The sequence below is a fragment of the Haemophilus sp. HMSC066A11 genome, assembly GCF_001811665.1.
GTDB lineage: Bacteria > Pseudomonadota > Gammaproteobacteria > Enterobacterales > Pasteurellaceae > Haemophilus > Haemophilus influenzae.
On the sequence record NZ_KV805866.1, the window covers coordinates 57,427 to 115,097 of the forward strand.

Annotated in this window: 55 protein-coding genes, 1 pseudogene and 1 riboswitch (2 of these 57 only partly in view); of the genes and pseudogenes, 33 read left to right on the forward strand and 23 right to left on the reverse strand. The window is 38.1% G+C overall.

All coding sequences use genetic code 11. The features are described from left to right. Together recJ and dsbC are read right to left on the reverse strand one after the other, a co-directional pair. A protein-coding gene (recJ, locus tag HMPREF2813_RS03270; RefSeq protein WP_070646975.1) for a single-stranded-DNA-specific exonuclease RecJ crosses the window boundary here: on the reverse strand, positions 1 to 1,387 show its 5' portion. Its footprint begins 341 nt before the window's first position; only the first 1,387 of its 1,728 coding nucleotides appear in the window; the start codon lies at positions 1,385 to 1,387; its stop codon lies off the left edge, out of view. Between the two features lie 287 nt (positions 1,388 to 1,674). After that, positions 1,675 to 2,364 carry a bifunctional protein-disulfide isomerase/oxidoreductase DsbC gene (gene dsbC, locus HMPREF2813_RS03275; protein WP_048946880.1) on the reverse strand — a complete coding sequence of 230 codons (690 nt, stop codon included), beginning with the start codon at positions 2,362 to 2,364 and terminating at the stop codon, positions 1,675 to 1,677. A gap of 132 nt (positions 2,365 to 2,496) precedes the next feature. Between dsbC and prfB the strand changes: the two genes are divergently transcribed. Together prfB and lysS are read left to right on the forward strand one after the other, a co-directional pair. Next, positions 2,497 to 3,595 (forward strand): peptide chain release factor 2 gene (prfB, locus tag HMPREF2813_RS03280; protein WP_014550889.1). Its coding sequence is split into 2 segments (ribosomal slippage): positions 2,497 to 2,571 and positions 2,573 to 3,595, totalling 1,098 coding nucleotides; the frame shifts between segments, so codons are not numbered across the junction. A 152-nt stretch (positions 3,596 to 3,747) separates the two neighbouring features. Further along, on the forward strand, positions 3,748 to 5,256 hold the full coding sequence (lysS, locus tag HMPREF2813_RS03285) for a lysine--tRNA ligase (protein WP_048946879.1): 1,509 nt from the start codon (positions 3,748 to 3,750) through the stop codon (positions 5,254 to 5,256). A gap of 85 nt (positions 5,257 to 5,341) precedes the next feature. On the opposite strand, the gene mdh is transcribed toward lysS, so the two are convergent. Beyond that, the gene (gene mdh, locus HMPREF2813_RS03290) at positions 5,342 to 6,277 is read right to left on the reverse strand and encodes a malate dehydrogenase (protein WP_005660475.1); all 936 of its coding nucleotides are present in this window, start codon (positions 6,275 to 6,277) and stop codon (positions 5,342 to 5,344) included. Positions 6,278 to 6,483: 206 nt separating this feature from the next. On the opposite strand from mdh, the gene argR reads away from it, so the two are divergent. Next, entirely contained in the window at positions 6,484 to 6,939 is a 456-nt protein-coding gene (argR, locus tag HMPREF2813_RS03295; protein ID WP_005660473.1) for a transcriptional regulator ArgR, read from the forward strand. Next, on the forward strand, positions 6,939 to 7,829 hold the full coding sequence (locus HMPREF2813_RS03300; RefSeq protein WP_048946878.1) for a TIGR01777 family oxidoreductase: 891 nt from the start codon (positions 6,939 to 6,941) through the stop codon (positions 7,827 to 7,829). The genes argR and HMPREF2813_RS03300 overlap by 1 nt, the downstream gene beginning before the upstream one ends. Positions 7,830 to 7,886: 57 nt before the next feature. On the opposite strand, the gene purF is transcribed toward HMPREF2813_RS03300, so the two are convergent. The 3 genes from purF to yfbV all read right to left on the reverse strand — a co-directional run bounded on the left by purF (position 7,887) and on the right by yfbV (position 10,436). Further along, complete coding sequence (purF, locus tag HMPREF2813_RS03305; protein ID WP_014550892.1) at positions 7,887 to 9,404, reverse strand: amidophosphoribosyltransferase; 1,518 nt, start codon at positions 9,402 to 9,404, stop codon at positions 7,887 to 7,889. Positions 9,405 to 9,414: 10 nt separating this feature from the next. Next, positions 9,415 to 9,906 carry a CvpA family protein gene (locus tag HMPREF2813_RS03310; RefSeq protein ID WP_014550893.1) on the reverse strand — a complete coding sequence of 164 codons (492 nt, stop codon included), beginning with the start codon at positions 9,904 to 9,906 and terminating at the stop codon, positions 9,415 to 9,417. Between the two features lie 86 nt (positions 9,907 to 9,992). Then, the gene (gene yfbV, locus HMPREF2813_RS03315) at positions 9,993 to 10,436 is read right to left on the reverse strand and encodes a terminus macrodomain insulation protein YfbV (protein WP_005694240.1); all 444 of its coding nucleotides are present in this window, start codon (positions 10,434 to 10,436) and stop codon (positions 9,993 to 9,995) included. A 214-nt stretch (positions 10,437 to 10,650) separates the two neighbouring features. Between yfbV and HMPREF2813_RS03320 the strand changes: the two genes are divergently transcribed. Then, positions 10,651 to 11,856 (forward strand): acetate kinase, encoded by a 1,206-nt coding sequence (locus HMPREF2813_RS03320; RefSeq protein WP_014550894.1) that lies wholly within the window; start codon positions 10,651 to 10,653, stop codon positions 11,854 to 11,856. A gap of 67 nt (positions 11,857 to 11,923) precedes the next feature. Further along, entirely contained in the window at positions 11,924 to 14,059 is a 2,136-nt protein-coding gene (pta, locus tag HMPREF2813_RS03325; RefSeq protein WP_014550895.1) for a phosphate acetyltransferase, read from the forward strand. A gap of 76 nt (positions 14,060 to 14,135) precedes the next feature. Here the strand turns inward: pta and smrB are convergent, their stop codons facing one another. Then, the gene (smrB, locus tag HMPREF2813_RS03330; protein ID WP_005653710.1) at positions 14,136 to 14,639 is read right to left on the reverse strand and encodes an endonuclease SmrB; all 504 of its coding nucleotides are present in this window, start codon (positions 14,637 to 14,639) and stop codon (positions 14,136 to 14,138) included. Between the two features lie 131 nt (positions 14,640 to 14,770). Between smrB and prmB the strand changes: the two genes are divergently transcribed. Continuing rightward, positions 14,771 to 15,715: a 50S ribosomal protein L3 N(5)-glutamine methyltransferase gene (gene prmB / locus HMPREF2813_RS03335; protein ID WP_014550897.1), complete on the forward strand. Its 945-nt coding sequence runs from the start codon at positions 14,771 to 14,773 to the stop codon at positions 15,713 to 15,715. 58 nt (positions 15,716 to 15,773) lie between these two features. Here the strand turns inward: prmB and cysB are convergent, their stop codons facing one another. From cysB to HMPREF2813_RS03370, 7 genes and pseudogenes are all read right to left on the reverse strand, one after another. Next, a complete protein-coding gene (cysB, locus tag HMPREF2813_RS03340) occupies positions 15,774 to 16,745 on the reverse strand; it encodes an HTH-type transcriptional regulator CysB (RefSeq protein WP_005663792.1) in 972 nt (323 codons plus the stop codon). A 10-nt stretch (positions 16,746 to 16,755) separates the two neighbouring features. Continuing rightward, a complete protein-coding gene (gene rluB / locus HMPREF2813_RS03345) occupies positions 16,756 to 17,829 on the reverse strand; it encodes a 23S rRNA pseudouridine(2605) synthase RluB (RefSeq protein ID WP_014550898.1) in 1,074 nt (357 codons plus the stop codon). Between the two features lie 47 nt (positions 17,830 to 17,876). After that, a complete protein-coding gene (locus HMPREF2813_RS03350) occupies positions 17,877 to 18,500 on the reverse strand; it encodes an L-threonylcarbamoyladenylate synthase (protein ID WP_005670615.1) in 624 nt (207 codons plus the stop codon). Positions 18,501 to 18,620: 120 nt separating this feature from the next. Continuing rightward, positions 18,621 to 19,501: pseudogene (gene sucD, locus HMPREF2813_RS03355) on the reverse strand (succinate--CoA ligase subunit alpha). After that, positions 19,501 to 20,670: an ADP-forming succinate--CoA ligase subunit beta gene (gene sucC, locus HMPREF2813_RS03360; RefSeq protein WP_014550899.1), complete on the reverse strand. Its 1,170-nt coding sequence runs from the start codon at positions 20,668 to 20,670 to the stop codon at positions 19,501 to 19,503. The pseudogene sucD and the gene sucC overlap by 1 nt, the downstream one beginning before the upstream one ends. 35 nt (positions 20,671 to 20,705) lie before the next feature. Further along, positions 20,706 to 21,797 (reverse strand): 23S rRNA (cytidine(2498)-2'-O)-methyltransferase RlmM, encoded by a 1,092-nt coding sequence (gene rlmM / locus HMPREF2813_RS03365; protein ID WP_014550900.1) that lies wholly within the window; start codon positions 21,795 to 21,797, stop codon positions 20,706 to 20,708. After that, entirely contained in the window at positions 21,790 to 22,683 is an 894-nt protein-coding gene (locus HMPREF2813_RS03370) for a transcriptional regulator GcvA (protein ID WP_005663805.1), read from the reverse strand. Before HMPREF2813_RS03370 ends, rlmM begins: the two co-directional genes overlap by 8 nt. Before the next feature lie 473 nt (positions 22,684 to 23,156). Between HMPREF2813_RS03370 and ilvE the strand changes: the two genes are divergently transcribed. Further along, positions 23,157 to 24,188, forward strand: coding sequence for a branched-chain-amino-acid transaminase (gene ilvE / locus HMPREF2813_RS03375; protein WP_005663807.1), 1,032 nt, complete (start codon positions 23,157 to 23,159; stop codon positions 24,186 to 24,188). A 50-nt stretch (positions 24,189 to 24,238) separates the two neighbouring features. Here the strand turns inward: ilvE and HMPREF2813_RS03380 are convergent, their stop codons facing one another. Beyond that, on the reverse strand, positions 24,239 to 24,382 hold the full coding sequence (locus tag HMPREF2813_RS03380) for a hypothetical protein (protein ID WP_005634891.1): 144 nt from the start codon (positions 24,380 to 24,382) through the stop codon (positions 24,239 to 24,241). 109 nt (positions 24,383 to 24,491) lie between these two features. Further along, positions 24,492 to 24,536: riboswitch (PreQ1 riboswitch) on the forward strand. Between the two features lies 1 nt (position 24,537). On the opposite strand from HMPREF2813_RS03380, the gene queC reads away from it, so the two are divergent. The 8 genes from queC (at position 24,538) to HMPREF2813_RS03420 (ending at position 33,051) form a co-directional block, all read left to right on the forward strand. Then, on the forward strand, positions 24,538 to 25,221 hold the full coding sequence (queC, locus tag HMPREF2813_RS03385) for a 7-cyano-7-deazaguanine synthase QueC (protein ID WP_005660434.1): 684 nt from the start codon (positions 24,538 to 24,540) through the stop codon (positions 25,219 to 25,221). Beyond that, the gene (queD, locus tag HMPREF2813_RS03390; RefSeq protein WP_005647466.1) at positions 25,214 to 25,639 is read left to right on the forward strand and encodes a 6-carboxytetrahydropterin synthase QueD; all 426 of its coding nucleotides are present in this window, start codon (positions 25,214 to 25,216) and stop codon (positions 25,637 to 25,639) included. Before queC ends, queD begins: the two co-directional genes overlap by 8 nt. Next, on the forward strand, positions 25,640 to 26,275 hold the full coding sequence (locus tag HMPREF2813_RS03395; protein ID WP_005686506.1) for a 7-carboxy-7-deazaguanine synthase QueE: 636 nt from the start codon (positions 25,640 to 25,642) through the stop codon (positions 26,273 to 26,275). Positions 26,276 to 26,889: 614 nt separating this feature from the next. Next, positions 26,890 to 29,070 carry a DNA helicase II gene (gene uvrD, locus HMPREF2813_RS03400; protein ID WP_041174672.1) on the forward strand — a complete coding sequence of 727 codons (2,181 nt, stop codon included), beginning with the start codon at positions 26,890 to 26,892 and terminating at the stop codon, positions 29,068 to 29,070. Between the two features lie 89 nt (positions 29,071 to 29,159). Further along, positions 29,160 to 30,161, forward strand: coding sequence for an ABC transporter permease subunit (locus tag HMPREF2813_RS03405; RefSeq protein ID WP_005657155.1), 1,002 nt, complete (start codon positions 29,160 to 29,162; stop codon positions 30,159 to 30,161). Between the two features lie 14 nt (positions 30,162 to 30,175). Further along, positions 30,176 to 31,063, forward strand: coding sequence for an ABC transporter permease subunit (locus HMPREF2813_RS03410; RefSeq protein WP_014550903.1), 888 nt, complete (start codon positions 30,176 to 30,178; stop codon positions 31,061 to 31,063). 9 nt (positions 31,064 to 31,072) lie between these two features. After that, positions 31,073 to 32,065: a dipeptide ABC transporter ATP-binding protein gene (dppD, locus tag HMPREF2813_RS03415; protein WP_005660423.1), complete on the forward strand. Its 993-nt coding sequence runs from the start codon at positions 31,073 to 31,075 to the stop codon at positions 32,063 to 32,065. 2 nt (positions 32,066 to 32,067) lie between these two features. Next, entirely contained in the window at positions 32,068 to 33,051 is a 984-nt protein-coding gene (locus tag HMPREF2813_RS03420) for a peptide ABC transporter ATP-binding protein (protein ID WP_005657163.1), read from the forward strand. A gap of 28 nt (positions 33,052 to 33,079) precedes the next feature. Here the strand turns inward: HMPREF2813_RS03420 and HMPREF2813_RS03425 are convergent, their stop codons facing one another. Then, entirely contained in the window at positions 33,080 to 33,886 is an 807-nt protein-coding gene (locus tag HMPREF2813_RS03425; protein ID WP_014550904.1) for a DNA ligase, read from the reverse strand. Positions 33,887 to 34,091: 205 nt separating this feature from the next. Between HMPREF2813_RS03425 and lpcA the strand changes: the two genes are divergently transcribed. From lpcA to HMPREF2813_RS03455, 6 genes are all read left to right on the forward strand, one after another. Then, positions 34,092 to 34,676, forward strand: a complete 585-nt coding sequence (gene lpcA / locus HMPREF2813_RS03430; protein ID WP_014550905.1) for a D-sedoheptulose 7-phosphate isomerase — start codon at positions 34,092 to 34,094, stop codon at positions 34,674 to 34,676. Positions 34,677 to 34,802: 126 nt separating this feature from the next. Further along, positions 34,803 to 35,534 (forward strand): arginine ABC transporter ATP-binding protein ArtP, encoded by a 732-nt coding sequence (gene artP, locus HMPREF2813_RS03435; RefSeq protein ID WP_014550906.1) that lies wholly within the window; start codon positions 34,803 to 34,805, stop codon positions 35,532 to 35,534. Positions 35,535 to 35,550: 16 nt separating this feature from the next. Beyond that, entirely contained in the window at positions 35,551 to 36,270 is a 720-nt protein-coding gene (locus tag HMPREF2813_RS03440) for a lysine/arginine/ornithine ABC transporter substrate-binding protein (protein ID WP_014550907.1), read from the forward strand. 3 nt (positions 36,271 to 36,273) lie between these two features. Continuing rightward, complete coding sequence (artQ, locus tag HMPREF2813_RS03445; protein WP_014550908.1) at positions 36,274 to 36,939, forward strand: arginine ABC transporter permease ArtQ; 666 nt, start codon at positions 36,274 to 36,276, stop codon at positions 36,937 to 36,939. Next, entirely contained in the window at positions 36,939 to 37,622 is a 684-nt protein-coding gene (artM, locus tag HMPREF2813_RS03450; protein ID WP_014550909.1) for an arginine ABC transporter permease ArtM, read from the forward strand. The genes artQ and artM overlap by 1 nt, the downstream gene beginning before the upstream one ends. Positions 37,623 to 37,714: 92 nt before the next feature. After that, complete coding sequence (locus HMPREF2813_RS03455; protein ID WP_224056787.1) at positions 37,715 to 38,134, forward strand: YadA C-terminal domain-containing protein; 420 nt, start codon at positions 37,715 to 37,717, stop codon at positions 38,132 to 38,134. 35 nt (positions 38,135 to 38,169) lie between these two features. On the opposite strand, the gene HMPREF2813_RS03460 is transcribed toward HMPREF2813_RS03455, so the two are convergent. The 4 genes from HMPREF2813_RS03460 to HMPREF2813_RS03475 all read right to left on the reverse strand — a co-directional run bounded on the left by HMPREF2813_RS03460 (position 38,170) and on the right by HMPREF2813_RS03475 (position 41,363). After that, complete coding sequence (locus tag HMPREF2813_RS03460; protein ID WP_005647500.1) at positions 38,170 to 38,682, reverse strand: opacity family porin; 513 nt, start codon at positions 38,680 to 38,682, stop codon at positions 38,170 to 38,172. Positions 38,683 to 38,732: 50 nt separating this feature from the next. After that, positions 38,733 to 39,248 carry a SprT family zinc-dependent metalloprotease gene (locus HMPREF2813_RS03465; protein WP_005667437.1) on the reverse strand — a complete coding sequence of 172 codons (516 nt, stop codon included), beginning with the start codon at positions 39,246 to 39,248 and terminating at the stop codon, positions 38,733 to 38,735. A 294-nt stretch (positions 39,249 to 39,542) separates the two neighbouring features. Further along, the gene (gene metK, locus HMPREF2813_RS03470) at positions 39,543 to 40,697 is read right to left on the reverse strand and encodes a methionine adenosyltransferase (protein ID WP_005667439.1); all 1,155 of its coding nucleotides are present in this window, start codon (positions 40,695 to 40,697) and stop codon (positions 39,543 to 39,545) included. Between the two features lie 84 nt (positions 40,698 to 40,781). Continuing rightward, positions 40,782 to 41,363, reverse strand: coding sequence for an anthranilate synthase component II (locus HMPREF2813_RS03475; RefSeq protein ID WP_014550911.1), 582 nt, complete (start codon positions 41,361 to 41,363; stop codon positions 40,782 to 40,784). A gap of 41 nt (positions 41,364 to 41,404) precedes the next feature. Here HMPREF2813_RS03475 and HMPREF2813_RS03480 point away from each other — a divergent pair, with 41 nt between their 5' ends. After that, positions 41,405 to 42,391 carry an aminodeoxychorismate synthase component I gene (locus HMPREF2813_RS03480; protein ID WP_014550912.1) on the forward strand — a complete coding sequence of 329 codons (987 nt, stop codon included), beginning with the start codon at positions 41,405 to 41,407 and terminating at the stop codon, positions 42,389 to 42,391. Continuing rightward, the gene (locus HMPREF2813_RS03485) at positions 42,391 to 42,957 is read left to right on the forward strand and encodes an aminotransferase class IV family protein (RefSeq protein WP_014550913.1); all 567 of its coding nucleotides are present in this window, start codon (positions 42,391 to 42,393) and stop codon (positions 42,955 to 42,957) included. Before HMPREF2813_RS03480 ends, HMPREF2813_RS03485 begins: the two co-directional genes overlap by 1 nt. 39 nt (positions 42,958 to 42,996) lie before the next feature. On the opposite strand, the gene HMPREF2813_RS03490 is transcribed toward HMPREF2813_RS03485, so the two are convergent. After that, on the reverse strand, positions 42,997 to 43,341 hold the full coding sequence (locus HMPREF2813_RS03490) for a DUF496 family protein (RefSeq protein WP_005653635.1): 345 nt from the start codon (positions 43,339 to 43,341) through the stop codon (positions 42,997 to 42,999). A 190-nt stretch (positions 43,342 to 43,531) separates the two neighbouring features. Between HMPREF2813_RS03490 and serC the strand changes: the two genes are divergently transcribed. Continuing rightward, positions 43,532 to 44,620, forward strand: coding sequence for a 3-phosphoserine/phosphohydroxythreonine transaminase (gene serC / locus HMPREF2813_RS03495; protein WP_014550914.1), 1,089 nt, complete (start codon positions 43,532 to 43,534; stop codon positions 44,618 to 44,620). Between the two features lie 89 nt (positions 44,621 to 44,709). Then, a complete protein-coding gene (gene hisC, locus HMPREF2813_RS03500; protein WP_014550915.1) occupies positions 44,710 to 45,810 on the forward strand; it encodes a histidinol-phosphate transaminase in 1,101 nt (366 codons plus the stop codon). A gap of 76 nt (positions 45,811 to 45,886) precedes the next feature. Here hisC and grxD read toward each other — a convergent pair whose 3' ends face one another. Together grxD and ompA are read right to left on the reverse strand one after the other, a co-directional pair. Next, on the reverse strand, positions 45,887 to 46,210 hold the full coding sequence (gene grxD, locus HMPREF2813_RS03505; protein WP_014550916.1) for a Grx4 family monothiol glutaredoxin: 324 nt from the start codon (positions 46,208 to 46,210) through the stop codon (positions 45,887 to 45,889). A 147-nt stretch (positions 46,211 to 46,357) separates the two neighbouring features. Next, entirely contained in the window at positions 46,358 to 47,437 is a 1,080-nt protein-coding gene (ompA, locus tag HMPREF2813_RS03510) for a porin OmpA (RefSeq protein WP_070646977.1), read from the reverse strand. A gap of 381 nt (positions 47,438 to 47,818) precedes the next feature. On the opposite strand from ompA, the gene HMPREF2813_RS03515 reads away from it, so the two are divergent. From HMPREF2813_RS03515 to cydC, 7 genes are all read left to right on the forward strand, one after another. After that, entirely contained in the window at positions 47,819 to 50,902 is a 3,084-nt protein-coding gene (locus HMPREF2813_RS03515) for a D-2-hydroxyglutarate dehydrogenase YdiJ (RefSeq protein ID WP_014550918.1), read from the forward strand. Positions 50,903 to 50,915: 13 nt separating this feature from the next. After that, the gene (locus HMPREF2813_RS03520; protein WP_014550919.1) at positions 50,916 to 51,332 is read left to right on the forward strand and encodes a hotdog fold thioesterase; all 417 of its coding nucleotides are present in this window, start codon (positions 50,916 to 50,918) and stop codon (positions 51,330 to 51,332) included. Continuing rightward, positions 51,329 to 52,300, forward strand: a complete 972-nt coding sequence (gene hemH / locus HMPREF2813_RS03525; RefSeq protein ID WP_014550920.1) for a ferrochelatase — start codon at positions 51,329 to 51,331, stop codon at positions 52,298 to 52,300. The genes HMPREF2813_RS03520 and hemH overlap by 4 nt, the downstream gene beginning before the upstream one ends. Positions 52,301 to 52,379: 79 nt before the next feature. Next, positions 52,380 to 53,237, forward strand: coding sequence for a co-chaperone YbbN (locus HMPREF2813_RS03530; RefSeq protein ID WP_014550921.1), 858 nt, complete (start codon positions 52,380 to 52,382; stop codon positions 53,235 to 53,237). Positions 53,238 to 53,310: 73 nt separating this feature from the next. After that, entirely contained in the window at positions 53,311 to 54,267 is a 957-nt protein-coding gene (trxB, locus tag HMPREF2813_RS03535; RefSeq protein WP_014550922.1) for a thioredoxin-disulfide reductase, read from the forward strand. A 60-nt stretch (positions 54,268 to 54,327) separates the two neighbouring features. Then, the gene (cydD, locus tag HMPREF2813_RS03540) at positions 54,328 to 56,088 is read left to right on the forward strand and encodes a heme ABC transporter permease/ATP-binding protein CydD (protein WP_014550923.1); all 1,761 of its coding nucleotides are present in this window, start codon (positions 54,328 to 54,330) and stop codon (positions 56,086 to 56,088) included. Beyond that, on the forward strand, positions 56,088 to 57,671 hold the 5' portion of the coding sequence (cydC, locus tag HMPREF2813_RS03545; protein WP_014550924.1) for a heme ABC transporter ATP-binding protein/permease CydC. Its footprint extends 147 nt past the window's final position; the window shows 1,584 of its 1,731 coding nt (coding positions 1–1,584); its start codon is at positions 56,088 to 56,090; its stop codon lies beyond the right edge, outside the window. Before cydD ends, cydC begins: the two co-directional genes overlap by 1 nt.

Here is a 57,671-nt window from a genome sequence, read left to right on the forward strand (position 1 = left end):
CTGTCCAAATTACGCCTTGTAGATGTTCTTCATCAAGCCAATCGGCAACGGTTTGATTAAAAAGATGTTGGAAATCGGCAAAATGTTCTTCGCGAATACTCAAGCCTGCCGCCATTGCGTGTCCGCCAAATTTTAAAATCATATTAGGATGTTGCGAATGAATACGCTCCAGAACATCACGCATATGTAAACCTTCAATAGAACGAGCAGAACCTTTCAAAATTCCCTCACTATCTTGTGCAAAGGCAATCACTGGACGATGATATTGATCCTTAATCCTTGATGACACAATGCCTAATACGCCTTGATGCCAATCAGGTTGATAAAGCGTAATACCATAGGGTAACTCTTTAAAAAGTGCGGTAAGATTTTGACAAATTTTTATTGCCTCAAGCTTCATACCCGCTTCAATTTCTTTACGAGTTTGATTGAGCTGATCGAGATCTAAAGCTAATTCTCTGGCTTTTGACATTTCGTTCGCCAGCAAAAGTTCTACCCCAATCGACATATTATCTAAACGCCCTGCCGCATTTAAACGAGGCCCAATACAAAAACCGAGATCACTTGAAGTAAACTGTTCAACATTACGGTTAGCCACTTCTGCCAACGCAATAATACCGAGACGGCAGTGTCTAGCACGGATACGCATTAAACCTTGATAAGCAAGGATACGATTATTTTGATCTAACGGAACAACATCAGCTATAGTGCCTAGTGCCACCAGATCGAGCAAATCAGTAAAATTAGGTTGTGTTTCTGCAGTAAAAATACCGAGTTCACGAAATTTTGCTCGTACGGCTAACATCAAATAAAATGCCACACCCACACCTGCCAAGGATTTTGAAGGGAAATGACACTGACTTAAATTAGGATTAACAATCGCATCGGCTGGCGGCAAAGTTTCGGGGGGTAAATGATGATCCGTGACTAAAACTCGAATGCCTTTTTCTTTCAAAAATGCCACACCGTCAAAAGATGAAACTCCGTTATCCACCGTCATTAAAAGCTGAACGCCCTTTTCAATTGCCATTTCAGCCACGGGAATACTCAAGCCATAACCTTGTTCAAATCGATTTGGCACAAGGTAATCCACATCAGAAAAGCCAAGTTGTCTTAAAGCCAGCACACTCAATGCTGTGCTGGTTGCACCATCAGCATCAAAATCCCCAACAATCACAATTTTTTGCTGTTGTTGATAGGCTTCCACTAATAAATTTACCGCTTGCTCAATGCCATATAACTGATTTGGATTGAGCATTGATTTCAAAGTGCGGTCTAATTCTTTGGTGTTTTGAATATGACGAGCGCGATAAAGTCGATCTAATAACGGATGGGTTGAAACAGAATTTCCAATTGGAATTTCACGGCGTTTGATAAGTTTTTTCACTGGATATTAATTCATACCTAAAAGCAAAAAGCTGTTGAAATCAACAGCTCTTTTATCTATACTTTTTCCTGTCGGTCAGGGCTTTTAACCCTGAATGCTGACAGGGGTTAAAAGCCCTACTGACCATTAGTCTAACTATTGTGTCAGCTAAGGATTTTAATGATGCCTAAATTATGCATTTATATCATAATTTTTGTGTTGTTAATGCTTTTAAGCTCCCCAGCATATTAAGCATAACCGACTAAATACAAGGGGTAGGCAACTGCCCCTTGTTTTTCATTATAAAATTATTGTGCTGTTTCTTCAAGTGCTCTTAATAAATCAGCTGGTTTTAAATAACCGCCAATAAGCTCACCAGTTGAGGTAACAATACTTGGTGTTCCTCGTACACCAAATTGAATACCTAATTCATAATGTTTTTTCACGATATTTGGCGTTTTAACTTCTTTTGGTAAATTGCCTTTTTCTGCTTCATTTAAAGCAAAAACGGGATCTTTCGCCGTCCAAATCGCTTCCATTTGTTTCGCCGTTTGATTATTCATACCTGCACGAGGGAAAGCTAAATAACGTACGGTAATACCAAGCTCGTTATATTCTTTTAATTGCTGATGTAACAAATGGCAATAATGGCAGGTAATATCCATAAATACTGTTACTACGTGTTTTTCATTTTTCGCAGGATAAACAATCATCTCGTCTTTATAAGAATTAAGTTTATCCACTAAAATTTTACCTGCTACATCAACAGGACCATTATTTGTGAGTTCATAAAGTTTGCCTTCAAAAAGATATTTTCCATCTTCGCTCACATAAAGTATACCTTGATCCGTGACAGCCGTTCTAATGCCTGAAATCGGCGAAGATTTAATAGTAATATTTGATACATTAAAAGACTGTAATTTGCGTTTAATTGCCGCATCATCTGCCATTGCATTAGCCGCAGCCACGCACAAAAGTGCGGTAAAAATTTTCTTCATTTTTTGTTCCTAAATTTACTTGAGTGAGAAAGCCTAAAATTATAGAGAGATTGCTAATTTCTGCAAGGTCAAACTATCCAAAAATCAGAAAATAGCATATAATTCCACACTTTATCACACAGTGAATTTATTATGTTTGAAATCAATCCTGTAAAAAATAAAATCATCGATTTATCTGACCGCACTTCGGTGCTTCGGGGGTATCTTTGACTTCGATGCCAAAGTTGAGCGTTTAGAAGAAGTCAATGCGGAATTAGAACAGCCAGATGTTTGGAATGATCCAGATAAAGCCCAAGCACTTGGTAAAGAACGGGTTTCTTTAGAACAAGTTGTAAATACCATCAAAAATTTAGAACAAGGTTTAGAAGATGTTGATGGCTTGTTAGAACTTGCTATCGAAGCAGAAGACGAAGACACCTTCAATGAAGCGGTCGCTGAATTAGATGAACTCGAACAACAACTCGAAAAATTAGAGTTCCGTCGAATGTTTAGTGGCGAACATGATGCTTGCGATTGCTATGTGGACTTACAAGCTGGTTCTGGCGGTACAGAAGCTCAAGATTGGACAGAAATGTTGCTCCGTATGTATCTTCGTTGGGCTGAAAGCAAAGGTTTTAAAACAGAACTGATGGAAGTCTCTGACGGTGATGTAGCTGGATTGAAATCGGCAACCATTAAAGTGAGCGGTGAATATGCCTTTGGTTGGTTACGAACAGAAACGGGCATTCATCGTTTAGTGCGTAAAAGTCCATTTGATTCCAATAACCGTCGTCACACATCATTCAGTGCAGCATTTGTCTATCCTGAAATTGATGACGATATTGATATTGAAATCAATCCTGCTGATTTACGTATTGATGTTTATCGTGCATCAGGGGCAGGTGGTCAGCACGTAAACAAAACAGAAAGTGCGGTGCGAATTACCCATATGCCAAGTGGTATTGTCGTGCAATGTCAAAACGACCGTTCACAGCACAAAAACAAAGATCAAGCGATGAAACAATTAAAAGCAAAATTGTATGAGCTTGAGTTACAGAAGAAAAATGCGGATAAGCAAGCAATGGAAGATAATAAATCGGACATTGGTTGGGGAAGCCAAATTCGCTCTTATGTATTAGACGATTCACGCATTAAAGATTTGCGTACTGGCGTAGAAAACCGTAATACGCAAGCCGTATTAGACGGGGATTTAGATCGATTTATTGAAGCGAGTTTAAAAGCGGGCTTGTAAAAATTTCTTGCCTTCCCCTGTTTACGGGGGAAGGTGGCGCGAAGCGACGGAAGGGGGCTTTCGATAATATATTTCCTTTAGTCTTCAACAGCTCCTAAAGTAAACAAAGAAAATAAAAATTTCTTATTAATTTATAAAACAAGGTAAACAATATGTCAGAACAAGAAGTTAAAGAATTAGATCTCAATGGCGAAATGCTCGTTCGTCGTGAAAAATTAGCCGCATTGCGAGCAAAAGGTAATGCCTTTCCAAACAAGTTTCGTCGTGATGCTCTCGCACAAGATTTGCACAATCAATATGATGTAGAAGATGGGGAAATCTTAAAAGAGAAAGGCGTTGAAGTACAAGTTGCTGGTCGTATTATGACTCGCCGTGCAATGGGTAAAGCAACTTTTATCACTATTCAAGATATGAGCGGTAAAATCCAGCTTTATGTTGCACGCGATAATTTGCCTGAAGGTGTTTATGCTGAAGATGTAGGTAACTGGGATTTAGGCGATATCATTGGAGTGAAAGGTACACTTTTCAAAACTAAAACCAATGAATTAACCATCAAAACAACTGAAGTTCAACTTTTAACCAAAGCACTTCGTCCATTACCAGACAAATTCCATGGTTTAACCGACCAAGAAGTTCGCTATCGCCAACGTTATTTAGATTTAATTTCTAACGAAGAATCTCGCCGCACTTTTATTATTCGTTCTAAAGTTGTCGCGGGTATTCGTGAATATTTCATTTCTAAAGGCTTTATGGAAGTGGAAACGCCAATGTTACAAGTGATTCCAGGTGGCGCATCTGCGCGTCCTTTCGTGACTCATCATAATGCATTAGATGTGGATATGTATTTACGTATCGCACCTGAACTTTATTTAAAACGCTTAGTCGTTGGTGGGTTTGAACGAGTATTTGAATTAAACCGTAACTTCCGTAATGAAGGGGTTTCTGTTCGTCATAATCCAGAATTTACTATGCTTGAATATTATCAAGCCTATGCAGATTACCACGATTTAATGGATAACACCGAAGAACTGCTTCGTAAATTAGCGATTGATATTCTTGGTACAACCATTGTGAAATACGGTGATTTAGAATTTGACTTCGGCAAACCATTTGAGCGTATTACATTACACGATGCAACCATTAAATATGGTGCAGACAAAGGTATCGTAAAAGAAGATTTATATGACTTTGATCGTGCAAAAGCCACGGCAGAACGCTTAGGTATTGAAGTACAAAAATCTTGGGGTTTAGGCAGCATTGTCAATGCAATTTTTGAAGAAGTGGCTGAACATCACTTAATTCAACCAACATTCTTAATGGCTCATCCTGCGGAAATTTCGCCACTTGCACGTCGCAATGATGAAAATCCTGATGTAACAGATCGTTTTGAACTCTTTATCGGTGGTCGTGAAATCGGTAATGGTTTCTCAGAATTAAATGATGCAGAAGATCAAAATGAACGTTTTGATGCACAAGTGACTGCGAAAGAAGCGGGCGATGATGAAGCGATGTTTAAAGATGAAGACTTTGTTGTTGCACTAGAACACGGCTTACCACCAACAGCTGGGGAAGGTTTAGGTATCGACCGTCTAGCGATGCTTTATGCAAATGCACCATCAATTCGTGATGTGATCTTGTTCCCTGCAATGCGTCAGAAATAATAAAGATACAAACAAAAGCCACCAAATGGTGGCTTTTTTATCGAAACATAAAAAGGGAGCTAATGCTCCCCTTACTTTTTAATGATTAACCATTAATAAATTTTTCGCCTAATTCAATATCTGCACGTAAAGTCGGCAACATATTTTCTAGAGCTTGTTGTTCAAAATTGCTTAATGGGCCAATTGGTAAAATTTCTTCTACACCTTCTTTGCCTAAACGAACTGGCTGAGAGAAGAAACGAGCATATTTGCCATCACCTTCAACATAAGTACATTCAACCACTGTCTCGCCACTTAATCCTTTTACTAAAGAACGAGCAAAACGTGCTGCAGCCTGTGCCATTGAAAGAGTTGCTGAACCGCCACCCGCTTTTGCATTGACCACTTCTGTACCTGCATTTTGAATACGTTTTGTTAATGGTTCGATTTCATCTTCATTCCACTCAGCATATTGAACTTGAGAAAGTAATGGAAGAATAGTCACTCCAGAGTGACCACCAATAACAGGAACGCTTGTACGAGAAACATTTAAACCTTTTAATTCAGCCACAAAGGTTTCAGAACGTAACACATCTAAAGTTGTCACACCAAATAATTTGCGTTTGTCGTAAACACCTGCTTTTTTCAACACTTCAGCCGCAATCGCAACGGTAGTATTTACTGGGTTAGTGATGATACCAACACAGGCTTTCGGGCAAGTAACCGCGACTTTTTCAATTAAACCACGCACGATACCTGCATTAATATTGAATAAATCTGAACGATCCATACCAGGTTTACGTGCAACACCAGCAGAAATTAATACAACATCCGCACCTTCAAGTGCTGGAGTTGGATCTTCACCAGAAAAACCTTTCACATTCACTGCCGTTGGAATATGGCTCACATCCACTGCAACACCTGGGGTAACAGGGGCAATATCATACAATGATAAGTCGGTACCTGCTGGCAACTGAAGTTTTAGTAATAACGCTAATGCTTGACCAATACCACCTGCGGCACCTAATACAGCAACTTTCATAAATACTCCTTATGTGTTAGTTAATTTAAAACAGACTGATTTTAAAATGTTCATCTTACAATTACAAATAGAGAAATATCATTCTATGATCTAGTTCACATTTCTGAGATAAATATTTTCTTCTCTTTGTTCTTATTCATATTTCAGTTGATGAAAGTGAATTTTTATGCAATTCTTATGCAAATTTTGACTATTGAAAAATAAAGATGACTGAGAATTTAACTCGCGCTTTTAAAGAATTACTCAACCAAGAACGCTTTGGTTCTCAAAGTGAAATTGTCGATGCCTTAAAAAAACAAGGCTTTACTGGTATTAATCAATCAAAAATATCAAGAATGCTCAGCAAATTTGGTGCGGTTCGCACCCGTAATACCAAAATGGAAATGGTCTATTGCTTACCAAATGAATTAAGTGTTCCCAATACCAGTAGTCCATTAAAAAATCTTGTCTTAGATGTTGATCACAATGCGATGTTAATCGTAATAAAAACGACGCCTGGTGCTGCTCAATTAATCGCACGATTACTTGATTCCATTGGAAAATCAGAAGGAATTTTAGGTACTATCGCAGGCGATGATACTATTTTTGTCACGCCCACAAACGATAAACCTATCGACGAATTATTGCAAAATATCCAACGTTTATTTGAAAACACATTGTAATGAATATTCTATTAACGGGAGGAACAGGACTTATCGGCAAAGCACTTGTCGAACAACTCTGTTTACGCAATGAACAAGTGACGATCTTAACTCGCTCAAGTTCGTTGCACGCTCTCTCAAAGCACAAAAACATCAAATTTATTACCGCACTTTCCCAACTTAATTCACAAGAACAGTTTGATGCCATCATCAATCTTGCTGGCGAGCCAATTTTTCATAAAGTTTGGTCGAAAAACCAGAAATCTATTTTACGAGAAAGTCGTTTAAGCCTCACCACTCAACTGGTTGAATTCATCAATCAGTATCAGCAATACCCAATTTTTATATCAGGTTCAGCAACAGGAATTTACGGCGATCAAGACGAACAAACAATTACTGAAACAAGCAAAACAGCAAAAACCTTTACCGCACAATTATGCCAAGATTGGGAAAATATCGCGCGACAAGCTAATGCGAGGGTTTGTTTGATTAGAACAGGAATAGTCTTTTCTACAAAAAGTGGTGCGCTTGCAAAAATGTTGCCTTTATACAAATGGGGACTTGGCGGTAAACTGGGCAATGGAGAGCAATATTTCCCTTGGATTGCTTTGGAAGATATGGTAAATGGCATTTTATTTTTACTCGATCATTCAGAATGTAGAGGGGCATTTAACTTCTCAGCCCCGAATCCCATAAAACAGCATAAATTTAACCGCACTTTGGCTCGAATATTAAAACGTCCTGCCTTTGCAACTATTCCAAAATGGATATTACATTTCATGCTTGGCGAACGAGCTAATCTATTACTCGAAAGCCAAAATGTTGTGCCTGAAAAATTACTTAACGCTGGATTCCAATTTCAGTATTCTGATTGCAAAAACTATCTAGAAGACATCCTAAAAAACAAATAAAAAAATCACCGCACTTTTTTTAATGCGGTGATTTTTATCCCTCTAAATACCTAGCATTTATTGTTCATTATAAATTTCAAGATTAGATGCTTGTTTTTCACGTTTTTTCTTTGCACTATCGTTGCGTTGAGTTGCGATTTTATTAAGATATTCAGGACTAATATCGCCTGTAATATATTCGCCTGTGAATACTGAACAATCAAAACCTTGAATGGCTGGATTTTCCAATTGAACAGATTCAGTAAGTGCGGTCAGATCTTGGAAAATTAATTTGTCTACGCCAATTAATTCTGCAATTTCATCAACATTTCGCCCATAAGCGATCAGTTCATCACAACTCGGCATATCAATACCATATACATTCGGATAACGAATTTCAGGAGCAGCAGAGGCAAAGTAAATTTTCTTCGCACCAGCTGAGCGAGCCATTTCAACAATTTGCTCAGAGGTTGTGCCACGAACGATAGAATCGTCCACCAATAACACATTTTTATCTTTAAATTCAGCTTTAATGGTATTCAATTTGCGGCGAACAGAACTAATACGCTGTGCTTGTCCTGGCATAATAAACGTGCGACCAACATAGCGATTTTTCACAAATCCTTGTCGATAAGGCTTCCCTAGTACACGAGCTATTTGTAACGCAATATCTGTTGAAGTTTCAGGAATAGGAATGACCACATCAATATTATCAATTTCATCCGCCCATTCTTTTGCAATTTTTTTCCCGAGTTTTTCCCCCATATGAACACGTGCAGCATAAACAGAGACACCATCAATCGTTGAATCTGGGCGTGCAAAATAAACATACTCAAAAATACAAGGATTTAACACCGCACTTTCGGTACATTGTTGTGAATAAAGCTCGCCATCAAACGTTACATAAACGGCTTCGCCCGCAGCAATATCACGTACAAACTCGAAACCGACAATATCTAAAGCCACTGTTTCAGAGGCGAACATATAATCAGTTTTGCCATTTTCTTCACGTTTACCCAACACCAAAGGACGAATACCAAAAGGATCTCTAAATGCAACCATACCATGTCCAATAATCATCGCTACGCAGGCATAAGCACCACGAATATCATTGTGAGTTTTACGAACGGCATAAAAAATATCTTGTGGATCAAGATGGTTTTGAGGAATGTGATCAAGATGATTAGCGAGAATATTAAGAAGAAGTTCAGAATCTGAATTAGTGTTTACGTGACGGCGGGCAGTTTTAAAGACTTTTTCTTTTAACTCCACTGAGTTGGTTAAATTGCCGTTATGCACCAAAGTGACACCATAGGGAGAATTTACATAAAAAGGTTGTGCCTCTGAGACGCTAGAACTTCCTGCTGTAGGATAGCGAATATGCCCTAATCCAGCATTTCCTTGCAAGCGTAGCATATGCTCTTGACGGAACACATCGCTGACTAAGCCATTAGCTTTACGTAAGCGGAAACGGTTTTCATCATCAACCGTTACAATACCCGCCGCATCTTGTCCACGATGTTGCAAAAGGGTTAATGCTGCATAAATAGATTCATTAACCGGACTTTGGCTAACAATACCGACAATACCACACATTTTGTGTTCCTTATTGATTAAGCGTTGGAGTTAAAAAACTTGAACTCGCCTGAAGCTGTTGAAAGAACCATTCAATAATAAAACCAAAGTGCGGTATTAATTGAGATTCTTTCCACCAATCGGTTTGTTCAAAATTGGTAAAAGTATCCATAAAAAATAACAACGCGGCGACAATCAACGCACCACGCACTAAACCGAAAGCTGCACCTAATACGCGATCAGTGCCGCTTAAACCAGTTTTATCCACTAATTGACTAATCACATAATTTACTATGGCACCCACAATTAAAGTCAGAACAAACAAAATGGCGATTGCGGTTCCATTACGCACATACATTGATTCAATTTGTGTAAGATAAGTGGCAAGATAAGGATAGAACTGGCTTGCTACGATAAATGCCACAACCCAGCTACCGAGTGAAAGCACTTCGCGAACAAAACCGCGTAATAAACTAACAAGAATGGAAAAAGCGATAATGCCAATAATAATGTAATCAATCATTAAAAAATCTCTCAATGAAAAACGGCCGTTTAAAACGACCGAGCTATTCTACAAAAATAAAGCCAAAAAGAAAACGTTTGCGTAAACTAAATTTCCTGCCAAAAAGCACGTTCCAATTTACTTTGAGCTTTCTTTAAGACTTCCGCTAAATGTTGATATGTCGGTTTTTCTTGCACAAAAGGCAAGGGTTCATGTAGTTGTTTTAAACGTTCGCAAATATCATAAAACCATACCGCACTTTGATTTTCTAACGGCGTATTGGCACGCTTACCAAGCCAATAAAGACCTTGAAAAGGAATAAGCAAGGCAAAAAGTGCGGTCAAAATTGCGATAGAAAATGCCATCAAATCATTTTTTGCATAAAACTGCTGCCATAGAATTGCAAACACAGCAACAAAAGGCATAAATTTTTGTGCAAAACTCGTGGCTTTCATAATACGGTTTTCAGGGAAAATAATGCCTAACTTCGCCTCCAGCGGCCAAGTATTAAGATAAATTTGCCCCTGTTTAAAAATGGAAAAAAATGCCATAAAAACACCTCAAAAATTGACCGCACTTATCATACGCTATTTTAAGTCTATTTTTAGTAAAAATAATTTAATTTTTCAAAAAATACGATAAAGTTTGTATTTTTTCCTTACCGATGAATTTATTTTATTCATCAAAAGGTGTATTCTATGTCTGATTTTTCAAACCATCTTAGATGATGGATTTCTATTAACCTCAATCAAATATAGGGTTCCTATGTCAAAACTTGTTCTTATCCTTAACTGTGGTAGTTCTTCACTCAAATTTGCAATTCTTGATCCAGCAACAGGGGAAGAAAAATTATCTGGCTTAGCCGAAGCATTTTTCTTACCTGAAGCACGTATCAAATGGAAACTCAATGGAGAGAAAGGTAACGCAGATTTAGGCGCAGGTGCAGCGCATACTGAAGCGCTTAATTTTATCGCATCTAACATTCTGAATGATGAGCTTAAAAATTCTATCGCGGCAATTGGTCATCGTATCGTTCACGGTGGCGAAAAATACACTCAATCTGTCATCGTAACAGATGAAGTTGTTAAAGGAATTGAAGATGCTGCACAATTTGCGCCACTTCACAACCCTGCTCACTTAATTGGTATTCGCGAAGCATTCAAGGCATTCCCACACTTAAAAGATAAAAACGTGGTAGTTTTTGATACAGCATTCCACCAAACTATGCCTGAAGAAGCCTTCCTTTATGCCCTTCCATACTCTTTATATAAAGAGCACGGCGTACGTCGCTATGGTGCACACGGCACAAGTCACTACTTCGTTTCTCGTGAAGTCGCTAAATATGTAGGCAAACCTGCAGATCAAGTAAATGCTATTATTTGTCACTTAGGTAATGGTGGTTCTGTTTCTGTTGTGCGTAACGGTCAATGTATTGATACTTCAATGGGCTTAACTCCGCTAGAAGGTTTAGTAATGGGTACGCGTTGTGGCGATATTGACCCTGCAATCGTATTCTACCTATACAAAACACTAGGTATGTCTATGGATCAAATCGAAGAGACTTTAGTGAAAAAATCAGGTCTTTTAGGTTTAACTGAAGTAACAAGCGACTGCCGTTATGCTGAAGATAACTACGATGATGAATCTAAACCAGAAACAAGACGTGCTTTAAATGTTTATAGCTATCGTTTAGCGAAATACATTGGTGCTTATATGGCTGTGTTGGGCGATGATCACTTAGATGCAATTGCATTCACTGGTGGTATTGGCGAAAACTCAGCGCACGTTCGTGAATTAGCCTTAAATCACTTAAAATTATTTGGCATTAAAATCGATCACGAACGAAATCTTGCCACACGTTTTGGTAAAGATGGTGTAATCACCACTGATGATTCCGCATTTAAAGCAATTGTTCTTCCAACTAACGAAGAATTGGTTATCGCACAAGATACCGCAAAAATTTGTTTCTAATTTAACAACAAGCTGCCGAATTTTTCGGCAGTTTTTATTTATAATATATACATATTAAGGTTTAACTATGTCTCGCACGATTATTCTTATCCCTGTAAGTACAGGCGTGGGTTTAACTAGCATTAGTCTTGGATTAATCCACTCTCTCGAACAAAAAGGCACAAAAGTTGCTTTTATGAAACCAGTTTCTCAACCAAGCACTGGCGAAGATAAATTGGATCGCACAACTTCTATTATTCGCACTAGCACTAGCCTTGAAACTGCCGAACCTTTTATGTTAAGCGTGGCAGAATCATTAATTGGTCAAAATCAGTCTGACGTATTGTTAGAAAAAATTGTAGCTAACCACCAACAATTAACCAAAAATAATGATATCGTTGTAGTTGAAGGTTTAATACCCACAAGAAAACACGGTTACGCAAACAGTATCAACTATGAAATTGCACAAGCATTAGATGCGGAAATCGTATTAGTTGCAGCACCTGCAACTGAAACGCCAACCGAATTAAAAGATCGCGTAGAAGCTGCAGCCTCTCTATTTGGTGGTAAAAACAATCCAAATCTTTTAGGTGTTGTTGTAAACAAATTCAATGCACCTGTTGATGAATCAGATCGTACTCGTCCAGATCTTGCTGAAATTTTTGATTCATTCCAACACAATCATATTAGCGAAACAGAAGTAAACAAGTTATTTGCAGGTAGTGCCATCAAGTTATTAGCTTGTGTGCCTTGGAATGCAAATTTAATCGCGACACGAGCAATTGACTTAGTCAAACATTTAGGTGCATCAATCATTAATGAAGGAGAAATCAATCGCCGTATCCGTGGCATCACTTTCTGTGCAAGAAGTTTATCAAATATGATAGAACATTTCCGCGCAGGTAGCTTATTGGTTGCCTCTGCTGACCGTCCTGATGTAATTGTTGCTGCTTCACTTGCTGCTGCAAACGGTATTGAAATCGGCGGTATTCTATTAACAGGCGGCTACAAAATTGATGCTCAAATTAATAAACTTTGCCGTCCAACTTTTGAAAAAGCGAAATTACCGATCTTCCGTATTGAAGGCAATACTTGGCAAACTGCATTAAGTTTACAAAGTTTTAATCTTGAAGTGCCTGTTGATGACAAAGAACGTATTGAAAATATTAAACAATACATTAGCCAACACTTTAATGCTGACTTTATCAATAATTTAGTTGCAGATTCCAGCCGTTTACCTCGCTTATCCCCACCTGCATTCCGTTTCCAATTAACTGAACTTGCTCGTGCGGCGAAAAAACGTATTGTGCTTCCTGAAGGCGATGAACCTCGTACAATCAAAGCTGCCGTACTTTGTGCAGAACGTGGCATTGCGGAATGTGTGCTTTTAGCAGATCCTGCATCCGTTCAACGAGTTGCAGAAGCACAAGGTGTTAAATTAGGTAAAGGTATTACAATCATCAATCCTGCTGACGTTCGTGAAAACTATGTTGATCGTTTAGTTGAATTACGTAAAGCAAAAGGTATGACCGAAACTGCGGCTCGTGAACAATTAGAAGACACCGTAGTACTTGGTACCATGATGTTAGAAGCAAATGAAGTAGATGGTTTAGTATCTGGCGCTGTCCACACCACTGCAAACACCATTCGCCCACCAATGCAAATCATCAAAACTGCACCAGGTAGTTCGATTGTTTCTTCTATCTTCTTTATGTTATTACCAGATCAAGTGCTTGTTTATGGTGACTGTGCGGTAAACCCAGATCCAACTGCAGAACAACTTGCTGAAATTGCAATTCAATCTGCGGATTCTGCGAAAGCATTTGGTATTGATCCAAAAGTCGCGATGATTTCTTACTCAACAGGTACATCTGGTAGCGGTGCTGATGTAGAAAAAGTGAAAGAAGCAACTCGTATTGCGAAAGAAAAACGCCCTGATTTATTAATCGATGGCCCATTACAATACGATGCGGCTGTGATGGAAGATGTGGCTCGCTCTAAAGCACCAAATTCACCTGTAGCAGGTAAAGCAACGGTATTTGTATTCCCTGACTTAAATACTGGTAACACGACTTACAAAGCAGTACAACGTTCTGCAGATTTAGTGTCTATTGGCCCAATGCTTCAAGGTATGCGCAAACCAGTCAATGACTTATCTCGTGGTGCCTTAGTTGATGATATTGTGTACACAATTGCCTTAACCGCAATTCAAGCAACACAATAATTCAAGTAAAAATATAAAAGAAAATACCGCACTTTGCCCTAGGCAATAAAAGTGCGGTATTTTTTATAACGTTTTTTTACAAATCGACCAAAATCAAAATTGCGGCTTCACCGCCCCATTCCCTTGGTGCTTGATGTAATGCCCGCACTTTAGGATGTTGTACTAGCCAACGTGGAATTTGTTTTTTCAATGTAAAGGTGCCATAGCCCGTCATAATGTTGGCACAATCTACATGCTCATTTTCACAAGCCAGTAAAAGTGCGGCTAATTCTTGCTTAGCTTGTTCACGGGTTAAACCGTGTAAATCTAAAAACAATTCTGGCGAAAAATCTCCACGACGAAGTTGTTTTAATAAATGGGAATCTTCCCCATCACGTAAATATTTCACAACACCATCATTGTCATTAAGTAATGGCTCATATTCATCAGAAAAATAGAACAATGTATCTTCTTTCACTCGTAATTCTTTCAATTCTATTTTTTTCTGATCACGTTTTTGGCGGGGGGCAACAAAAGTATCTTGTTTAATTGGCTTAATGCCTTTGGTTTCCGCGCGGAATAAATCAAATTCGTCTTGCATTTTTTTCTCATTAATTTTCAAATTTTGCGTATCATATCATAGTTCTACATTCTCATCTGTGGTATAACTACGCCAAATTTTCATACCGAATTTTATGCTAACTTTTCTACTCACTTTTATGGAGAAATGCGATGGAAACTTCACATAACCAAGAATTAGTTGCAACTATCTTGAAAGATAATCTTGCAAACGAACTGCAAACCATCCAAGATTTTCTGCGTTGGACGTATAGCATTCTCAATCGCTCTGATATTTACTTCGGGCAAGGGCACGATAATCCTTGGGATGAAAGCCTGCAACTTGTTTTAAGTAGCTTACATTTACCCATTGATTTACCTACCGAATTATTTAACAGTCGATTAACCCCATCTGAAAAAGAAACCTTAGTTCAACTTGTATTAACCCGAATCGAACAACGCGTACCTGTGGCATATTTAACAAATAGTGCTTGGTTCTGCGGTCACGAATTTTATGTCGATGAACGAACCATTATTCCACGTTCTCCAATTAGTGCTTTAATTCAAGATCGCTTTGAAGATTTAATTTCACAAGAACCAAATCATATTCTCGATCTATGCACAGGCAGCGGTTGTATTGCCATTGCTTGTGCTTATGCTTTCCCGAATGCGGAAGTAGATGCGGTAGATTTATCGGTTGATGCACTTAATGTCGCGGAGATCAATATTTCACGCCATCAATTAGAGCATCGCGTATTCCCGATTCAATCAAACTTATTTGAAAATATTTTGGGACAAAAATACGATCTTATCGTGACCAATCCACCTTATGTGGATGAAGAAGATCTCGCCGATATGCCGGAAGAATTCCATTTTGAACCAGAGTTAGCCTTAGGTTCTGGCCATGATGGTTTAAACATTACCAAACAAATTTTAAAACAAGCACCAGATTACTTAAGCGAAAATGGCGTATTGGTATGTGAAGTGGGCAATAGCATGGTGAGCTTAATTGAGCAATATCCAGATGTACCCTTTGAATGGGTAGAACTTAAAAATGGCGGACTAGGCGTATTTGCTATTCAGCGTAAGGATTTAGTGAAATATCACGATCTGTTTTAATCTTTTAAGTGCGGTTAAAATTCTTATTAAATTTCAACCGCACTTCATTTATACCTTGTTATTTTGTTTCCAATTCAATGCCTTCAAATAATTTTTTCACTGAATTGTTATCACGCAAACGCTCGGCTTTTTCTACGACACTACGAGTTAAGTGCGGTGAAAAATATTCCATAAAATCGTACATATAATTACGTAAGAACGTGCTATGTTTAAATGCAATATTCGTCATACTTGGGCGGAACAAATGGCTTGCATCAATTAGCACAAGATCCGCATCTAATGCCGTATGTGCCATAGATGCCATAATTCCCACCCCTAAACCCAAGCGCACATAAGTTTTAATAACATCAGCATCGGTAGCCGTAAAAACTATATTTGGTAAAATGCCTGCACTATTAAATGCGGAATCTAAATCAGAAACACCCGTAAAACCAAACGTGTAAGTCACAAGTGGGTATTTGCCTAATTCCTCAATGGTCAGTTCTTTCACTTTGGCAAGCGGATGTTCTGGCGAAACAATCACAGCACGATTCCACCAATAGCATGGAATCTGAACTAAATCATCAAATAAATAAGGTGCTTCAGTAGTAATTGCCAAATCCACTTCACCTGACATTAAAGCATCGTGAATTTGTGTTGGCGAACCTTGATGAATATGCAAGCTCACATCAGGATATTTTTTAGAAAAACGTTCAATCACGCTTGGCAGCATATAACGTGCCTGAGTATTTGTCGTCGCAATACGTAATACACCGTGATTTGGCCGAGTATATTCATCGGCAACGGCACGGATACCTTGCGCTTTAACAAGTAACTCGCGTGCAATTGAGATAATCTTTTTCCCTGCTGGTGTAATTGATTTTATATGTTTGCCATGACGCTCAAAAATTTCTAGACCTAATTCATCTTCTAATAGGCGAACTTGTTTACTGATACCCGGCTGTGATGTGTAAAGTGCATTTGCCGCTTCTGTGACATTCAAATTTTGGTTTACAATCTCAACGATATAACGCAATTGATGCATTTTCATAAAAAAGTCCTTATTTTTTATAACGTTTGTTCATCTCCGAATAACGTTTTACCGCTTTACGAATTTGCCCAGATTTTGGACGACGACTAGCCTGTTTTACATCTAATTTCGTTTCAGTCTCAGCAGGTAATCCCACCAATTCACGTAAATAATTGACGTTTTCAAGATCCATTTCTTCCCAGCCACCACGAGGCAAACCTTTCATCAGTTTGATATTTCCGTAACGAATACGAATCAAGCGGCTAACTTGAATCCCTTGGGATTCCCACAAACGACGAACCTCACGGTTACGTCCCTCCATCAAGGTTATGTCATACCATTGGTTAATCCCCACACCGCCTGTAAATTTAATTTCTTTAAAATTAGCAGGACCATCTTCAAGCTGAACGCCTTTACGTAAACGCGCTAACATCGCATCATCAACTTGACCAAATACACGCACAGAATATTCACGTTCAACTTCACGGCTTGGGTGCATTAAACGATTTGCCAGCTCACCATCAGTGGTAAAAAGCAATAAACCTGATGTATTAATATCTAAACGCCCCACCGCAATCCAACGAGAGCCTGTTAAACGCGGCAAACGATCAAACACGGTCGCGCGCCCTTTTGGGTCGCTACGTGTACAAAGTTCGCCTTCAGGTTTGTAATACATTAATACACGGCAAATTTCTTTTTGTGCGTGGCTAAGATTAATGATTTGACCATCAATACGCACTTTCACGCCAGAATGTACGTCAATACGATCGCCTAAAGTCGCAATTTTACCCTCTACGCTCACTCGGCCTGCGGCAATCATCGTTTCAATTTCACGACGAGAGCCTTGCCCCGCACGCGCTAAAACTTTCTGTAATTTTTCGCCCTCTGCTTTAGGTTGATTCGAGGCTTTTACAATAGGTTTCGCTTTTGGCTTAGATAAAAATTTGTTATCAGAATTAACCGCACTTTTTTTCGTATTTGCTGTTTCTATGCGAGCAGTACGAGATACCGAACATCTATCATTTTTAGCTGAAAAATCACGTTTCTTTGCTGAATCTTTGGAAAAGTGCGGTTGTCTTTGAGTTTGTTTTTGACTAGGTTTCATTGTTTTCCTTGAATAATGGAAAGGTCGCTTTCACAAGCGTCTATAAGTTAAATAAAAGGAGCAGTACTTCCACTTCCTTCGCGTAAAATCACTGGCGATTCTTCCGTTAAATCTACCACTGTTGTAGGCTCTTGCCCTAAATATCCACCATGAATAATTAAATCCACTTGATGTTCCAAACGATCACGAATTTCTTCAGGATCGGATTGCGTGGTATGTTCTTCACCTGGCAACATTAACGAACAAGATAAAATCGGCTCACCTAAGGCTGAAAGCAAATCTAAAGCAATTTTATTATCTGGTACGCGTAAACCAATGGTTTTACGTTTTGATGTCATTAAACGACGCGGTAATTCTTTCGTTGCCGTAAGAATAAAAGTATAACGCCCTGGCGTATTATTTTTAATCAAACGATAAGCGGTATTATTTACCCTTGCATAAGTTGAAAGTTCCGACAAATCGCTACACACCAAGGTAAAATTATGTCCTTCAGGCAATTTACGAATTGCTACAATGCGATCCATTGCGTGTTTATCGCCCATCATACAGCCCAAGGCATATCCCGAATCCGTTGGATACACAATCACACCGCCTTTTTGTAAAATCTCTACGGCTTGATTAATCAAGCGTACTTGTGGGTTTTCATGGTGGATATAGAAAAATTGGCTCATGTGTTTCTTCCTTAAAAAGTGTACGCTGATTATAGCAGTTTTGCACTCACTTTATAATGGCGAGCATATAAAAATAAAGGCGTAGAAAGTCAATCTACGCTTTAGAAAACTAAAGTGCGGTTAATTTTTAGATGATTTTAATAGCTTTCTCAAGGCTTCACCAATTTCAGCGAGGCTTTTTACACAGATCACACCAGCGGCTTCTAACGCTGCAATTTTTTCTACTGCAGTACCTTTTCCGCCGCTAATAATGGCTCCCGCATGCCCCATCCGTTTTCCTTTTGGCGCAGTGATACCCGCAATATACGCAACCACTGGTTTAGTGACATTATCTTTAATGAAGATTGCTGCTTCTTCCTCTGCAGATCCGCCAATCTCGCCAATCATCACAATGGCTTCTGTTTCGGGATCTTGTTGAAATCTTTCGAGAATATCAATAAAACTAGAACCCAGAATAGGATCTCCCCCGATACCCACACAAGTCGATTGTCCAAAGCCTTCATCTGTAGTTTGTTTTACCGCTTCATAAGTTAAAGTTCCAGAACGAGAAACAATCCCCACTTTACTTTTTTATGTATGTGAGCTGGCATAATGCCGATTTTACATTCATCAGGCGTAATCACACCTGGGCAATTTGGCCCAATCATCACAACGCCTGTTTCATTTAATTTTTGTTTTACCTTAAGCATATCCAATGTAGGAATACCCTCAGTAATACAGACAATTAACTGAATCCCTGCATCAATGGCTTCAATTATGACATCTTTACAAAATGATGCTGGCACATAAATGACTGTCGCTGTTGCGCCTGTATTTTCAACGGCTTCACGAACTGTATTAAATACAGGCAAACCAAGATGACTACTGCCACCTTTATTTGGCGATACGCCACCAACTAATTGCGTTCCGTAGGCTAATGCTTGTTCGGAATGAAAAGTCCCTTGCCCTCCAGTAAAACCTTGGCAAATCACTTTGGTATTTTTATCAATTAAAATCGCCATTAGTGTTCTCCTTTTGCTGCATTCACGGCTAATTCTGCGGCTTGTTGTAAACTCTGTGCGGTAAGAATATTAACGTCACTTTCCACTAAAATTTGACGACCGATTTCAGCATTCGTTCCTTCTAATCGCACAACCACAGGCACTCTCACGCCCACTTCATTTACTGCAGCAATCACGCCTTCAGCAATCAAATCACAACGAACAATGCCACCAAAAATATTCACTAAAATCACTTTAACGGAAGGATCGGTTAAAATGATTTTGAACGCTTCAGCAACCCGCTCTTGCGTTGCACCACCACCCACATCAAGAAAATTCGCAGGCTTCCCACCATAGAGTTTCACAATATCCATGGTGCCCATTGCAAGCCCAGCCCCATTTACCATACAACCAATATCGCCCTCTAAAGCCACATAGTTTAACTGGAATTTTTCAGCTTCTGCTTCACGGGCATCATTTTGAGTTAAATCTTGCAGTGCCAATAAATCTTTATGGCGAAATAAAGCGTTATCATCGACAGATATTTTGGCATCGAGACAAACCAAATTGCCTTGTTGAGTGAGAACAAGTGGATTGACTTCCACTAAAGATAAATCTTTTTCTAAAAACAAACGAGATAAGCCCATAAAGATATCGGTAAACTGTTTGTTTTGCGTACCACTTAACCCTAATTTAAACGCCAATTCACGGCCTTGATAAGGCAATCCTCCAAATAAAGGATCAATGGTTACTTTATGGAGTAAGTGCGGTGAATTTTGCGCGACTTCTTCAATATTCATTCCACCAGCAGGAGAAGCAATAAACACCACTTTTTGAGAGGCACGATCAACAACCGCACTTAAGTAAAATTCTTTATCAATATCGCAAGTTTCTTCAAAATAAATCTGGTTTACTGGCTGACCCAATTTATCCGTTTGAAAAGTGACTAAACGTTGTCCTAGCCATTTTTCTGCAAAAGATCTTGCTTCCTCTACATCGTGCACTAATTTAACGCCACCCGCTTTACCACGCCCACCCGCATGAACTTGGCATTTCGCCGCCCACTTATCGCCTGAAAGTTGGGCCAGTACCAAATCTACTTCATCAACAGATTGACAGACTGCCCCATTTTTTACGGGTAATCCATAATGCTCAAATAGTTGTTTTGCTTGATATTCGTGTAAATTCATTCGCGACGTCCTTTTTGGTTATGAAAACAGTTCACTCAAGGTTTTAATGCTATATGAACCGTGATTTCTTCACGATCGTGATATAAATGTTTTGCTTGGATATCAAAATTTAAATTCTGATCCGCCAACATAACAGCCAAGTTTTCTAAACATAATATCACTTCTTGATAACGTTTTTTCATGGGTAATTTTAAATTGAAGATGGTTTCTCGGCACCAAGCATTCAACAACCATTTACCAATCAATAAAGAAATACGACTTGGTTGTTCCACCATATCACAGACTAACCAATCCACTTTTTTCCTTTTTTGGGGCTGAAATTTAAAACCATCTTCCGCGCAATGTTCAATGCGCCCCGTATCATGCAAATTCGCCGCCATTTTTCCGTGATCAACCGCATAAACAAATAAACCGCGTTTAACTAATTGATACGTCCAACCACCAGGGCAAGCCCCTAAATCAACGCCAATCATATTTTCATTTAAACGTTTATTCTCTTCTTTACGCGGAATAAAAGTCAAAATAGCTTCTTCTAGTTTTAACGTGGAGCGACTCGGCGCATCTGCAGGAAATTTTAAACGAGGGATTCCCATAAAATGGGGGGAATGATTATCCACATAAGAATATCCCACATAACAGCAATTCGGTTTCACAAAAAAACAATGTAAAAATTGACCGCACTTTTGACTCGCCTTTGCCGAAAGCCAACCTTGTTTTTTCAATGCCTGACGTAAAGGCACGGTAAATTTACGACAAAAAGTGGAAAGCTCCTTCGCTTCATTTGTATCTGCAGTTTCTACAAAAAGCTCGCTAGATTGAGCAAAATTAACTTGTTGTGATAATTCTTCAAACGCCGCCACGATGGGACTAATACGATCAGCGGGATCTAAATCTTCCAATAAATCGGAAATAACCATCATCTGACGAGCAAAAATCAAACGGTTAAAAGGAATGTCTCGGGCAAGGCGATCTGCCTCATCAGGTTGATAACATTCAAAAATGACATAGCCCGAATTATCTTGCACTCGAGCAAAACCAAATACACCTAAATGACTTGCTTGATCGGTGATCTCTGCGGCGACTTCTTTCTCAAAACCTGGGCGACAATATAATGCGAGTTTATTCATTTTCTTCTTGTTTAATTGAGTTAATAATCCACTGACGGAATGCTTGAATTTTTTGGTCATCAAGGCGATCAAGATGATTGACCACATAAAATGATTTTGGATCAGGCAAATTAGTCGGCAACACTGCTTGCAATGATCCATTTTCAATTTCTTGCAAGGCTAATAAGCGATTAGCTAATACAATGCCTTGCCCGTGAATAGCCGCTTGTAACGCCATAAATGTATGGCTAAATAACGGTCCTTGCTGAATATTTAAATCATCTAACTGTAAATGATTTGCCATCGCTTGCCAATTATCACAGGTATGAATGTGAATTAATGTGTGTTTTTTTAAATCTTCAGGCTGAATAATTGGATTTTCGGCTAACAATTCGGGTGAGGCTAAAATCAATAAATTTTCTTCACCAAGACGATCTACTTGAAGATTCTGCCAATTTCCCAAACCATAATAAATAGCAAGATCAATTTCTTTATTTAACAAACCTTCATCTTGATCCACGCCTGTTAAACGAACCTCAATTTGCGGATAAAGCTGATTAAATTCACTTAAATGTGGCACTAACCATTGGATACCAAAAGTTTGTGGCACACTAATGTTTAAGTGAGGATCTGCTTTTAACATCAACAATCGCTCTGTTGCTTCATTTAAGCGACGCAGAATTTTATTAATATCAACAAAATAAGCTTTACCAAGCTCCGTTAATTCTAAAGAACGATTCTTTCGCTTAAATAATTCAATCCCTAAAAATTCTTCTAATAATTTAATTTGATGACTAACCGCCGCCTGTGTAACACAAAGCTCATCTGCTGCTTTAGTAAAACTTAAATAACGAGCAGCCGACTCAAAAGATTTTAGTGAATTCAATGGTGGCAAACGTTTATACATAAGTATTTCCATTTATAAAATTTTCGTCTATAATGGACAAGATTTATTTCAAATTAGTTTTTCTAATACCTCAAATAAAAAAACGTCACTTGTCCTTTCCTACCCTTTTCCTTACAATACAACCATACTTAATGATTGGTAATTCCTTACTAGTTAATGAGTTTCAGACTTAAGTATGATGTTGTGTTTGCATATAGTTCGGGAAACCGAACTTGAGTAACAATTTATTACTCATTTACTTCCTGTATATTATTAAACCGATTTGGTTAAACGCTGCTCTCATTGAGTGGCGTTTTTTTCATCCCGATTTTAGCATAACTATATCTTTATTTCCTGCCCTGTTTCCAAAATTTCATTATTCCTTTTTAGTTGGCTAAAAATTGCATCATTTCGAGAATTTATTATTTAAATCACTTCAGGAATGGTGTAGATTAAGCGAAATTTCATTCAAAAAATAATATTAAGGAAGTAAAATGAAAGACTTAGACTGGAATAACCTTGGTTTTAGTTATATTAAAACAGATTACCGCTTCATCGCTCACTGGAAAGATGGCAAATGGGACGAAGGAAAACTCACTACAGATAACACATTACATATTCACGAAGGTTCTACCGCACTTCACTACGGTCAGCAATGTTTTGAAGGCTTAAAGGCTTACCGTTGCAAAGATGGTTCAATCAACTTATTCCGCCCGCAAGCAAATGCAGAGCGTATGCAACGTACCGCAGACCGTCTTTTAATGCCACGCGTACCAACTGAATTATTCGTGCGTGCATGTAAAGAAGTGGTTAAAGCTAACCAAGATTGGTTGGGTCCTTACGGCTCTGGTGCAACCTTATACTTACGTCCATTCTTAATTGGCGTGGGCGAAAATATCGGCGTGAAAACGGCACCAGAGTTTATTTTCTCTGTTTTTTGTTGCCCAGTGGGTGCTTACTTCAAAGGTGGTTTGGCTCCATCAAACTTTATCACGACTGATTATGACCGTGCTGCACCAATGGGCACTGGTGGTGTGAAAGTGGGTGGGAACTACGCAGCAAGCTTACTTCCACACGAATTAGCCGCAGAACAAGGTACGCCAGAACGTAAATTTGCGGATGCAATCTATTTAGATCCAAAAACTCACACCAAAATTGAAGAAGTCGGTGCGGCAAACTTCTTTGGGATCACAAAAGACAATAAATTCATCACACCAAAATCAGAATCTATTTTACCAAGTATCACTAAATACTCTCTTTTACATATCGCAAAAGAGCGTTTAGGTATGGAAGCTATTGAAGGCGATGTGTATATCGATCAACTCGATCAATTCGTAGAAGCGGGTGCATGTGGCACAGCCGCGGTGATTACTCCAGTGGGTGGCATTCAACACAACGGAAAATTCCACGTATTCTATTCAGAAACTGAAGTAGGCCCTGTTACCCGTCGTCTTTACGATGAATTAACAGGCATCCAATTCGGTGATGTTGAAGCACCTGAAGGCTGGATTGTGAAAGTAGAATAATTTCTACCAATAGAAAAACGAAAGTGCGGTTAAAAATCAACCGCACTTTTTTATTGATTCAATCCCCATTGGCGAGAATCTTTATCAAATTTAACACCTGAATGCGAACCTTCTGCACCGTTAAAATACACATCCTTATTTGCACAAGCTGAAATAATCAACGCGCCTGCGATAATCAACAACCATTTTTTCATAAGTAAACCTTTTTGCTAAATTAAAAACCTGCGAATTGTAGCACAACGACTTCACATCCAACGAAATATTTCACTTGTCTTGCTAAAATAGAACTTCCCCACTAGAATACCCCCCGTAGTTCGCAAACCTCCTACAATAAAAAACTAGGTAAAATATGAATATTTTCAATCCAAACCACGATCGTAAAGCGATTGTCATCTTTTCAGGTGGACAAGACTCCACGACTTGTTTATTCCAAGCTATTGCTGAATACGGCAAAGAAAACGTAGAAGCCATTACCTTTCAATATGGGCAGCGTCATGCTATTGAGTTAGAAAAGGCACGCGCCATTACGCAAGATCTCGGCATTAAACAAACCTTGATTGATACATCTGTTATAAAAGCTATCACGCATAATGCATTAATGGATGAACAGGCGCATATTGAGCAAAAAGAGAATGAATTGCCAAACACTTTTGTTGATGGTCGCAATGCCCTATTTTTACTTTATGCTGCGATTTATGCGAAAGGCCAAGGCATTCAAGATATTATCACTGGCGTATGTGAAACAGATTTCAGCGGTTATCCCGATTGCCGAGATGTGTTTATCAAGTCAATGAATGTCACATTAAATTTAGCTATGGATTATCAATTCAATATCAAAACACCATTAATGTATCTCACTAAAGCCCAAACTTGGCAACTTGCTGATGAATTAGGCGTATTAGATTATATACAAAAACATACTCACACTTGCTATGAAGGCATCGAAGGTGGATGCGGAAAATGCCCAAGCTGTATTTTACGCAATAAAGGTCTAAAGAAATATTTGACTCAAAAAGGTAGAAAAAATGTTTAAAATTTCCAAAGAATTTAGCTTTGACATGGCACATTTATTAGATGGACATGATGGGAAATGTCAAAATTTACATGGACACACATATAAATTACAAGTTGAAATTTCGGGTGACTTATATGAATCAGGTGCAAAAAAAGCAATGGTCATTGATTTTTCAGATCTAAAGTCTATTGTGAAAAAAGTTATTTTAGATCCGATGGATCACGCCTTTATTTATGATCAAACCAATGAGCGAGAAAGCCAAATTGCCACTCTATTGCAAAAGTTAAACTCAAAAACTTTTGGTGTTCCCTTTAGAACTACGGCAGAAGAAATAGCTCGTTTTATTTTTAATCGTTTAAAACATGATGAACAACTGTCCATATCATCCATTCGTTTATGGGAAACCCCAACTTCATTTTGCGAGTATCAGGAGTAAATGTTGATGGAAAAATATCATGATTTTGAACCGAACTTTAACATAGTCGAAATTTTTGAAAGTCTGCAAGGGGAGGGCTTCAATACGGGAATGCCAAGTGTTTTTGTACGATTTGGTAAATGCAATCTAGACTGTCCTTGGTGTGATACACCTTATAATAATTTTAAACGCTGGTCTGTATCACAAATTCTAGAAAAAGTGCGGTCATTTTCGTCAAAGAATATTATCATCACAGGTGGTGAGCCAACAATTGTACCAAAAATTGAATACTTACTTGAGCAATTTAAATCAGATGGCTATTTTCTTGCAATTGAAACCAATGGTCTAAAAGCAATTCCTGCACAAATAGATTATATTGCGACGAGTCCTAAGAGCCTTTATGCTCATAAGTATGAAAAGCGTTGCATTCCATTTGCAAATGAAGTACGTATTGTAATGGACAGTAATATGCCATCATTTTGTGAATTGATCGAGCAAAAAATAAAAGCAAAGAATTACTATCTTTCACCTTGTGAAATTGATGGGAAAATGAATTTACTTGAGACTATCACTTTACTTGGTCAATTGAATCAACGTTCAAATAAACCTAAATGGCAGCTAAGTTTACAAACACATAAATTGATTGGTATTGAGTAATAGAAGGAAATATTATTTTTTGATCAATATATAATTTAGTATATGACGTTTTCTACTTTAGAGAGTGATCATAATGAAACTTGGATAGCACACTTCTCCCATTCCTTTGTGCTAACCATTTTTTGGAATTTTGTACCATATCTCACTCTTTCTCATTTGTATTAATTATGAATAACATTGAATTTGAGTAACTTTTTAACCTAAAACTTAATTCGGACAAAATCACCGACTATGCGTAAAATGGCGTGCAAGTAGAAGGAAAAGCAAATGTTTATAAAATCATTACAGGAATCCTAGCAAATCAAGTATTGATTAAGTCATTAAACAACATTCCTATGCTATTATTGTTCATCATGGGTATTTTTGGAAAAATGAGAAACCTTGCATTTTAGGAATGAGAGGTAAACGAATTAAAAGTTTGTTTATAAATAGTATAAAAATAGCTTTCAAAGCATATAATTTTGATGTTGAGTTTAAGGATATAGGAGAATCCCGCTTAATATTATTCTGAAAATGTTCTACCCTACTTTTGATATACTCACAAATCTTATTGTTTCACAAGATAGATGGGACTATAATAACTGTAAATTTAAACAGATTAAAGATAGTTTATGATGGATATTTCTGAATTACTTGACGGACTCAACGATAAACAACGCGAAGCCGTAGCTGCTCCTCTTGGTAATCACTTAGTGCTAGCTGGTGCAGGCTCGGGCAAAACGCGTGTATTGACGCACCGTATTGCTTGGTTAATTGCGGTCGAAAATATTTCTGAAGGCAGCATTATGGCGGTGACCTTTACCAATAAAGCCGCAGCAGAAATGCGTCATCGTATTCAATCTACCCTTGCCAAACACGCACAACATCAATTATTTGGTATGTGGATTGGCACCTTCCATAGCATTGCTCATCGTTTGTTGCGAGCTCATCATTTAGATGTGGGATTGCCACAAGATTTCCAAATTTTAGATTCAGAAGATCAACTTCGTTTAATTAAACGATTATTAAAATTACATAATTTTGATGAAAAAGCTTTTCCGCCTAAACAGGCTTGTTGGTACATCAATAACAAAAAAGATGAAGGCTTGCGACCAAATGATATTGAAGATTTTAATGATCGCCAAGAACGTGAATGGATTAAAATTTATCAGATCTATCAAGACACTTGCGATCGCGCAGGGTTGGTCGATTTTGCTGAATTATTAATTCGGGTCTATGAATTATTTGAGAAAAAACCATTAATTTTGCAACGTTATCAACAACGTTTTCAGCATATTTTGGTGGATGAGTTTCAAGACACCAATAAAATTCAATATAAGTGGATTAAAATTCTTGCTGGAAAAACAGGCAAAGTCATGATCGTAGGCGATGATGATCAATCTATATACGGTTGGCGTGGTGCACAAATTGAAAATATCCAAAAATTCTTGAAAGATTTCAAAGCCGAAACAATTCGCCTTGAACAAAACTATCGTTCTACCGCCAATATCCTAAACAGCGCAAATGAATTAATTGCAAACAATAGTGATCGTCTTGGTAAAAATTTATGGACAGAGGGTGAGAAAGGCGATCCTGTGGGCATCTATTCTGCCTTTAATGAATTGGATGAAGCAAAATTTGTCGCTTCACAAATTCAGGATTGGGTAGAACATGGCGGAAAACTTGATGATTGTGCTGTACTTTATCGTAGTAATAGCCAATCACGGGTTATTGAAGAAGCTTTAATTCGTTGTCAAATTCCATACCGTATTTATGGCGGTATGCGTTTCTTCGAACGTCAAGAAATTAAAGATGCGTTAGCCTATCTTCGTTTGATTAATAATCGTCAAGATGATGCGGCTTTTGAGCGTGTAATTAATACGCCAACCCGTGGCATTGGCGACCGCACTTTAGATATATTGCGTAACTTAACACGCGAACGCCAAATTACCTTATGGCAAGCAGTACAAGTCGCAACACAAGAAAATATGTTAGCAGGGCGAGCCTCAACAGCCTTATTACGTTTCCAAGAATTAATTAATTCACTACAACTTGATACCGCAGAAATGCCACTTTTCGCACAAACTGATTTTGTGATTAAACATTCGGGCTTATATGAAATGTATCAACAAGAAAAAGGCGAAAAAGGCGAAGTGCGTATTGAAAACTTGGAAGAATTAGTTACCGCAACCCGTGAATTTATCAAACCTAATGATGCGGAAGAAATGACCGAACTCACTGCCTTTTTAACGCACGCTTCCTTAGAAGCTGGCGAAGAACAAGCCTCGCCACATCAATCTTGTGTAGAAATGATGACGTTGCACTCTGCGAAAGGCTTAGAATTTCCTCGTGTATTTATGGTGGGCGTAGAAGAAGGATTATTCCCAAGTTTTCGTTCTTTTGAAGAACCCGGACGTTTAGAAGAAGAGCGTCGTTTAGCTTATGTCGGTATTACTCGCGCACAGAAAAAACTGACCATCTCTTATGCGGAAAGCCGTCGATTATATGCCAAAGAAGAACGCCATTTGCCATCACGGTTTATCGCAGAATTACCGAGAGAATGTATCCAAGAAATTCGTTTACGAGGGACAGTCACGCGTGCGATGAACCTAGCAAAAGTCGGTTCATTGTCGAATACCAGTGCGGTCGAAAATGAATGGAAAATGGGTCAAAAAGTTAAACACGAAAAATTTGGTTTCGGCACAGTGATTAATGTGGAAGGATCTGAAAATAACACACGTTTACAAATAGCGTTCCAAGCTCAAGGCATTAAATGGTTGATTGCGCATTTGGAAACATTGGAAAAAGTGCGGTAGAATTCAAGAGTATTATATTTTTTACCGATTAATTTCTTTGAAAAGTGCGGTGAATTTTTACCGCACTTTTATTATCTACGAGTGATGGAATGTTTAAATTTGTATTCAAACGAATCTTAATGGTGATCCCTACTTTTATTGCCATTACTTTTATTACCTTTGCCCTTGTGCATTTTATTCCTGGTGATCCTGTGGAAATAATGATGGGTGAACGTGGCTTAACGGCAGAAGTACATCAACAAATGATGCACCAATTGGGTTTAGATTTACCTCTTTATCAGCAATATTTCCGCTATATTGGCAATGTAATTCAAGGGGATTTCGGTGCATCGTTCCGCACTCAACAACCTGTTCTTACTGAATTTTTTACACTTTTCCCTGCCACCGCTGAATTAGCATTTTTTGCGTTATTTTGGTCATTATTAGGTGGAATAATTTTAGGCACGATTGCCGCAGTAAAAAAAGACAGTTGGATTTCTCACACCGTTACAGCTGCATCGCTCACAGGTTATTCTATGCCGATTTTCTGGTGGGGATTGATTTTAATTTTATACGTTTCACCACAACTCGGTTTACCGCAAGGTGGACGTTTAGATAATGAATTTTGGATCGATACACCAACAGGATTTATGCTTATTGATAGCTGGCTTTCAGGTGTTTCTGGTGCCTTCGAAAATGCGGTGAAATCATTAATTCTTCCTGCCATCGTCTTAGGCACAGTTCCTCTCGCCATTATTACGCGTATGACACGATCTGCAATGCTGGAAGTATTAGGCGAAGATTACATTCGCACGGCTAAAGCAAAAGGCCTAAATTATACTCGAATCGTCATTGTGCATGCATTGCGTAATGCGTTAATTCCTGTTGTCACTGTGGTGGGATTAATTGTAGGTCAATTGCTTTCTGGTGCAGTTCTCACAGAAACTATTTTCTCTTGGCCGGGAATTGGAAAATGGATCATTGATGCCATTCAAGCCCGTGATTATCCTGTGTTGCAAGGTTCTGTACTGATTATTGCGACGATTATTATTGTGGTAAATTTAACCGTCGATTTACTTTACGGCGTGGTCAATCCGCGTATCCGTCATTAATTGTAGGAGAAATTATGTCTGACACGCCTTTAACTTTCGCGCCAAAAACACCTTTACAAGAATTTTGCTTTTACTTCAAACAAAATCGTGGTGCGCTAATTGGTTTAATTTTTATTTTGATTGTTGCCTTAATCAGCATTCTCGCGCCTTATATTGCGCCTTTTGATCCAACAGTGCAAAATCGTACCGCACTTTTACTTCCCCCTGCTTGGTATGAAGGCGGCAATCCAGCCTATTTACTCGGCACAGACGATATTGGACGAGATATTCTTTCGCGCATTATTTACGGAACGCGAATTTCCGTTTTTGCAGGATTTGTCATTGTATTGCTGTCTTGTGCCTTTGGTACTAGTCTTGGCTTGATTTCTGGCTATTATGGCGGCGTGCTAGATACAATTATCATTCGCCTAATTGATATTATGCTTGCGATTCCAAACTTACTTTTGACGATTGTAGTCGTCTCTATTTTAGAGCCATCACTCGCCAATGCCACTTTAGCGATCGCCGTGGTATCGATTCCTAGCTATGTGCGTTTAACCAGAGCGGCAGTAATAAATGAAAAAAATCGTGATTATGTGACTTCATCTAAAGTGGCAGGGGCAGGTATTTTACGCCTCATGTTTATTGTGATTTTACCAAACTGTTTAGCCCCTTTAATTGTGCAAATGACAATGGGCATTTCCAATGCCATCTTAGAACTCGCGACACTTGGTTTCTTAGGCATTGGTGCAAAACCACCAACACCTGAACTTGGCACAATGCTTTCAGAAGCACGCAGTTTTATGCAAGCGGCAAACTGGTTAGTTACAATTCCTGGCTTAGTGATTTTATCTTTGGTGCTTGCTTTCAACTTAATGGGCGATGGCTTGCGTGATGCCCTTGATCCAAAACTCAAACAATAGGAAAACAGAATGGCATTATTAGACGTAAAAGAACTTTCTGTTCACTTTGGCGATAAAAAAACGCCATTTAAAGCAGTGGATCGCATTAGCTATCAAGTCGCACAAGGCGAAGTGCTTGGCATTGTAGGAGAATCAGGCTCAGGTAAATCTGTGAGTTCTCTCGCAATTATGGGATTAATTGATCATCCTGGACGTGTATCGGCTGAATCCTTGCAATTTGAAAATACTGATTTACTCACTTTAGAGAGTAAAGCTAAACGCCAGCTTATTGGTGCTGATGTAGCAATGATTTTCCAAGATCCGATGACAAGTTTGAATCCTGCTTATACTGTGGGTTTCCAAATTATGGAAGCGTTAAAAACTCACGAGGGCGGCACAAAAAAGGCGAGAAAAGACCGCACTTTAGAGCTTTTAAAATTGGTCGGTATTCCTGATCCTGAATCTCGGATTGATGTTTATCCCCATCAGCTGTCTGGTGGAATGAGCCAGCGCGTGATGATTGCGATGGCAATTGCTTGCAGACCTAAATTATTGATTGCTGATGAGCCAACCACGGCATTGGACGTGACTATTCAAGCACAAATTATGGAACTCTTACTCGAATTGCAGAAAAAAGAATGCATGTCGCTGATTTTGATTACCCATGATCTTGCGCTTGTTGCTGAAGCGGCAGATCGAATTATCGTGATGTATGCTGGACAAATCGTTGAAGAAGGCACCGCAAAAGATATTTTCCGCGAACCAAAACACCCTTACACACAAGCCTTGTTACGTTCATTACCTGAATTTGCAGAGGGAAAATCTCGCTTAGAATCATTACAAGGGGTCGTCCCTGGAAAATACGATCGCCCAACAGGCTGTTTATTAAATCCTCGCTGCCCTTATGCCACCGAATATTGTCGCCAAGTTGAACCTCTATTGCATCATATCGGTTCGCATAAAGTAAAATGCCATACTCCACTGAACGAGCAAGGCAATCCAGTTGAATATCAAGGAGCTTAATAATGACGAATGAAGTAAAAGAAAATCCGCCATTATTAAATGCCATTGGCTTAAAAAAATATTACCCTGTAAAAAAAGGCTTGTTTGCAAAACCACAGCAAGTAAAAGCGTTGGATGGTGTCTCTTTTCAGCTTGAACGAGGTAAAACTTTAGCAGTCGTGGGTGAATCAGGTTGTGGAAAATCAACGCTAGGTCGTTTATTGACAATGATTGAAGAACCAACCAAAGGCGAACTTTATTACAAAGGGCATAATTTTTTAGAAAATGATTCTGAAACAAAAGCACTACGTCGTAAAAAAATTCAAATAGTTTTTCAAAATCCTTACGCATCGTTAAATCCACGCAAAAAGATTGGTTCAATTTTGGAAGAACCATTAATCATCAATACAAAACTTTCCGCCAAAGAACGGCGAGAAAAAGTTTTATCGATGATGGAAAAAGTGGGCTTGCGCGCTGAATTTTATGATCGTTATCCCCACATGTTCTCAGGCGGACAACGCCAACGTATTGCCATCGCTCGTGGTTTAATGTTAGATCCCGATGTCGTTGTTGCCGATGAGCCTGTTTCTGCATTGGATGTTTCCGTGCGTGCACAAGTACTGAATTTAATGATGGATTTACAAGATGAATTAGGCTTGTCTTACGTATTCATTTCACACGATCTTTCTGTGGTAGAACATATCGCTGATGAAGTGATGGTGATGTATTTAGGTCGTTGTGTTGAAAAAGGGACGACAGAGCAGATTTTTTCTAATCCTCAGCATCCTTATACCAAAGCGTTACTTTCAGCGACACCACGTTTGTCGCCAAACTTGCGCCGTGAACGCATAAAACTGACAGGCGAATTGCCAAGCCCAATTAATCCGCCAAAAGGCTGTGCATTTAATCCTCGTTGTTGGAAAGCGACAGAAAAATGTCGTGAAAATCAACCGCACTTGGAACAATATACTGATGGAAAATTAATCGCTTGTTTCCATATTGATTAAATTCATTTTGTCAGATTTATAAATAGGCTCATTTTCTCTCTCGCCAATAGGTTGCAAATCGAGGTTTTCCACTATTTGTAAGACCTCGATATTTATAAGTAATTACAGATCCTATCGGAGGGGAATTTTCTCGTTCGTTTAAGTTAAAACCCGAACCGATTTTAAATTCTCCCCGATGATTTTTACAAGTTAAAGCACCCATCACATTTTCAAATTGTCCTTTGCCTTTATGGTGTGCAATAACTGTACATTCTTCATCTCGTGCTGTTTTTAATTTTAAAATTTGTGAGCTTCGCTTACGTTCATAAGGTGCATTGGGGTTGCGTACAACAACGCCCTCGCCTTGCAAATTTTCGACTTGTGCAAGAAATTGATATAAATGGGTTTTATCTTTAACAGGAATTTGCTCAATAATTTCAATATAAGTTGTGGGATGTTCGACTAAATACGCTTTCAATTTAGCTAAACGCTCAAATAAATTCCCCTCTGCATCAGGCACATCAAAAACATACAATTTAAGTTTTTCCCAACCCTCGCCTTTGAAAGATTTTGTGATGGATGAAATTTCCTCAAAATGATTTCGCTCACTAAATAATTCGCCATCAATCGCAAAAGGCGGAAAATCCTTAATGAAATAGGCGGGCGGCGATAAAGGTTGCCCTTGTCGGGTTAATAATTGCTTTCCATTCCAATAACCGCGTACGCCATCTAACTTTTCAGACATTACCCAACCCTCTATGGGTTGATTATTGTAGGTATGAAGAAGCATTAAATCTGAGTTAGCAAAAGCAAAAGAACTCGCCAAGAAAAGTAACAAAGTGCGGTAAAATTTCATTGTGTTTTTGAAAATTAAAAGGCTAATAAGTTTACGCAAGATAAACATATCTTGAAAAATCCCCAACCATTCAAACTTATTTTTTCGATCTAAATCGCAAAAAATCATCATTTCATCGAAAAAAGATGAATTTTTATTTACGCTAGCGAAGAATCTTCATCTGCTATACAATGCCATCGCGATTTTATGCTAAAAGGAGCAATCAATGTATTTAGATCAAATCAAAGCAGAACTTGTGGAAGCACAAGATGTGTTAAACAAATTTATTGCTGATGAAAATAACATTAAATTAATTCAAGAAGCCGCATTATTAATTTCCAACAGTTTCAAGCAAGGCGGAAAAGTGCTTTCTTGTGGTAATGGCGGTTCGCACTGTGATGCGATGCATTTTGCAGAAGAATTAACGGGTCGTTATCGTGAAAATCGACCTGGTTATCCCGCTATTGCGATTTCAGATGCAAGCCATTTAAGCTGTGTAAGTAATGATTTTGGCTATGAATATGTATTTTCACGCTATGTTGAAGCGGTGGGTCAAAAAGGCGATGTATTATTCGGTTTATCAACTTCAGGTAATTCAAAAAATATCTTAAATGCTATTGAAGCGGCAAAAGCAAAAGGAATGAAAGTGATTGCGATGACAGGCAAAGATGGCGGAAAAATGGCAGGATTAGCAGATGTTGAAATTCGCGTACCCCATTTCAGTTATGCAGATCGTATTCAAGAAATCCATATCAAAGTCATTCATATTTTAATGATGTTAATTGAGTTTGAAATGGCAAAACAAGCCTAAAGTGCGGTTGATTTCAATCAAGTTTTTAAAATCCCAAATTTTTTTGGGATTTTTTATTAATAGCATTTGCATAATTATGCATAAAAATGTAATATTTTTTCATCTTATAAAGCATAGAGAAGAAAAATGGCTATTCGTGTTAAAAATCTCAATTTCTTTTACGGTTCATCACAAGCGTTATTTGATATTAACCTTGAAGCTGAAGAGGGCGATACCGTTGTGTTGCTGGGCCCAAGTGGCGCAGGCAAAAGCACATTAATTCGCACATTAAATTTGTTAGAAGTGCCAAAATCTGGCGAATTAAGCATTACAAACAATGAATTTAATTTATCCAATGCAATGGCAAATCCCAAAGCAATCAGACAATTACGCCAAGATGTAGGAATGGTGTTTCAACAATATCATCTTTGGCCGCACTTAACGGTAATTGAAAACTTAATTGAAGCACCAATGAAAGTGCGTGGTGTGAGTGAAAGTGAAGCGAAAACTGATGCAATGGAATTGTTAAAACGTTTACGTTTAGAACAACTTGCTGATCGCTTTCCATTACATTTGTCAGGTGGGCAACAACAACGTGTTGCAATAGCGCGCGCACTGATGATGAAGCCACAAGTTCTATTATTTGATGAACCAACGGCTGCATTAGATCCAGAAATTACAGCACAAGTTGTAGATATTATTAAAGAATTACAAGAAACTGGCATTACGCAAGTGATTGTGACCCACGAAGTCAATGTGGCGCAAAAAGTGGCGACAAAAGTCGTCTATATGGAACAAGGTAAAATCGTCGAAATGGGATCGGCTGATTGCTTTGAAAATCCGAAAACCGAACAATTTAAACACTATCTTTCTCACTAGAAATAAGGAGCTTACGATGAAAAAAACATTATTAACTGCCATTTTATTGGGGTCATCTATTGCTGCAGGCGCACAAGAACTCACTTTTGCAATGGAACCTAGCTATCCACCATTTGAAACCACAAATGAAAAAGGCGAAATTATCGGCTTTGATGTTGATGTGGCGAATGCAATTTGTCAAGAAATTCAAGCAACCTGTAAATTCAAGAGCGAAACCTTTGATGCGTTAATTCCAAATTTAAAAGCAAAACGTTTTGATGCAGCAATTTCCGCCATTGATATTACTGATGCTCGTGCAAAACAAGTGCTATTCTCTGATCCATATTACGACAGCACAGCAAGCTATGTTGCTCTTAAAGGCAAAGCAACTTTAGAGAGCGCAAAAAATATAGGTGTTCAAAATGGCACAACATTCCAACAATACACCGTAGCGGAGACCAAGCAATATACTCCAAAATCCTATTCAACTTTACAAAATGCTATTTTAGACTTAAAGAGCGGTCGGATTGATATTATTTTTGGCGATACCGCAGTGCTTTCCGATATGATTTCCAAAGAGCCAGAAATTCAATTTATAGGCGAAAAAGTAACCAATAAAAAATATTTTGGTAACGGGATAGCGATTGCAATGCACAAATCAAACAAAGATTTGGCGGCACAACTAAATAAAGGTTTAGCTGCAATTAAAGCGAATGGCGAATACCAAAAAATCTATGATAAATGGATGACAAAATAATTTATGTTTTCTGACTTTCTTTCTTTAATGTTTACCGCTGCCCTAATGACTTTAGGGCTTGCGGTCTGTTCATTGATCTTAGGCTTATTTTTAAGCCTTATTTTTGTCGCACTTGAAGCAAATCGTTTTGTTGGCAAGCCGATGACAGTATTTGTGGCATTATTACGTGGCTTACCCGAAATTATTGTTGTATTACTTGTCTATTTTGGTTCTACTGAATTAGTCGAAATGCTAACTGGCGAATACATCGAATTTGGGGCATTTGGCTGTGGTGTGCTTGCGCTTTCTCTTATTTTTGCAGCTTATGCTTCACAAACATTACGTGGTGCAATTCAAGCCATACCAAAAGGACAATGGGAATCAGGTGCAGCGTTAGGCTTAAGCAAAAGCTATACGTTCATTCATATTGTTATGCCACAAGTATGGCGTCACGCCTTACCTGGTTTAAGCACCCAATGGCTTGTATTGCTAAAAGATACGGCATTGGTTTCATTAATTGGTGTGGACGATTTGATGCACCAAGCGGATCTGATTAATACCAATACTCATCAACCCTTTACTTGGTACGGTATTGCTGCGTTAATTTATTTAGCGGTAACATTAATTAGCCAAGTTGGTATTCGAAAATTAGAGCTGCGTTTTACTCGTTTTGAAAGGGGCATGAAATAATGTTTCAAGAATATTTAAGCGTGATCGTACAAGGGATTCCAACGAGTTTACTACTCACAGTCGTATCCTTATTGATTGCTTTCTTTTTAGCCTTATTTCTTACTTTTTTACTTTCAATGGAAAATAAATGGGTAAAAAGTGCGGTCAATTTATACCTTACTTTATTCACAGGCACGCCACTGTTAGTACAGTTCTTTTTAATTTATGCGGGGCCTGGTCAATTTCAATGGATTATTGACAGCCCATTATGGTTTTTCTTATCCAATGCGTGGTTCTGTGCCACATTAGCTTTAGCACTAAACAGTGCAGCTTATTCCACCCAATTATTTCACGGTGCAGTAAAAGCCATTCATAAAGGACAATGGGAAAGTTGTGCAGCGTTAGGATTAAGCCGATTACAGACACTCAAAATCTTAATTCCTTATGCCTTAAAACGTGCGTTGCCTTCTTACAGTAACGAAATTATTTTGGTATTTAAAGGAACGGCATTAGCATCCACCATTACGATTATGGATATTATGGGTTACGCACGCCAACTTTATGGTACAGAATATGATGCAATCACAATTTACGGCATTGCGGGTGGTATCTATTTAATTATCACAGGCATTGCAACATTATTACTACGTAAATTAGAGAAAAAAGTATTGGCATTTGAACGTTTTGAAGTAAGCAAAGCATAAAGTGCGGTAAAATTTTTAGTGATTTTAAATCCCAATCTCCGTTGGGATTTTTTATTTTGTGATCTTGATCACATATTTTTGATATTAAGCCATTGGAAAATGCTTATAAAACAGAGCGTCAAAATTATGCTGATTTGGCAGAATTACGTAATATTCTTTACGATTTGCCGAAAAAAAAAGAGGAAGTTGCTAGGTTAAAAAGCAATATGGAAAAGTTGAAAACCGCAGCTAATCCAAATCAAGCTAAGATTGACAACGCAACTAAATCTTATGAAACAGCTAAAAATGAATTAGTTTCAACTTGGAAAGGCACTGCGGGTTCGGTTTCAGTGGGGAATAAAATAAGAGGCATAACCCGCCAAATTACTGGCATAGCTGCAGGGACTTATCGAGGACAATCTGCCGTTGCAGCTGGAGTCCGTTATACGCCTAAACCAAATATGGTAATTAGCCTTTCTGGCTCTGCTGATACCAATAACGGTGATTGTTTTAAACGATCACCGTTAAATTAAAGTGTTTTATAAAAAAGATTTTTATATTCTAAAAATTAGAACCCGTACCCCACACCAACTTTTGCACCATAGTTATTAACTTTGGTACTATCAAAATTACCTAAACGATTGTACTCAACTCCACCATTTGCGTACCAGTTGCCATCTAACTTATATTTTGCACCTGCTACAACCCCATATCCGAGCTTAATATCAGAAGAACTTTTAAACTTTTGTTCTGCGCGATTGGTGTATTTAAATTGATTAGTCGCTACACGAGCACCAACATAAGGTTGCACTTTAGAATTCGTGTCAAAATCATATAATACTGATGCACCTAAACCTTGAATTTTTGTGCCATCAACTTTTCCATGATGAGTATAATCACCCGCAACACGTGTATTTCCTACTTTATAACCCACGGATACGCGAGGTTCAACTCTTGTATTGTTACTACCGTTTGCTTTAGTTTGAGATAAACCGATATCGCCCTCAGCATAAATATTCGCATTTGCAACAGAAGCAAAGGCAAATGCACCAACAATAACTGCTAATAAAGATTTTTTCATTGGATAACTCCTTTATTTATTGAATAAATTGGAAAAATATATCACAAAAATTATTCTTCATCATCGACAAAAACTAATTTTCCCTTACATTTTTTACACAAATATTCGATGTTTTCTTTCATTATTTTGTTATGCCGACGAATAGTTAGAAAATGGGTTTGGCAAGCACAACGATATTCAAAGGTTTTACCTTGCACGTTTTTTATATCAAATTGATGGCAAGTGTCTGCGGGAAGCTTAAAAATTTCATTCATTACAAGCTGCCACTCTTTCCCGTGTGGTTTTACGCGACCAAACATTTGATACACAATCAAATGCGCAAGCTCATGTGGCACGACTTGTCGAATAAATTCATCCGTATTTTCTTGCAATAAAGTGCGGTTAAATTTTATTTCATTTTTTTGTAGGTAAGCCACGCCTGCCTTTATACCTCGTAACTCATAATTTACCTCTGGCATTGTAAATTTTCGCTTAAAATAAGCCTCTGCAAGCAGCAAAGACTGATTCAATTTGCGTTGCACTTGCATTTTTAAATGACGGAATGGAATAAGTGATATTGATGTCATCGGTAAAAGCAAAAACCGCTAGATAAGCGGCTTTTATATGATAGAATAACCAGTGGTTGGTCAGGTACGTTATTGCCTGACTGGCGGGTCAGGCAGTAACTCAATCTCGATCAGCTTTGTTTAACAACTCTGAAAGGAGATAGCCTTATGATAAAAATCATCTTAATGATTATTATCGGGTTCTTGTTGCTGTCCTTTAGCTCCCCAGCTTGGTAGCAACCTAAACCAACTAAGGCAACAAGAAACCTTGTTGCCTTTTCAATATAAGCCTTTCAAACTAAAAATTCAAGCCTATTATTTTAAACCTGCCGCAATACGTAAATCTTCTGCGCGATCCACTTTTTCCCAAGGGAATTGCTCACGACCGAAATGGCCATAAGCCGCCGTTTCACGATAGATTGGTTGGATTAAATCTAACATTTTAATTAAGCCATAAGGACGTAAATCAAAAAACTCACGAACTAATGACACTAATAATTCATTTGCAACTTTTCCAGTTCCAAAGGTTTCGACCATGATAGATGTTGGATCAGCCACACCAATCGCATAAGAAAGTTGGATTTCACAACGATCTGCTAAACCAGCTGCCACAATATTTTTTGCGACATAACGTGCAGCATAAGCCGCAGAACGATCTACTTTAGATGGATCTTTTCCTGAGAATGCGCCACCACCGTGACGAGCGGCACCACCGTAAGTATCCACGATGATTTTACGGCCAGTTAAACCACAATCACCCATTGGCCCACCGATAACAAAACGACCAGTCGGGTTAATGAAGAATTTTGTTTCTTTAGAAAGCCATTCACTTGGTAATACAGGTTTGATAATTTCTTCCATCACACCTTCATGTAAATCTTTTTGGCTAACTTCTTCAGAATGTTGAGTAGAAAGCACAACCGCATCCACACCAACAATTTTATTATCTTCATATTTTAACGTAACTTGGCTTTTCGCATCTGGGCGTAACCATGCTAATTTACCGCTTTTACGCACTTCAGCTTGTTTTTCCATTAAGCGATGAGCATAAGTAATGGCTGCAGGCATTAATACATCCGTTTCATTGGTGGCATAACCAAACATAATACCTTGGTCGCCTGCGCCTTGATCTAATGGATTTTCACGATCAACGCCTTGATTAATATCTGCAGATTGTTTACCAATCGCATTAAGCACCGCACAAGAATGCCCATCAAAACCCATTTCAGAATGTTCATAACCAATATCACAAATCACTTTACGGGTTAAATTCTCAATATCAACCCACGCAGAGGTTGTGATTTCCCCACCCACCAATGCCATACCCGTTTTTACATAGGTTTCACAAGCTACTCGTGCTTTTGGATCTTGTTTTAGGATTTCATCAAGTACCGCATCAGAAATTTGATCGGCAATTTTATCTGGATGCCCTTCAGAGACAGATTCAGATGTAAATAAATAGCTAGACATATTTTCTCTCTTTTTCTTCTAAATTTAGATGTATTGACGTATAGACGGCTATAATACGCATTTTTGCTTAATAAGCAAGCGGTATTATGGGGTAGTTGTGGGATGAATCGCCAACCAATTACGCAAAATTTGCTCGCCAAAGTCTGACATATAAGATTCTGGATGAAACTGGACACTATAAATTGGCAAAGATTTATGTTGCATTGCCATCACTACATCTTCATCACAAAGTGCGGTGATTTCTAGGCAGCTAGGAAAATCTTCTTCCTGTACGCCCCAAGAATGATATAGTCCGATATTAAATTCAGTTGGAAGATCAAAAAACAATGGAGAATTTGACCGCACTTTTAATGTTCGTTTCTGCCCGTGACGAACATTCTCTAAGTTATACAATGTACCACCAAAAAATTCACATAAGGTTTGATGCCCTAAACACACACCTAAAATAGATTTTTGCTGATAATATTTTTCCAACATGGAAAAAAGTTGTGGATAAGCGCGTGGCACATCGGGTCCTGGCGAAATCAATATATGGCTATAATTTTCCGCTGTATTTTCTTTCAAATCTTCTACGTTTAAAACATCATAAGGCACATTTAATTTTCGAATTAAATCCACCAAGTTAAAAGTAAAAGAATCGTGATTATTAATGATGAGTAATTTCATAACAGTTCGGTATTCGTTATAATCAGGTCATTTTACGCAAAATGGCACAAAGCACAATGCAACATTTTATTGAACAGGCTAATCATTATGGCAAACAACGCACTCCATTTTTCTTTCTTATTGATTTTGAAAAAGAAAAACCATTGATTTGTCCTCTCGAAAATTCTGCACAACAAGGCATTTATTTTGATATTTTAGGCAAAAGAAATCTCACAATTTCTCCACGACCTCTCCCTCTTAATTTTACCAAACATCCAATGCCTTTCTCGCATTATCAACAAGGTTTTGAACTTGTTCAAAGTGAATTACAAAAAGGTAATTCTTATTTATTAAATCTCACCTACCCCACTGAAATTTCAGGTAAGCTGTCACTTGAACAAATTTTTCATCAAACCAATGCACCTTATAAATTGTGGTTACAAGATCAATTCGTTTGCTTTTCGCCTGAATGTTTTGTCAATATTCATGACAACAATATTTTTACCTATCCCATGAAAGGGACAATTAATGCCTCTCTGCCCGATGCAGAAAATCAGTTACTCACAAATGAAAAAGAACAACGCGAGCATTACACGATTGTTGATTTGATGCGTAATGATTTATCCATGGTGGCAAAAAACATTCAGGTGAAAAAATTTCGTTATATCGATCGTATCAAGACCCAGAAAGGCGAAATACTGCAAACCAGTTCTGAAATTTACGGAAAATTGAATGAAAACTGGCAAAATCAAATTGGGGATATTTTAGAGAAACTGTTGCCTGCTGGGTCTATTAGCGGCGCACCAAAAGAAAAAACCACACAAATTATTCAGCAAGCAGAAAAACAAAAGCGCGATTATTACACGGGAATTTTTGGCATATTTGATGGCAAAACACTACAAAGTGCGGTGGCAATTCGATTTATTTCTCAAGTAGATGAAAAATTTTATTTTCATAGTGGAGGTGGAATTACCATTCATAGCAATGTGCAAGATGAATATGAAGAATTATTAGAAAAAGTCTATTTACCGATTGAAGGTGCTGATTAATGTTCCCTCTATTTGAAACCCTTTGTATTGAAAACGGGAAAATTCAAAATATCGATTTACACCAAGTGCGATATGAACGTAGTTTGCGTGAATATTATGGTAAAAGTGCGGTGAAAATTTTTAATCTTTTTTCACTCATTCAACTTCCAACGCCTTTACAAAATCAATTAATTCGCTGCCGCATTGATTACAATGCCGAAACCACACAAATTCAATATTTTGAATACCAACGAAAAATCTACCGCACTTTTCAACCTGTAATTTGTGATGACATTGAATATAGTTTGAAATATTTAGATCGCAGTTTAATTAATACATTATTTGCTCGACGTGGTGCTTGTGATGAAATTATGATTATCAAAAATGGAAAAGTGACAGATTGTTCCATCGGTAATTTAATTTTTCGCCAAGGAAAAAAATGGTACACGCCAGACACGCCATTGCTTTTAGGCACACAACGAGAAAAATTATTACAAGAAGGGAAAATTCAAGAACGCACAATATTCCAAGAAGATATTGTCAATTTTGACGAAATTAAAATCATTAACGCAATGAATAGCTTATAAAAAATAAGCCGACTGATTCAGTCGGCTCTAGTTATCCTATTATTTTTCAGCGTTTTTCAATAATTCTGCGTGTGCTTTTTTCTGTTCTTTCATTTTCGTACTCGCTTCACGGCGTTGCTTAGAAAGTTCAGCATTGCGAATTGTGTAATCATCCACACGGCTTTCATAATCATCACGCATACTTTCAATAATTCCGCGTACTTCTGCAATAGTCATATCATCACGAATATATTGATTTAAATTATCCAATAACAATATGCGTTTTTGGTTATCGCGAATCTTACGATTATTGTCTTCCATATCTCGTTTAATTCTATTTTTTAAACGATACATACGCACGTATTCCAACACATCTTGAAAAGATTGTTTATTCACAATTTCCATAACAACTCCCTTTAAAATAAATAAAATGACTGTGCCGTAATTTAGCTTTTTTTTAATCAATCGTCAAAATTTACCCTCTATTTTATGAATGATAGAAAGAATTTTTTTGATTTCAGTAAAAAGCATTGATTATCGATTTTTGTAGTGATAAAAAAGACATCATTATTTTCATAAAAACCAAGGAAATACAATGTCACAAGTCTTTAATTTTAGCGCAGGCCCTGCGATGATTTTCCCAGAAGTGTTGCAAAAAGCACAAAATGAACTTACAAACTGGCTCAATCAAGGTGTTTCTGTAATGGAAATAAGCCATCGCGGAAAGTATTTTATGGAACTCGTTACCCAAGCGGAAAAAGATCTACGTGAGGTTTACAATATTCCTGATAACTATCGTGCACTTTTCTTACAAGGTGGCGCTCGCGGTCAATTTGCCGCAATTCCGATGAACTTAATCGGTAAAAAAGGCAAAGCCCTTTATTTAAATAGTGGGCATTGGTCAGCTACAGCGGCAAAAGAAGCAAGAAATTTTGCAGAAATTGATGAAATCACTATTGTAGAAAATGGCGAACAGACTCGAATTACCGATCTTGATTTTAGCCATATCGCTGATCAATATGACTACGTTCATTATTGCCCGAATGAAACTATCAGTGGTGTAGAGATTTTTGATGTACCAAATGTGGGCGATGCCGTATTGGTCGCTGATATGTCTTCAAATATTCTTTCACGCCAAATCGATATCAGTAAATTCGGTGTAATTTATGCAGGTGCGCAAAAAAATCTTGGCCCAGCGGGTATTACATTAGTCATTATTCGCGATGATTTAATCGGTAATACACGTAAAGAAACCCCATCTATTTGGAATTATGCAACTCAACGTGATGCAGATTCAATGATCAACACGCCTCCAACTTTTGCGTGGTATTTATGTTCCCTCGTATTTAAACATCTTAAAGAAATAGGCGGCTTAGAAATAATCGAAAAACGTAATGCACTAAAAGCACAAACGCTTTATGATTATATTGATTCGAGCAAACTTTACCGCAATGTGGTAGCAAAAGAAAACCGCTCAACAATGAATGTGACTTTCATCACAGGTAATCCTGAATTAGATGCAAAATTTGTCGCAGAGTCTACTGCTGCGGGCTTGCAAGCCTTGAAGGGTCATAAGGTTTTAGGTGGAATGCGTGCATCTATTTATAACGCAATGTCGCAAGATGGTGTTGAAGCACTGATTACATTTATGAAAAAATTTGAAACTAAAAATCTTCCTCAATAATTAAAGAACATTTTCAATGGGCGCATTTACTATGCTCACATTTATTTGAAAATTCATACTAACCCACATCAATATTTATAAATAAAACTATGCAGTACATCAAAATTGCCAATCGTGGCGTAAAATCCTTATCCCCTTATCAAGCAGGCAAACCTATTGAAGAATTAGAACGAGAACTTGGTATTTCCAATATCGTTAAACTTGCCTCAAACGAAAACCCATTTGGTTTTCCAGAAAGTGCAAAAAAAGCAATTTTTGAACAATTAGATAAACTAACTCGTTATCCAGATGCGAATGGCTTTGAACTAAAACAAACTATCGCAAAAAAATTTGGCGTTCAACCGAATCAAATTACGCTTGGAAATGGCTCAAATGATTTATTAGAACTTTTTGCTCACACTTTCGCAACGGAAGGCGATGAAATCATTTATTCACAATATGCCTTTATTGTTTATCCTTTAGTAACTAAAGCGATTAATGCAATTGCAAAAGAAATTCCAGCTAAAAATTGGGGGCATAATTTACAAGGATTTTTGACCGCACTTTCTGATAAAACAAAGCTCGTTTACATTGCTAATCCCAATAATCCAACGGGTAATTTTTTAACATCGCAAGAAATTGAAGATTTTTTAGCAAAAGTCCCTCAAAATGTAATCGTGGTATTAGATGAAGCCTACACGGAATTTACCAAAGCTGAAGAACGAGTAAACTCTTTCAGTTTATTAAAAAAATATTCAAACTTAATTATTTCACGCTCTCTTTCTAAAGCCTATGGCTTGGCAGGTTTACGCATTGGTTATGCGGTATCTAATTCTGAAATCGCAGATTTATTAAATCGAGTTAGACAACCATTTAATTGTAATTCTTTGGCATTAACCGCTGCCGTTGCCGTAATGAATGATGATGAATTTGTTGAAAAAGTCGCTGAAAATAATCGAGTAGAAATGCGACGTTATGAAGACTTTTGTCAAAAAAATCAATTGGATTATATTCCCTCTAAAGGAAATTTTATAACCATTGATTTCAAACAACCTGCCACTTCGATTTATGATGCGTTGTTACGAGAAGGTGTAATTGTTCGCCCAATTGCTGGTTATGGTATGCCAAATCATTTACGCATAAGTATTGGTTTACCTGAAGAAAACGATAAATTTTTTACCGCACTTTCTAAGGTATTAAAGTTTGCTTAATCTATTATTCAATAATGAAAGGTAAATTTATTATATAAAAAACCCGCTTATTGCGGGTTTTATTTTTCTAATGTAATTAAGCGTGTTTTGCTGCCACTTCAGCTAATAAAGTTTGCAATTCGCCTGCTTGATACATTTCTAAAATAATATCGCAACCACCAACTAATTCTCCCTCAACCCATAATTGTGGGAAAGTTGGCCAATTTGCATATGTTGGTAACTCAGCACGAATATCTGGATGTTGCAAAATATCTACATAACCAAAAGGCACTTTGCAATTCATTAATGCCTCAGATGCACGAGCAGAAAAACCACAAGATGGAAATTTTGGCGAACCTTTCATATAAATAAGAATGGGGTTTTCACTAATTTGCTTTTTGATCTTGTCTAAGGTTTCCATAATGTTTCCTATAAATAAACGAGGTAAGCATTCTATCACAAGTTAAAACTTGATTAAAATGCTTGGTTTTAGTTTCATTTAAAACAAAAGGCCTAAACCGAAGTTTAAGCCTTTTCCTGTATTTAATCTTTCGTTAAACGACTAAAATTATTTAGTACCGTTTACTGCGATTTCTACACGACGGTCTGGAGCAAGACAAGCGATAAGTGCTTTACGACCTTTAACTTGGTCACAAGTTGCGCCAGTTACTGGGTTTGCTTCACCGTAACCAGTTGCAGAGATTGCGTCTGCTGCAACACCTTTAGCAACAAAGTAGTTAGCTACTGAATCTGCACGTTCTTGAGAAAGTTTTACGTTGAACGCGTCAGAACCAATACGGTCAGTGTAACCAGCAACAGCTACTTTTGCACTTTTAACTTGTGAAATTTCGCCATAGACGCTGTCTAATGTTGCTTGTGCTTGAGGTTTTAAGTTTGCTTTACCAAATGCGAAAGTTACATCAGAATTTAAGCTGAAAGTTTTGCTTACCATTTCAGGTGCTGCAACAACTGGTGCTTCGCCTTGACCGAAACGGTAAGAAATACCCGCATTGATAGAACCAATCCAAGGGTTGTAGTTAATTGCGGTATTTGGTTTATCTTGAGGGCGGTATTTACCTACGCGAGTTAGCCATTGGTATTCTAAACGAACTGCTAATTCTGGTAATACTGCGTATTCTGCACCTACTGCAAATAAACCAGAGGCACGTGCTGTGTGACGACCTTTCTTGTGGTCACGAGTACCGTTTGCATCTTCATAAAATTTATAATCAGAACGTACTAAAGCAACACCTGCTTTGCCATAAACATCTAAACCGTCTAACACTTCATAGCTGCCTTTTAAGCTTAAGTGCGCACCGTGGTTAGTATGTTTAGCTTTAGGTTTTCCTGCTAAACGAAGTTTTGCTCGACCAAAATTGTCGTAACCTAATTCAGCAGCTAAACCAAAATTATCTTGATTTAAAATTTGGTAACCACCAAATACACCATAAGTGAAAGTATTGCGTCTGTAACCATAACTAGCAGATGTTAAATCCTCTTTAATTGCGCCATTATTGTTAATACCATCATGGAAAGATCCTTGACCAGCTTTAACACCAGCGTAGAAGGTATTTTCTTGTGGAGCTGCTTGAGCTACTGAAGCTGCTGCTAAGCCAGCAACTACTAATGCGATTGCAGTTTTTTTCATTTTGATGTCCTCTATTTAGTCATCGAATAGTAATAAAAAATTATTCCCGTTTAGACCGAACTTTTAATCAAAGTTATCTTCTAAACAGTCACTTAACGAGGGTTTGAATTTGCCTCATTGCTACCTTTTGACAAATTCAATTCCTTTGCTTATGTTTACCCCAAAGGAACGTTCAAAAGTGCACTTATTATCCTATAAAAATTGAAAAGATCAAATTCTTTTGAGTGTTTTGACTATTATTTAATCAAACAACATCATTTTCTTGACTAAATTCACTCCATAAAATGCCTCCCCAAAACGCTTAAAATCTAATTCGACATTGTTCGCACCTTAAGATATTATCAAGAACCTGCCGTTTTACCTTCAAATGAGTTAAATACTATGTTGCCAAGTCTAAATCGCATTCCTCAAATTGAACAATATGTACTTGATTATCTTAATGATCTTCAACGCCAACATTTTGAGGGAGATATTGCGACAAATTATTCGGATAGATTAAGCCTGGCTACGGATAACAGCGTTTATCAACAACTTCCACAAGCGATTCTTTTTCCGAAAACTGTAGCTGATATAGTGCGTATAACCAAATTGGCAAATTTACCTGAATATCAATCGATCAGCTTTACGCCTCGCGGCGGTGGCACTGGCACTAATGGTCAATCCCTTAATAACAATATAATAGTGGATCTTTCTCGTCATATGACTGCCATTTTAGAACTCAATGTAAAAGAATGCTGGGTTCGAGTACAAGCAGGCGTAGTAAAAGATCAACTTAATCAATTTTTAAAACCACATGGCTTATTCTTTGCCCCAGAACTGTCCACCAGCAACCGAGCGACTTTAGGCGGAATGATTAATACGGATGCCTCTGGGCAAGGCTCATTGCAATATGGTAAAACCTCTAATCACGTTTTGGCGTTACGTGCAGTATTAATAAATGGCGAAATTTTAGATACAAGTGCGGTCAATTCTGTTGATGTTTTAGAAAACATTTATGTGCTTGAATTAAGCGATAGTAGCAAAAAGCTCCATCAAACAATCGCACAACACTGCAAAGAAAAAAGAGCGGCAATCATTAAAGATTTGCCACAACTTAACCGTTTTTTAACGGGATACGATCTCAAAAATGTATTCAATGAAGATGAAAGTGAATTTAATCTTACGAGAATTCTCACTGGTTCTGAAGGTTCTCTCGCATTTATTTGCGAAGCCAAACTCAATCTTCTGCCAATTCCGCAGTATCGCACGCTCATCAATATTAAATATCGTTCTTTTGATGCGGCATTACGCAATGCACCTTTTATGGTCAAAGCCAATGCGCTTTCTGTGGAAACTGTTGATTCCAAAGTCTTAAACCTCGCCAAACAAGATATTATTTGGCACTCTGTGAATGAACTTCTGACAGAAGATGAAGAAGATCCAATCCTCGGATTAAATATTGTGGAATTTGCTGGTAATAATAAAGAAAAAATAGACCGCCAAGTCACCGCACTTTGTCGCTCACTTGATGAAAAAATCGAACACAACCAAGATCACATTATTGGCTATCAAGTTTGTTCTGATTTACCTTCTATTGAACGTATTTATGCAATGCGAAAAAAAGCCGTGGGCTTACTTGGTAATGCAAAAGGTGCTGCCAAACCGATTCCTTTCGTGGAAGATACTTGTGTCCCCCCAGAAAATCTTGCGGATTACATCAGTGAATTTCGCGCTTTATTAGACCAGCACAATTTACAATACGGCATGTTTGGGCACGTGGATGCTGGTGTGTTACACGTTCGCCCTGCGCTTGATTTATGCGATAAAGAACAAGTGAAATTATTCAAACAAATTTCAGATGAAGTGGCAGAACTTACGATTAAATATGGTGGATTACTTTGGGGAGAACATGGAAAAGGCGTGCGTTCCCATTACGGCGAAAAATTCTTTACCCCAGAACTCTGGCACGAACTTCGTTATATCAAAACCTTATTCGATCCGAACAATCGCTTAAATCCTGGCAAAATCTGTACACCTTTGGATTCCAAAGAGGAACTTTATTCTATTCTTTCGCCGATGCGAGCTGATAAGGATCGCCAAATTCCTATCCAAGTGCGTGATGAATTTAAGGGTGCGATGAACTGCAATGGAAACGGCTTATGTTTCAATTTTGATGAACACAGCATTATGTGCCCATCGATGAAAGTCAGTAAAAACCGTGTATTTTCGCCGAAAGGTCGTGCAGCCATGGTTCGAGAATGGCTTCGATTGATGGCGAATGAAAATGTTTCGTCCGAACAATTAGACTTCCGTAAAACAGAAATAAAACTAACCGCACTTGTAAAAAGACTCAGCAATACGGTTCAAAAATGGCGAGGCAATTATGATTTTTCTCACGAAGTAAAAGCCGCAATGGATACTTGCCTTGCTTGTAAAGCCTGTGCGAGCCAATGCCCGATTAAAATCGATGTGCCAAGTTTCCGCGCGAAATTCTTTCATTTCTATCACAGCCGCTACTTACGCCCCGCAAAAGACCACGTTGTGGCAAATTTAGAAATCGCTGCGCCTTATATGGCAAAACAGGCAAAATTCTTTAATTATTTTACCAAGCTGAAAGTCACGCAAACATTAGTGGAAAAAACGCTAGGCATGACCGATTTGCCCTTGCTTTCTGAACCCAATTTGCAACAACAGCTGGTGGAAATTCATTATCAAGGCAAATCCTTGGAAGAATTGGAAAGTCTAAGTGCGGTAGAAAAAACCGATATTTTATTTATTGTGCAAGATCCTTATACCTCTTACTATGATGCGAAAGTGGTACGCGATTTTGTTATGCTTACGCAGGAATTAGGCTTTACACCAATTCTGTTGCCATTTAAACCAAACGGCAAAGCAATGCACATTAAAGGTTTCTTAAAACGCTTTAGCAAAACAGCACAAAACCAAGCCGAGTTTTTAAATCGAATGGCAAAATTAGGCATTCCACTTGTAGGCGTTGATCCAGCCATCGTGCTATCTTATCGAGACGAATACAAAGAAGCACTACAAGAAAAACGGGGCGACTTTCACGTTCTCACCGCACACGAATGGTTAAAACAAAGATTACAAAATGCGGATTTACAAGAGAAGTTAAAAAACATCGCCAAAACTGACCGCACTTTCGATTGGTATTTATTCCCGCATTGTACGGAATCTACTTTTATGCCGAATAGTCCAAAAGAATGGCAAGAAATTTTTGGAAGATTTGGACAACAACTTAATGTAGAAAAAGTAGGATGTTGCGGTATGGCTGGTGTATTTGGACATGAAGTGCAAAATCAAAAAATGAGCCGAGAAATCTACGATGTATCCTGGCATAAAAAACTGCATGAAAAAGATCCGCACTTTTGTTTAGCAACTGGTTATTCTTGCCGCAGTCAGGTAAAACGTTATGAACATGTGGTGTTAAAACACCCTGTGCAGGCATTATTAGAAATTTTAGCGTAATGAAAGGAACATCATGATTTGGCAAAAAAACTTCACGCTCAAAAACTTAAATCAACTCTGCTCCAACAGTGCAGTTAGCCATCTTGGCATTGAAATTTCTGCGTTTGGCGAGGATTGGATTGAAGCGACAATGCCAGTGGATCATCGTACTATGCAGCCGTTTTGCTTATTACATGGCGGGGTTTCGGTTGCTTTAGCTGAAACAATTGGTTCCCTTGCGGGTTCGCTTTGTTTAGAAGAAGGCAAAACTGCGGTTGGATTGGATATTAACGCCAATCATCTTCGCCCTGTTCGTTCAGGTAAAGTGACTGCGAGAGCCACGCCAATTAATTTGGGCAGAAATATCCAAGTTTGGCAAATTGACATCCACACAGAAGAGAATAAACTTTGTTGTGTTTCTAGATTAACCCTTTCCGTAATCAATTTATGACAAAATCCGCAAAAATCGGCGTATTACTTGCCAATCTAGGCACACCAGATAGCCCGACACCGAAGTCAATCAGCCGTTATTTATGGCAATTTTTAACGGATCCTCGCGTGGTAGATTTACCCCGTTGCAAATGGTATCCACTACTTAAAGCCATTATTTTGCCATTGCGTTCAAAACGTATCGCCAAAAATTATCAAGCCATTTGGACAGCGCAAGGCTCGCCTTTACTTGCCATTTCAAGACAACAAAAAGACGCATTGCAAGCCTATTTAGATAAGCAAAATATCGATACACAAGTAGAAATTGCCATGACGTACGGCAATCCATCAATACAAAGTGCGGTGAAGAACTTGCTTAAAAATCAAGTTGAGCGAATTATTGTTTTGCCTCTTTATCCGCAATACTCTAGCTCAACCACGGGCGCAGTATTTGATGCTTTCGCTAATGCCCTTAAAGAAGAACGAGGATTAGTGCCTTTTGATTTCATCCATTCTTATCATATTGATGAAAATTACATTAACGCCTTAGCAAACTCCATAAAAGTGAGGTTAAAATCTGATGAGTTTTTACTATTTTCTTATCACGGTATTCCTCTGCGTTATGAAAAAATGGGCGATTATTATCGTGAACATTGTAAACAAACGACTATTGCAGTTGTTAATAAGCTAGGCTTAACAGAAAACCAATGGGGAATGACGTTTCAATCGCGCTTTGGGCGTGAAGAATGGCTACAGCCTTACACCGATAAATTTTTAGAATCAGCTGCAACACAGAACATTCAAAAAATTGCCGTTATTTGCCCGGGTTTCTCCGTAGATTGTTTAGAAACCATTGAAGAAATTGACAAAGAAAATCGAGAAAATTTTCTAAAAAATGGCGGGCAATCTTATCAATATATTCCCGCACTTAATGTAGAGCATGCACATATTGAAATGATGGCGAAACTAATCATAGAAAAACTTGCTTAATAATCGAAATGGTAAAACGTTTCTAAAATCTTCCGCACTTTGCTAAAATCAGCCATTATTTTTTTCACAAGGATAAAACATGGCTGATTTTCCTTTTATCGTTGAGATCAACGAACAAAATCTTACTGAAATACTGCAACAATCCTTAGAAAAACCACTTGTCATCAATTTTTACGCGCCAACACATAAAGAATCGGCAGATTTTTTGGCACTACTTGAGCAAGTTACAGAACAATATCAAGGGCAATTTGTTCTTGGAAAAGTAAATTGTGAAAAAGAGCAAATGATTGCTGCACAATTCCGCATCCAAGCATTGCCAACTACCTATTTGTTTCAAGAAGCACAGGCATTAGATGCATTTCCAGGAGCTCTTAATAAAGCGTCATTAATCCAACGATTAAGCATTATTTTACCTAAAGAAGAAGATTTAAAATTCCAGCAAGCATTAGATTTCTTGCAAGTAGAAAATTATGAGGCAGCATTGCCATTATTGAAAGATGCATGGGAACTTTCTGATAAGAAAAACAGTGATATTGCCCTGCTCTATGCGGAAACCTATATTGCAATGAAGAAAACGGAGCCAGCACAAGAAATTTTAAATCAAATTCCATTGCAAGATCGTGATAGCCGTTGGCACGGATTACAAGCACAAATTGAGCTACAAATTCAAGCAGCCGATACACCTGAAATCCAACAATTACAAGCTGATTATGCTAAAAACCCAACAGCTGAAATTGCAATAAAACTTGCTGTACAACTTCATCAAGCTGGACGAAATGAAGAAGCACTGACACTACTTTTCGGCATTTTAAAAACAGATTTAAGCGCGCAGAATGGCGAAGTGAAACAACAATTTTTATCTATTTTAAGCGCAATGGGCAATGCTGATCCGCTGACAAATAAATTTCGTCGATTGCTTTATTCGCTGCTTTATTAAGCAAAAAGTTTATAATCAGTAAAATGCAACTTATTGCATTATATTATTACTTAACTACAAACAAGGATTCTTTATGTCAGATACCAAACACGCAAAACTTTTAATTTTAGGCTCAGGCCCTGCTGGTTATACAGCAGCCATTTACGCAGCACGTGCAAACTTAAAACCAGTATTGGTGACTGGTTTGCAACAAGGTGGGCAGCTGACCACTACAGATGAAATTGAGAACTGGCCAGGCGATTTTGAGATGACTACTGGTTCAGGTTTAATGCAACGTATGTTGCAACATGCAGAAAAATTTGAAACAGAAATCGTCTTCGATCATATCAATCGCGTAGATTTATCTTCTCGCCCATTCAAACTTTTTGGCGATGTGCAAAATTTCACTTGTGATGCGTTAATTATCGCAACGGGTGCCTCTGCACGCTATATTGGCTTACCTTCAGAAGAAAACTACAAAGGTCGTGGCGTTTCTGCTTGTGCAACCTGTGATGGTTTCTTTTATCGTAATAAACCAGTCGGTGTAATTGGTGGTGGAAATACAGCGGTGGAAGAAGCGCTTTACTTAGCCAATATTGCAAGTACAGTGCATTTAATCCACCGTCGCGATAGCTTCCGTGCGGAAAAAATCCTTATCGACCGTTTATACAAAAAAGTAGAAGAAGGGAAAATCGTTCTTCATACTGACCGCACTTTAGATGAAGTGTTGGGTGACAACATGGGCGTAACCGGATTACGTTTAGCCAACACAAAAACTGGGGAGAAAGAAGAACTCAAATTAGATGGTTTATTCGTGGCGATTGGTCACTCGCCAAATACGGACATTTTCCAAGGGCAACTAGAATTGAATAATGGCTATATCGTTGTAAAATCTGGTCTTGAAGGAAATGCAACAGCCACTTCTGTGGAAGGCGTGTTCGCAGCTGGCGATGTCATGGATCACAATTATCGCCAAGCCATTACCTCCGCGGGAACTGGTTGTATGGCAGCATTGGATGCAGAACGCTATTTAGACTCTCAAGAAGCATAAATCTTCTAACCAATTCCCCTCTTTTAAAGAGGGGAACTTTCTCTATATCACGATAAAACTATGAACAAACTTCGCCAAAAATATTTACAAAAATGGCTTCGCGCACAACAAGAACCTATCAAAAAATTAATGCGTGTGAACATTGTCTTAGCTACGCTTTCTTCATTCATTTTAGTCGCACAAACTTATTTTCTTGCGACGTTGCTCGATAAATTGATTATACAAAATGTGCCTCGTGATGAACTTATTCCTTATTTTCTCGGGCTAATTATCGGCTTCGGGATGCGTGCTATTATTTTATGGGCACGCGAAAAAATAGGTTTCCAAAGCGGACAATTATTACGCAACCATATTCGTCAAAAAATTCTGGATAAAATCCATCTTGTCGGCCCTGCGACAATCAATCAAAAACCAGCTGGAAGTTGGGCAAGCATTATGTTGGAACAAGTTGAAAACTTACATAATTTCTATGCCCGTTTTCTGCCCCAACAAAGTCTTTCAGCCATTGTTCCAGTGGTTATTTTCATTGCTGTATTTCCCTTGAACTGGGCGGCAGGCTTAATCTTAATGATTACCGCACCGCTTGTTCCTCTGTTTATGATCATTGTCGGTATTGCTGCGGCTGACAACAGCCAAAAAAATATGGATACCCTTTCTCGCCTCAGTGCCCAATTTTTAGATCGCTTACGCGGTTTGGAAACCTTGCGTCTTTTTAACCGCACTTCTGAACAAACTGAGCATATTGAAAATGCCACTGAAGATTTCCGTGAAACCACAATGGATGTGCTAAAACTCGCTTTTCTCTCTTCTGCCGTATTGGAATTTTTTACCTCTATTTCCATTGCACTGATGGCGGTCTATTTTGGTTTTAGCTACTTAGGTCAAATTGAATTTGGTACCTATAATGCACCGCTTACACTTTTCACAGGTTTCTTTTGTTTAATTCTTGCACCTGAATTTTATCAACCCTTACGCGATCTGGGCACTTATTACCACGACCGCGCAGCAGGTATTGGTGCCGCAGATGCCATTGTTGATTTCTTAGAATCCGATTATTTAACCGTTCATCAAAATGAAAAAACAATTTCTTTAGAAAGTGCGGTTGAAATTTCTGCCGAAAATTTAGTGGTGCTTTCGACACAGGGTTCAGCATTAACCAAGCCGTTAAACTTCCAAATTCCAGCAAATCACAATGTTGCGCTTGTAGGACAAAGTGGCGCAGGGAAAACCTCATTAATGAATGTAATTTTGGGCTTTTTACCTTATGAGGGCTCTCTTAAAATTAATGGGCAAGAACTTCGCGAAAGTAATCTAGCTGACTGGCGCAAACATATTGCGTGGGTAGGACAAAATCCATTGTTATTACAAGGCACAATTAAAGAAAACTTACTACTTGGCAATATTCAAGCCAACGATGAAGAAATTAATCAAGCGTTAATACGCTCTCAAGCGAAAGAATTTACCGATAAACTTGGACTTCATCACGAAATAAAAGATGGTGGATTAGGCATTTCTGTGGGACAAGCGCAACGCCTTGCCATTGCTCGGGCATTGTTACGCAAAGGCGATTTACTTCTGCTCGATGAGCCAACCGCAAGCCTAGATGCACAATCAGAAAATCTTGTTTTACAAGCATTGAATGAAGCAAGTCAGCATCAAACTACGCTGATGATTACCCACCGAATTGAAGATTTGAAACAATGTGATCAAATTTTTGTGATGCAACGAGGAGAAATAGTACAGCAAGGTAAATTTACCGAATTACAACATGAAGGTTTCTTTGCTGAACTACTCGCTCAACGACAACAGGATATCCAATAATGCACACATTACTTCCGTTTATACGTTTATTTAAATTCGCCAAATTTCCTCTTATTTTAGGCTTGGTGCTGATGATTTTAGGCTTGGGATCCAGCATGAGCTTGCTTACCGTTTCAGGCTGGTTTTTAGCCGCTACAGCCATTGCAGGACTAGGCACGCTATTTAACTTTTTCTACCCTTCAGCCAGTGTGCGAGGTTTAGCTATCGGACGAACCGTCATGCGCTATTTTGAAAAAATAGTGACGCATGATGCAACATTCCGCATTTTGTCGAAATTACGCGTACAAGTATTTGAAAAAATCATTCCTTTAAGCCCAGCGGTATTAAATCGTTATCGCAACAGCGATTTATTAAATCGTTTAGTTTCCGATGTGGATACCCTTGATAGCCTCTATTTACGTTTACTTGCGCCATTTTTCACTGCTGTATTTGTAATCATTGCCATAACGATTGGACTTAGCTTTATCAATATTCCACTCGCACTTGGTTTAGGCTTATTTTTGTTAATTTTATTAATAATTATCCCTACTGTTTTCTATCGACTAGGACAGCAATTTGGCGAACGCTTAATCCAAGCACGTGCGACCTATCGAACCCAGTTTTTAGAATTTATCCAAGCACAAGCCGAGCTTTTATTATTTAATGCGGAAGATAGATTAAAAGAAAAAATGTCAGTCACAGAAAAAACATGGCAGGAAGATCAAGCCAAAGAAGCAAAATTAAGCGGATTTTCTACCGCACTTGTTCTCTTTCTTAATGGTTTGTTGATTTCTGGAATGCTATGGTTTGCAAGTAACGCCAATTTTGGCACAGATGAATACCGCACGGCTTATATTGCACTTTTCACTTTTGCTGCACTTGCAGCCTTTGAGATCATCATGCCACTGGGTGCAGCATTTTTACATATAGGTCAAGTTATTGCGGCAGCAGAACGTGTGACCGAAATCATTGAGCAAAAACCGCTTGTTGAGTTTAATGGTAACGAGGAATTTGAAACAAAAGTGCGGTTAATTTCTGCGAAGAATTTAAATTTTTCCTATCCCGAACAAGAAACACTCGTATTAAAAAATCTTACATTAGATTTAGAACAGGGCAAAAAAATTGCTATTTTAGGCAAAACTGGAAGTGGAAAATCTTCACTTCTTCAACTTTTAGTACGCAATTATGATGCGAATCAAGGTGAGCTTTTATTGGCAGAAAAACCCATTTCCGCCTATTCAGAAGAAACATTACGCCGCCAAATTTGTTTTTTAACTCAACGTGTTCACGTATTCAGCGATACACTTCGTCAAAATTTACAATTTGCAAGTGCGGATAAAATTTCTGATGAAAAAATGATTGAAGTACTACATCAAGTTGGCTTAAGCAAATTACTTGAGCAAGAAGGAAAAGGTTTAAATCTTTGGCTTGGGGATGGCGGTCGTCCACTTTCTGGTGGGGAACAACGCCGTTTAGGTTTAGCGCGTATTTTACTCAATAATGCACCAATTTTATTGTTAGATGAACCAACAGAAGGCTTAGATCGCGAAACTGAACGTCAAATTTTACGTTTAATTCTGCAACATGCCGACAATAAAACCCTA

Bases quoted from the DNA above. Each gene is read 5' to 3' on its own strand.
- dsbC (WP_048946880.1), bottom strand. From the start codon at position 2,364: ATGAAGAAAATTTTTACCGCACTTTTGTGCGTGGCTGCGGCTAATGCA.
- lysS (WP_048946879.1), top strand. From the start codon at position 3,748: ATGTCAGAACAAGAAGTTAAAGAATTAGATCTCAATGGCGAAATGCTC.
- mdh (WP_005660475.1), bottom strand. From the start codon at position 6,277: ATGAAAGTTGCTGTATTAGGTGCCGCAGGTGGTATTGGTCAAGCATTA.
- argR (WP_005660473.1), top strand. From the start codon at position 6,484: ATGACTGAGAATTTAACTCGCGCTTTTAAAGAATTACTCAACCAAGAA.
- HMPREF2813_RS03300 (WP_048946878.1), top strand. From the start codon at position 6,939: ATGAATATTCTATTAACGGGAGGAACAGGACTTATCGGCAAAGCACTT.
- purF (WP_014550892.1), bottom strand. From the start codon at position 9,404: ATGTGTGGTATTGTCGGTATTGTTAGCCAAAGTCCGGTTAATGAATCT.
- HMPREF2813_RS03310 (WP_014550893.1), bottom strand. From the start codon at position 9,906: ATGATTGATTACATTATTATTGGCATTATCGCTTTTTCCATTCTTGTT.
- yfbV (WP_005694240.1), bottom strand. From the start codon at position 10,436: ATGGCATTTTTTTCCATTTTTAAACAGGGGCAAATTTATCTTAATACT.
- HMPREF2813_RS03320 (WP_014550894.1), top strand. From the start codon at position 10,651: ATGTCAAAACTTGTTCTTATCCTTAACTGTGGTAGTTCTTCACTCAAA.
- pta (WP_014550895.1), top strand. From the start codon at position 11,924: ATGTCTCGCACGATTATTCTTATCCCTGTAAGTACAGGCGTGGGTTTA.
- smrB (WP_005653710.1), bottom strand. From the start codon at position 14,639: ATGCAAGACGAATTTGATTTATTCCGCGCGGAAACCAAAGGCATTAAG.
- prmB (WP_014550897.1), top strand. From the start codon at position 14,771: ATGGAAACTTCACATAACCAAGAATTAGTTGCAACTATCTTGAAAGAT.
- cysB (WP_005663792.1), bottom strand. From the start codon at position 16,745: ATGAAAATGCATCAATTGCGTTATATCGTTGAGATTGTAAACCAAAAT.
- rluB (WP_014550898.1), bottom strand. From the start codon at position 17,829: ATGAAACCTAGTCAAAAACAAACTCAAAGACAACCGCACTTTTCCAAA.
- HMPREF2813_RS03350 (WP_005670615.1), bottom strand. From the start codon at position 18,500: ATGAGCCAATTTTTCTATATCCACCATGAAAACCCACAAGTACGCTTG.
- sucC (WP_014550899.1), bottom strand. From the start codon at position 20,670: ATGAATTTACACGAATATCAAGCAAAACAACTATTTGAGCATTATGGA.
- rlmM (WP_014550900.1), bottom strand. From the start codon at position 21,797: ATGAATAAACTCGCATTATATTGTCGCCCAGGTTTTGAGAAAGAAGTC.
- HMPREF2813_RS03370 (WP_005663805.1), bottom strand. From the start codon at position 22,683: ATGTATAAACGTTTGCCACCATTGAATTCACTAAAATCTTTTGAGTCG.
- ilvE (WP_005663807.1), top strand. From the start codon at position 23,157: ATGAAAGACTTAGACTGGAATAACCTTGGTTTTAGTTATATTAAAACA.
- HMPREF2813_RS03380 (WP_005634891.1), bottom strand. From the start codon at position 24,382: ATGAAAAAATGGTTGTTGATTATCGCAGGCGCGTTGATTATTTCAGCT.
- queC (WP_005660434.1), top strand. From the start codon at position 24,538: ATGAATATTTTCAATCCAAACCACGATCGTAAAGCGATTGTCATCTTT.
- queD (WP_005647466.1), top strand. From the start codon at position 25,214: ATGTTTAAAATTTCCAAAGAATTTAGCTTTGACATGGCACATTTATTA.
- HMPREF2813_RS03395 (WP_005686506.1), top strand. From the start codon at position 25,640: ATGTTGATGGAAAAATATCATGATTTTGAACCGAACTTTAACATAGTC.
- uvrD (WP_041174672.1), top strand. From the start codon at position 26,890: ATGGATATTTCTGAATTACTTGACGGACTCAACGATAAACAACGCGAA.
- HMPREF2813_RS03405 (WP_005657155.1), top strand. From the start codon at position 29,160: ATGTTTAAATTTGTATTCAAACGAATCTTAATGGTGATCCCTACTTTT.
- HMPREF2813_RS03410 (WP_014550903.1), top strand. From the start codon at position 30,176: ATGTCTGACACGCCTTTAACTTTCGCGCCAAAAACACCTTTACAAGAA.
- dppD (WP_005660423.1), top strand. From the start codon at position 31,073: ATGGCATTATTAGACGTAAAAGAACTTTCTGTTCACTTTGGCGATAAA.
- HMPREF2813_RS03420 (WP_005657163.1), top strand. From the start codon at position 32,068: ATGACGAATGAAGTAAAAGAAAATCCGCCATTATTAAATGCCATTGGC.
- HMPREF2813_RS03425 (WP_014550904.1), bottom strand. From the start codon at position 33,886: ATGAAATTTTACCGCACTTTGTTACTTTTCTTGGCGAGTTCTTTTGCT.
- lpcA (WP_014550905.1), top strand. From the start codon at position 34,092: ATGTATTTAGATCAAATCAAAGCAGAACTTGTGGAAGCACAAGATGTG.
- artP (WP_014550906.1), top strand. From the start codon at position 34,803: ATGGCTATTCGTGTTAAAAATCTCAATTTCTTTTACGGTTCATCACAA.
- HMPREF2813_RS03440 (WP_014550907.1), top strand. From the start codon at position 35,551: ATGAAAAAAACATTATTAACTGCCATTTTATTGGGGTCATCTATTGCT.
- artQ (WP_014550908.1), top strand. From the start codon at position 36,274: ATGTTTTCTGACTTTCTTTCTTTAATGTTTACCGCTGCCCTAATGACT.
- artM (WP_014550909.1), top strand. From the start codon at position 36,939: ATGTTTCAAGAATATTTAAGCGTGATCGTACAAGGGATTCCAACGAGT.
- HMPREF2813_RS03460 (WP_005647500.1), bottom strand. From the start codon at position 38,682: ATGAAAAAATCTTTATTAGCAGTTATTGTTGGTGCATTTGCCTTTGCT.
- HMPREF2813_RS03465 (WP_005667437.1), bottom strand. From the start codon at position 39,248: ATGACATCAATATCACTTATTCCATTCCGTCATTTAAAAATGCAAGTG.
- metK (WP_005667439.1), bottom strand. From the start codon at position 40,697: ATGTCTAGCTATTTATTTACATCTGAATCTGTCTCTGAAGGGCATCCA.
- HMPREF2813_RS03475 (WP_014550911.1), bottom strand. From the start codon at position 41,363: ATGAAATTACTCATCATTAATAATCACGATTCTTTTACTTTTAACTTG.
- HMPREF2813_RS03480 (WP_014550912.1), top strand. From the start codon at position 41,405: ATGGCACAAAGCACAATGCAACATTTTATTGAACAGGCTAATCATTAT.
- HMPREF2813_RS03485 (WP_014550913.1), top strand. From the start codon at position 42,391: ATGTTCCCTCTATTTGAAACCCTTTGTATTGAAAACGGGAAAATTCAA.
- HMPREF2813_RS03490 (WP_005653635.1), bottom strand. From the start codon at position 43,341: ATGGAAATTGTGAATAAACAATCTTTTCAAGATGTGTTGGAATACGTG.
- serC (WP_014550914.1), top strand. From the start codon at position 43,532: ATGTCACAAGTCTTTAATTTTAGCGCAGGCCCTGCGATGATTTTCCCA.
- hisC (WP_014550915.1), top strand. From the start codon at position 44,710: ATGCAGTACATCAAAATTGCCAATCGTGGCGTAAAATCCTTATCCCCT.
- grxD (WP_014550916.1), bottom strand. From the start codon at position 46,210: ATGGAAACCTTAGACAAGATCAAAAAGCAAATTAGTGAAAACCCCATT.
- ompA (WP_070646977.1), bottom strand. From the start codon at position 47,437: ATGAAAAAAACTGCAATCGCATTAGTAGTTGCTGGCTTAGCAGCAGCT.
- HMPREF2813_RS03515 (WP_014550918.1), top strand. From the start codon at position 47,819: ATGTTGCCAAGTCTAAATCGCATTCCTCAAATTGAACAATATGTACTT.
- HMPREF2813_RS03520 (WP_014550919.1), top strand. From the start codon at position 50,916: ATGATTTGGCAAAAAAACTTCACGCTCAAAAACTTAAATCAACTCTGC.
- hemH (WP_014550920.1), top strand. From the start codon at position 51,329: ATGACAAAATCCGCAAAAATCGGCGTATTACTTGCCAATCTAGGCACA.
- HMPREF2813_RS03530 (WP_014550921.1), top strand. From the start codon at position 52,380: ATGGCTGATTTTCCTTTTATCGTTGAGATCAACGAACAAAATCTTACT.
- trxB (WP_014550922.1), top strand. From the start codon at position 53,311: ATGTCAGATACCAAACACGCAAAACTTTTAATTTTAGGCTCAGGCCCT.
- cydD (WP_014550923.1), top strand. From the start codon at position 54,328: ATGAACAAACTTCGCCAAAAATATTTACAAAAATGGCTTCGCGCACAA.